At 72.2% G+C, this 57671-nt stretch carries 46 protein-coding genes (1 of these 46 cut by a window edge); 24 read left to right on the top strand and 22 right to left on the bottom strand.

Translation table 11 applies throughout. From position 1 onward, the window contains the following. The 7 genes in view from J2X68_RS05695 to paaA are tightly spaced (at most 55 nt apart) and all read right to left on the bottom strand, a layout consistent with a single transcriptional unit that may run on beyond the window. Positions 1-118: the start of a tryptophan 2,3-dioxygenase family protein gene (locus J2X68_RS05695; RefSeq protein ID WP_310431322.1), read on the bottom strand. 728 nt of this gene lie to the left of the window's left edge; 118 of the gene's 846 nt are visible here — the first part of the coding sequence; the start codon lies at positions 116-118; the stop codon falls past the left edge of the window. A 53-nt stretch (positions 119-171) separates the two neighbouring features. Further along, positions 172-948 (bottom strand): SDR family oxidoreductase, encoded by a 777-nt coding sequence (locus J2X68_RS05690; RefSeq protein ID WP_310431321.1) that lies wholly within the window; start codon positions 946-948, stop codon positions 172-174. 55 nt (positions 949-1003) lie between these two features. Beyond that, positions 1004-2149: a 2Fe-2S iron-sulfur cluster-binding protein gene (locus tag J2X68_RS05685; protein ID WP_310431320.1), complete on the bottom strand. Its 1146-nt coding sequence runs from the start codon at positions 2147-2149 to the stop codon at positions 1004-1006. Further along, a complete protein-coding gene (gene paaD, locus J2X68_RS05680; protein ID WP_310431319.1) occupies positions 2146-2646 on the bottom strand; it encodes a 1,2-phenylacetyl-CoA epoxidase subunit PaaD in 501 nt (166 codons plus the stop codon). The genes J2X68_RS05685 and paaD overlap by 4 nt, the downstream gene beginning before the upstream one ends. Then, the gene (gene paaC / locus J2X68_RS05675; RefSeq protein WP_399039332.1) at positions 2643-3443 is read right to left on the bottom strand and encodes a 1,2-phenylacetyl-CoA epoxidase subunit PaaC; all 801 of its coding nucleotides are present in this window, start codon (positions 3441-3443) and stop codon (positions 2643-2645) included. The genes paaD and paaC overlap by 4 nt, the downstream gene beginning before the upstream one ends. Next, on the bottom strand, positions 3427-3816 hold the full coding sequence (locus J2X68_RS05670; protein ID WP_310431318.1) for a 1,2-phenylacetyl-CoA epoxidase subunit B: 390 nt from the start codon (positions 3814-3816) through the stop codon (positions 3427-3429). The genes paaC and J2X68_RS05670 overlap by 17 nt, the downstream gene beginning before the upstream one ends. Beyond that, positions 3813-4898, bottom strand: a complete 1086-nt coding sequence (gene paaA, locus J2X68_RS05665; RefSeq protein ID WP_310431317.1) for a 1,2-phenylacetyl-CoA epoxidase subunit PaaA — start codon at positions 4896-4898, stop codon at positions 3813-3815. Before paaA ends, J2X68_RS05670 begins: the two co-directional genes overlap by 4 nt. Positions 4899-5220: 322 nt before the next feature. Between paaA and J2X68_RS05660 the strand changes: the two genes are divergently transcribed. Both J2X68_RS05660 and J2X68_RS05655 read left to right on the top strand, forming a co-directional pair. Beyond that, positions 5221-5475: an acyl carrier protein gene (locus tag J2X68_RS05660; RefSeq protein ID WP_310431316.1), complete on the top strand. Its 255-nt coding sequence runs from the start codon at positions 5221-5223 to the stop codon at positions 5473-5475. After that, positions 5475-6953, top strand: coding sequence for an AMP-binding protein (locus tag J2X68_RS05655; protein ID WP_310431315.1), 1479 nt, complete (start codon positions 5475-5477; stop codon positions 6951-6953). The genes J2X68_RS05660 and J2X68_RS05655 overlap by 1 nt, the downstream gene beginning before the upstream one ends. 189 nt (positions 6954-7142) lie before the next feature. Here J2X68_RS05655 and ccrA read toward each other — a convergent pair whose 3' ends face one another. Genes ccrA through J2X68_RS05640 form a run of 3 tightly spaced genes read right to left on the bottom strand, consistent with a single transcriptional unit; the run spans position 7143 to position 20849 of the window. Continuing rightward, positions 7143-8378: a crotonyl-CoA carboxylase/reductase gene (gene ccrA / locus J2X68_RS05650; protein WP_399039329.1), complete on the bottom strand. Its 1236-nt coding sequence runs from the start codon at positions 8376-8378 to the stop codon at positions 7143-7145. Then, positions 8375-12253 carry a beta-ketoacyl synthase N-terminal-like domain-containing protein gene (locus J2X68_RS05645; RefSeq protein ID WP_310431314.1) on the bottom strand — a complete coding sequence of 1293 codons (3879 nt, stop codon included), beginning with the start codon at positions 12251-12253 and terminating at the stop codon, positions 8375-8377. Before J2X68_RS05645 ends, ccrA begins: the two co-directional genes overlap by 4 nt. Beyond that, a complete protein-coding gene (locus J2X68_RS05640) occupies positions 12246-20849 on the bottom strand; it encodes a non-ribosomal peptide synthetase (protein WP_310431313.1) in 8604 nt (2867 codons plus the stop codon). Before J2X68_RS05640 ends, J2X68_RS05645 begins: the two co-directional genes overlap by 8 nt. A gap of 426 nt (positions 20850-21275) precedes the next feature. On the opposite strand from J2X68_RS05640, the gene J2X68_RS05635 reads away from it, so the two are divergent. Together J2X68_RS05635 and J2X68_RS05630 are read left to right on the top strand one after the other, a co-directional pair. Beyond that, positions 21276-22568: a phthiocerol/phthiodiolone dimycocerosyl transferase family protein gene (locus tag J2X68_RS05635; protein ID WP_310431312.1), complete on the top strand. Its 1293-nt coding sequence runs from the start codon at positions 21276-21278 to the stop codon at positions 22566-22568. Between the two features lie 53 nt (positions 22569-22621). Further along, positions 22622-23140, top strand: a complete 519-nt coding sequence (locus tag J2X68_RS05630) for an RNA polymerase sigma factor (protein ID WP_310431311.1) — start codon at positions 22622-22624, stop codon at positions 23138-23140. Between the two features lie 455 nt (positions 23141-23595). On the opposite strand, the gene J2X68_RS05625 is transcribed toward J2X68_RS05630, so the two are convergent. Further along, the gene (locus tag J2X68_RS05625; RefSeq protein ID WP_310431310.1) at positions 23596-24246 is read right to left on the bottom strand and encodes a LuxR family transcriptional regulator; all 651 of its coding nucleotides are present in this window, start codon (positions 24244-24246) and stop codon (positions 23596-23598) included. 423 nt (positions 24247-24669) lie between these two features. Between J2X68_RS05625 and J2X68_RS05620 the strand changes: the two genes are divergently transcribed. Continuing rightward, positions 24670-25917, top strand: coding sequence for a helix-turn-helix domain-containing protein (locus J2X68_RS05620; protein WP_310431309.1), 1248 nt, complete (start codon positions 24670-24672; stop codon positions 25915-25917). A gap of 226 nt (positions 25918-26143) precedes the next feature. Next, complete coding sequence (locus J2X68_RS05615; protein WP_310431308.1) at positions 26144-26746, top strand: DUF4328 domain-containing protein; 603 nt, start codon at positions 26144-26146, stop codon at positions 26744-26746. Positions 26747-26913: 167 nt separating this feature from the next. Here J2X68_RS05615 and J2X68_RS05610 read toward each other — a convergent pair whose 3' ends face one another. Together J2X68_RS05610 and J2X68_RS05605 are read right to left on the bottom strand one after the other, a co-directional pair. Beyond that, the gene (locus tag J2X68_RS05610) at positions 26914-27051 is read right to left on the bottom strand and encodes a hypothetical protein (protein WP_310431307.1); all 138 of its coding nucleotides are present in this window, start codon (positions 27049-27051) and stop codon (positions 26914-26916) included. Between the two features lie 86 nt (positions 27052-27137). Further along, complete coding sequence (locus J2X68_RS05605) at positions 27138-27965, bottom strand: helix-turn-helix transcriptional regulator (RefSeq protein ID WP_310431306.1); 828 nt, start codon at positions 27963-27965, stop codon at positions 27138-27140. A 111-nt stretch (positions 27966-28076) separates the two neighbouring features. On the opposite strand from J2X68_RS05605, the gene J2X68_RS05600 reads away from it, so the two are divergent. Beyond that, a complete protein-coding gene (locus tag J2X68_RS05600) occupies positions 28077-28853 on the top strand; it encodes an alpha/beta hydrolase (RefSeq protein ID WP_310431305.1) in 777 nt (258 codons plus the stop codon). A 200-nt stretch (positions 28854-29053) separates the two neighbouring features. Here J2X68_RS05600 and J2X68_RS05595 read toward each other — a convergent pair whose 3' ends face one another. Continuing rightward, complete coding sequence (locus J2X68_RS05595; RefSeq protein ID WP_310431304.1) at positions 29054-29962, bottom strand: NAD(P)-binding domain-containing protein; 909 nt, start codon at positions 29960-29962, stop codon at positions 29054-29056. Between the two features lie 83 nt (positions 29963-30045). On the opposite strand from J2X68_RS05595, the gene J2X68_RS05590 reads away from it, so the two are divergent. Further along, on the top strand, positions 30046-30417 hold the full coding sequence (locus J2X68_RS05590; RefSeq protein ID WP_310431303.1) for a helix-turn-helix domain-containing protein: 372 nt from the start codon (positions 30046-30048) through the stop codon (positions 30415-30417). A gap of 559 nt (positions 30418-30976) precedes the next feature. On the opposite strand, the gene J2X68_RS05585 is transcribed toward J2X68_RS05590, so the two are convergent. After that, positions 30977-31969 (bottom strand): LacI family DNA-binding transcriptional regulator, encoded by a 993-nt coding sequence (locus J2X68_RS05585; RefSeq protein ID WP_310431302.1) that lies wholly within the window; start codon positions 31967-31969, stop codon positions 30977-30979. 78 nt (positions 31970-32047) lie between these two features. Further along, complete coding sequence (locus J2X68_RS05580) at positions 32048-32218, bottom strand: hypothetical protein (RefSeq protein ID WP_310431301.1); 171 nt, start codon at positions 32216-32218, stop codon at positions 32048-32050. Positions 32219-32340: 122 nt separating this feature from the next. Between J2X68_RS05580 and J2X68_RS05575 the strand changes: the two genes are divergently transcribed. The 5 genes from J2X68_RS05575 to J2X68_RS05555 all read left to right on the top strand — a co-directional run bounded on the left by J2X68_RS05575 (position 32341) and on the right by J2X68_RS05555 (position 39079). Further along, positions 32341-34017, top strand: coding sequence for a discoidin domain-containing protein (locus J2X68_RS05575; protein ID WP_310431368.1), 1677 nt, complete (start codon positions 32341-32343; stop codon positions 34015-34017). A gap of 218 nt (positions 34018-34235) precedes the next feature. Then, positions 34236-35570, top strand: coding sequence for a DUF1996 domain-containing protein (locus J2X68_RS05570; RefSeq protein WP_310431300.1), 1335 nt, complete (start codon positions 34236-34238; stop codon positions 35568-35570). Further along, positions 35546-36136: a DUF305 domain-containing protein gene (locus tag J2X68_RS05565; protein WP_310431299.1), complete on the top strand. Its 591-nt coding sequence runs from the start codon at positions 35546-35548 to the stop codon at positions 36134-36136. Before J2X68_RS05570 ends, J2X68_RS05565 begins: the two co-directional genes overlap by 25 nt. 712 nt (positions 36137-36848) lie before the next feature. Further along, the gene (locus J2X68_RS05560; protein WP_310431298.1) at positions 36849-36992 is read left to right on the top strand and encodes a hypothetical protein; all 144 of its coding nucleotides are present in this window, start codon (positions 36849-36851) and stop codon (positions 36990-36992) included. Beyond that, the gene (locus tag J2X68_RS05555; RefSeq protein ID WP_310431297.1) at positions 36989-39079 is read left to right on the top strand and encodes a hypothetical protein; all 2091 of its coding nucleotides are present in this window, start codon (positions 36989-36991) and stop codon (positions 39077-39079) included. Before J2X68_RS05560 ends, J2X68_RS05555 begins: the two co-directional genes overlap by 4 nt. A 102-nt stretch (positions 39080-39181) precedes the next feature. Here J2X68_RS05555 and J2X68_RS05550 read toward each other — a convergent pair whose 3' ends face one another. Beyond that, positions 39182-39964: an IclR family transcriptional regulator gene (locus tag J2X68_RS05550; RefSeq protein WP_310431296.1), complete on the bottom strand. Its 783-nt coding sequence runs from the start codon at positions 39962-39964 to the stop codon at positions 39182-39184. Between the two features lie 160 nt (positions 39965-40124). Here J2X68_RS05550 and J2X68_RS05545 point away from each other — a divergent pair, with 160 nt between their 5' ends. Then, positions 40125-40835: a CoA transferase subunit A gene (locus J2X68_RS05545; protein WP_310431367.1), complete on the top strand. Its 711-nt coding sequence runs from the start codon at positions 40125-40127 to the stop codon at positions 40833-40835. A 9-nt stretch (positions 40836-40844) separates the two neighbouring features. Beyond that, on the top strand, positions 40845-41492 hold the full coding sequence (locus J2X68_RS05540; RefSeq protein ID WP_310431295.1) for a 3-oxoacid CoA-transferase subunit B: 648 nt from the start codon (positions 40845-40847) through the stop codon (positions 41490-41492). Between the two features lie 235 nt (positions 41493-41727). On the opposite strand, the gene J2X68_RS05535 is transcribed toward J2X68_RS05540, so the two are convergent. The 4 genes from J2X68_RS05535 to J2X68_RS05520 form a co-directional block, all read right to left on the bottom strand. After that, positions 41728-42576 (bottom strand): class II fructose-bisphosphate aldolase, encoded by an 849-nt coding sequence (locus tag J2X68_RS05535; RefSeq protein ID WP_310431294.1) that lies wholly within the window; start codon positions 42574-42576, stop codon positions 41728-41730. 100 nt (positions 42577-42676) lie between these two features. Beyond that, positions 42677-43012 (bottom strand): hypothetical protein, encoded by a 336-nt coding sequence (locus J2X68_RS05530; protein WP_310431293.1) that lies wholly within the window; start codon positions 43010-43012, stop codon positions 42677-42679. 14 nt (positions 43013-43026) lie between these two features. Further along, positions 43027-44037, bottom strand: a complete 1011-nt coding sequence (locus J2X68_RS05525) for a BadF/BadG/BcrA/BcrD ATPase family protein (protein WP_310431292.1) — start codon at positions 44035-44037, stop codon at positions 43027-43029. Between the two features lie 34 nt (positions 44038-44071). Continuing rightward, on the bottom strand, positions 44072-45247 hold the full coding sequence (locus tag J2X68_RS05520) for an SIS domain-containing protein (RefSeq protein ID WP_310431291.1): 1176 nt from the start codon (positions 45245-45247) through the stop codon (positions 44072-44074). 282 nt (positions 45248-45529) lie between these two features. Between J2X68_RS05520 and J2X68_RS05515 the strand changes: the two genes are divergently transcribed. The 9 genes from J2X68_RS05515 (at position 45530) to J2X68_RS05475 (ending at position 56121) form a co-directional block, all read left to right on the top strand. Next, positions 45530-46318, top strand: coding sequence for a GntR family transcriptional regulator (locus J2X68_RS05515; RefSeq protein ID WP_310431290.1), 789 nt, complete (start codon positions 45530-45532; stop codon positions 46316-46318). A gap of 535 nt (positions 46319-46853) precedes the next feature. Continuing rightward, positions 46854-47669: an endo alpha-1,4 polygalactosaminidase gene (locus tag J2X68_RS05510; RefSeq protein ID WP_310431289.1), complete on the top strand. Its 816-nt coding sequence runs from the start codon at positions 46854-46856 to the stop codon at positions 47667-47669. A 513-nt stretch (positions 47670-48182) separates the two neighbouring features. Beyond that, entirely contained in the window at positions 48183-49511 is a 1329-nt protein-coding gene (locus J2X68_RS05505; RefSeq protein WP_310431288.1) for an ABC transporter substrate-binding protein, read from the top strand. A 12-nt stretch (positions 49512-49523) separates the two neighbouring features. Beyond that, entirely contained in the window at positions 49524-50462 is a 939-nt protein-coding gene (locus J2X68_RS05500) for a sugar ABC transporter permease (protein ID WP_310431287.1), read from the top strand. Next, the gene (locus J2X68_RS05495; protein ID WP_310431286.1) at positions 50459-51349 is read left to right on the top strand and encodes a carbohydrate ABC transporter permease; all 891 of its coding nucleotides are present in this window, start codon (positions 50459-50461) and stop codon (positions 51347-51349) included. Before J2X68_RS05500 ends, J2X68_RS05495 begins: the two co-directional genes overlap by 4 nt. A gap of 270 nt (positions 51350-51619) precedes the next feature. Then, positions 51620-52930 (top strand): alpha-glucosidase/alpha-galactosidase, encoded by a 1311-nt coding sequence (locus J2X68_RS05490; RefSeq protein ID WP_310431285.1) that lies wholly within the window; start codon positions 51620-51622, stop codon positions 52928-52930. Positions 52931-53069: 139 nt separating this feature from the next. Continuing rightward, positions 53070-53483, top strand: coding sequence for a MarR family transcriptional regulator (locus J2X68_RS05485; protein ID WP_310431284.1), 414 nt, complete (start codon positions 53070-53072; stop codon positions 53481-53483). A 96-nt stretch (positions 53484-53579) separates the two neighbouring features. Then, positions 53580-54458, top strand: a complete 879-nt coding sequence (locus J2X68_RS05480; RefSeq protein WP_310431283.1) for a hypothetical protein — start codon at positions 53580-53582, stop codon at positions 54456-54458. Between the two features lie 292 nt (positions 54459-54750). Then, positions 54751-56121, top strand: a complete 1371-nt coding sequence (locus tag J2X68_RS05475; protein ID WP_310431282.1) for a pyridoxal-dependent decarboxylase — start codon at positions 54751-54753, stop codon at positions 56119-56121. 173 nt (positions 56122-56294) lie between these two features. Here J2X68_RS05475 and J2X68_RS05470 read toward each other — a convergent pair whose 3' ends face one another. After that, complete coding sequence (locus tag J2X68_RS05470) at positions 56295-57416, bottom strand: PQQ-binding-like beta-propeller repeat protein (RefSeq protein ID WP_310431281.1); 1122 nt, start codon at positions 57414-57416, stop codon at positions 56295-56297. Positions 57417-57671 lie beyond the last annotated feature (255 nt).

Raw genomic sequence — 57671 nt, 5'->3', positions numbered from 1 at the left:
GCTGGAGGTTGTTGAGGACGGACGCGTGGACATAGGCGTCGTAGGGGCTGGCACCTTCGAAGGGCCGGGTGAGTGAGTCGTCCGCGGCCCGGGCCGGTGCGGACGTGCCGTCGTTCATGGTGAGGGCCTCCTGTTGCTGCCGCGGGCGGCGCGGCGGGACGGGCGCGGGGCTCACGGGCCGAGGTGAACTCCGCCGGAGGCGTCGATCCACTGGCCGGTCACCCAGCGGGCGTCGTCGCTCGCCACGAAGGAGACGACGTCGGCGATGTCCGCGGGGGCGCCGAGCCGGCCGAACACGGAGGCCGCCTCGTACCTCTGCCGGATCTCCGGGACGGCGAGCGTCGGATTGATCTCCGTCTCGGTGTAGCCGGGCGCGACGCTGTTCACCGTGATGCCCCGCGGTCCCAGTTCCTGGGCCAGGGCCAGGGTGAGGTGGTCGAGGGCGGCCTTGGTCATGGTGTAGGCGATGATCGGCGGGAAGGCGACGCGCGTGGCGACCGAGGAGACGTTCACGATCCGGCCGCCGTCGCGCAGCCGGTCCAGACCGCGCTGGACGATGAAGAACGGCGCTCTGGTGTTGATCGCGAAGACCCGGTCGTAGTCGTCCTCGGTGACGTCCGCGATGCGGCGCGGGACGGTGATGCCCGCGTTGTTGACGAGGATGTCCAGGCCGGGCGCCGCGTCCTGCCCGGCGAGGGCGTGGTCGAAGGCCGTCCACAGGGTGTCGGCGTCACCGGGCACGCCCAGTTCGGCGTGGACCGGGAAGGCACGTCCGCCGTCGGTCTCGATCTCCTTGACGGTGCGCTCGGCGGCCTCGTGGTCATGTCCGTAGTGGACGGCCACGAGGGCGCCCTCGTCGGCCAGCCGGCGGGCGACGGCCCGGCCGATGCCGCGGCTGCCGCCGGTCACCAGCGCGGTCCTGCCCGCGTGCCGCAGGGGGGTGGTCAACGTGTTCTCCTTCTGTTGGGGGCGCTGGGGTGGGTGGTGGCCGGGGCGGGTGCCGTCAGGCGTCGAAGTCGACGGTGACCTCGCCGCCGAGGGGCCGGGCGCGGCAGGTGAGCGTGTAGCCGGCGGCCAGTTGTCCGGCGTCGAGGGCGTACTGGGGGCCGGTCGCGACCTCGCCGGCGAGGACCTTGGCACGGCAGCTGCCGCAGATGCCCTCGCGGCAGGCGTACGGCACGTCCGGGTGGTCGCGCAGCAGCGCGTCGAGGAGCGCGGGGTCTCGCGGCCCTGCGGTGACGACCCGGCGGTGGCCGTCGTAGAGGGCGGTGATCCGGGTGCTCTCAGGGACGCGCGGCGCGCCGGGTCGGGGCGGGGCGCCGGGCACCGGCAGGCCGCCGGGCACGGGCGGGAGCGGCGGGGTGTCGCCGAGGGTGAACAGTTCGGAGCGGACCAGGGCCGGGTCGGCTCCCGCGTCCGTCAGCGCCCGTCGGACGGTGGCGACCAGACCGGCCGGACCGCACAGGGCGAAGGCGGTGTCCGGGCCCGGCCGGATGTCCAGCGCGGCGAGCAGCCGAGGCAGCCGCACGGCGTCGATCCGGCCGTCCAGGGGCGGGCGACCCTCGCGGGTCAGCAGGTGGAGCACGGTGAACCGGTCGACGAACGCGTCCTTGAGCAGGGCGAGTTCGTGGGCGAGCAGGGCGTCCGCAGCCGTGGGGACCGAGTGGACGAGGTGGACCCGGCAGGTGGGATCCGTGCGCAGCGCGCTCGCGGCCATGGCCGCGAGCGGGGTGATGCCGGAGCCGCCCGCGATCAGCACGTGGTGGGCTCCGGGCAGCTCGGGCAGGGCGAAGGCCCCGGCGGGCGCGGAGAGTTCGAGGTGGTCGCCGGGTGCCAGCCGGGTCAGCGCGTACGCGCCGAAGCCGTCCGGGGCGCCCCGCTTGATCACCAGCCGCAGCGCGCCGGGCTCCTCGGGCGGCGGGCACACCGAGTAGCTGCGGCGCAGTTCCTCGCCCGGGCGGCGGTGCCGGACGACGACGTGCTCGCCGGGCCGGTGCGCGAAGGTGGCGCGGAGTGGGGCCGGTACGTCCAGGGTGACGGCGACGGCGTCCCCGGTGAGGTGCTGGACGGCGGTGACCGGGAGCCGGTGCCAGCCGGTGCGACGGCGGGCGCCGTCGGGCGCGAGGGCGGGGTTCGGGCGGGTCCTCATAGCGCGCTCAGGTGGGGGAACAGCTCGCGGCAGGCGGTGCAGCGCAGCATCGACTGGCAGCGGGTGGGGCCGAACGCGCTGTGCGGCCGGGTGGCTCGGGAACCGCAGTGCGGACAGGGCACCCCGGTGAGCCGGACGAGGACCGGCCCGTCACCCGGTGCGGGCGTGGGCGGGGCGATGCCGTGGGCGGCGAGCGCGGCGCGGCCGGCCGCGGTGATGCGGTCCGTCGTCCACACCGGGGACAGCACCTGCCGTATCCGGGCGTCGGGGTGGCCGCAGTCCGTCAGGACGTCGCGGATCGAGGAGGCGATGGCGGCCAGTGCCGGGCAGCCCAGGTAGGTGGGGGTGAACTCCACCTCGAGACGTCCGTCGGCGGCGGGGCCGACCGATCCGATCACTCCGAGGTCTCCGAGGGCGATGAAGGGCAGCTCCGGGTCCGGCAGCGCCTCCACCCGGGCGCGGACCTCCGATGCCGCGAGGGTCGTGCCGCCGTTCACCAGGTGCCTCCGGGGAACTGGCGCCGCACCGACTGGAGTTCGGCGACCAGGGACGCGAACTCCTCGGTGTGCAGGCCCGCACGGCCGCCCCGGGCCCGCCAGCGGGGGGACGGGACGGTGAGTCCGGCCCGGGTGATCACCTCTGCCGTGCTCCGCTGCCATCCCGGGCGCAGGGGGGCGGGCGAGGGGGCCGTTCCGGCGGCGGCGAGGTCGCGTACCGGGTCGTCCTCGTCGAAGAGTTCCGCCGTGTACGGCCACACGCGGTCGAGGCCCTCCTGCATGCGGCGGGCGCTCTCGGCGGTCCCGAGGCCGAGGCGTTCGGTCCAGGTGTCGGCGTGCAGCCGGTGGAAGGCGGTCTCCTTGGCGGCCCGCTGTCCGAACGCGGCCAGTTCGGGGTCCGCGCACCCGCCGAGCGCCCCGTAGTACGCCACGGCGTAGTGGGTGTAGGCGAGCTGCCGGGCGACGGTGGCCGCGAAGTCGCCGTTGGGCAGCTCGGTGAGCAGGGCGTTGGTGAACTCGCGGTCGGTCCGGGAGAAGGCGAGGTCGTCCTCGTCGCGTCCGGTGCCGTCGAGGCGTCCGGCGAGGGTGAGCAGCAGCCGGGCCTGGCCGACGAGGTCGAGGGCGATGTTGGACAGCGCCAGGTCCTCCTCGATGGTGGGCGCCCGGGTGATCCACTGGCACAGCCGCTGGCCGAGGACGAGGGCGTCGTCGCCGAGGCGCAGCAGCTGGACGGCGAGTCGGGGGTCGGTGCGGGCGTCCGCCTCGGTGGCGGCCGCCCGCTCAGTGGTCGTGGCCACCGTCGGGGCTCCTCTCGGTCGTCAGCGGCGCGAACTGCTGGGGGTACCGGTACGGCTTGTGCCGCGCGTTGGCGAAGTACGCGTCGCGTTCGTCCGGTGAGGCGGTGTGCACCGCGTCCGAGCGGACCACCCACAGCGACAGCGGGTCGCCCCGGCGGGTGTAGAGGTCACGCGCCCTGAGCAGGGCCGTGTCCGGGTCGTACGCGCGTACCGAGCCCACGTGCTGGTGGGAGAGTCCGCGCCGGGGCCGCAGGAAGACCTCCCAGGACCCGGGGACGCCCTCCGTCCGCGCCGCCTGGGCGCCCTCCGTCCGCGCCGCCTGGGCGCCCTCCGGCCGCGCCTCCGGGGCGCCTTCCTTCTGCCCGCCGCTCATGCCCCTGCCTCCGTACGGTCGTGGCCGTGCTCCGGCCCGTGCCCGTACGCGTGCGCACCGGCGTGCCGGCCGGTCGCCCCGTCGCCGTCCGGGGTGCGGGCGGCGTACGCGGCGGCGGCCTCCCGTACCCAGGCGCCGTCCTCGTGCGCCGCACGCCGGTGGGCGACGCGCTGCCGGGCCCAGTGCGTGTCCTCGCCCAGCGCGCGCCGGTAGACGTCCCAGTCGACCGGGGTGAAGTCGTAGTGGCCGCGTTCCTCGTCCCAGCGGATCGCAGGGTCGGGCAGGGTCAGGCCGAGGCGTTCGGCCTGCGGGACACAGCTGTCGACGAACCGCGCGCGCAGTTCGTCGTTGGTGTGCCGCTTGATGCCCCAGGCCATGGCGCGGCGCGAGACCGCGGCACCGACCGCCGCGGTGCGCGCGTCGGCGCCGCCCGCCTCGGTGTCGGGCGGGCCGAACATCAGCGCCACGGCAGGCAGCCACCAGCGGTCCACCGCGTCCTGCGCCATCGCCTTCTGTGCCGGCGTCCCCTCGCACAGGGCGCGCAGCAGGTCGTAGCCCTGCCGTACGTGGAAGGCCTCCTCCTGGCACACGCGCCGCATGGCCCGTGCGTAGGGTCCGTACGAAGTACGGCACAGCGGGGCCTGGTTGATGACGGCGGCGCCGTCCGTCAGCCAGGCGATGGTGCCGGTGTCGGCCCAGGTCAGCGCGGGGTGGTCGAAGGTCGCCGAGGCGCGCTGACGGCCCTGGTGCAGGGCGTCCAGCAGATCGGCCCGGTCCACGCCCAGCGTCTCGGCGGCGGAGTACAGGTACAGACCGTGCCCGGCCTCGTCCTGGACCTTGGCGATGAGCACCGACTTGCGGTGCAGGGAGGGCGCCCGGGTGAGCCAGGCGCCCTCCGGCTGCATGCCGATGATCTCGGAGTGGGCGTGCTGCGCGAGCTGCCGGAGCACCATGCGGCGATAGCCGTCGGGCATCCAGTCGCGCGGTTCGACGGCCTCACCGGCGCCGACGAGCGCCTCGAACCTCGCCGTCGGTTCGTCCTCGCCGGCGGCCGCGGTGTCGGCGGGCCCTGCCGCGCTCATGCCGCGCCTCCCCGGCCGATCCGCGCCGCGGCGGCGACGTACCCGCCCCTGGACCGGACCCCTGGCCTGGGCACTGGCATCACTCCTTCGGTGTTTCCCTGGCGCCGTTGCGCCCGCCTCGCCCGGTGGACCGGGCGAGGCCTGCGACTGGGAAAGAGGCCGTGCGGGAGGCTCGCAATCCCCCGGCGTGCCGGACGGGTCCCGTGACAAACGTCACGCGGGGGTGCGGGGATTGCGGTGCGGGGTGTGGGCCTCTTGTTGGGGTGACAGGCGAAGGACGCGATCCGCTCGGCGGTCGGCCTGCCGGGCGAAAGGGGTAACCATGAGCACCGTCAGGGAGTTGCTGGTCGAGCTGACCGGCACGGAGGAGTTCGCCGACGCCGCGCGGATCGGTGACGACCTCGACCTCGCCGCGAGCGGCATCGACTCCGGGGACCTGGTCAGGCTGGTGCTGCTGGTCGAGCAGCGGGCCGGAGTGGAGATCACCGCGGACGACATGGAGAAGCTGCAGACGATCGCCGACTACGAGCGTTTCGTGGCCGAGCGGTCCGCGGCCGGTGCCGGTGGCGGTGCCTGATGTGGCTCACGCAGCTTTTGGAACGCAACCGGCAGTGCTTCCCCGGGCGGACGGCACTGGTCGACGAGCGGCGCGCGGTCACCTGGGCCGGATTCCACGACCGTACGCTCGAACTCGCCCGGGGATTCGCGGAGCTGGGGATCGAGCACGGTGACCGTGTGGCCGTGCTCTCCAAGGACCGGATCGAGGTGCTGGAGACCTACTTCGCGCTCGCGCGTCTCGGCGCGCTGTTCGTTCCGCTGAATCACAGCCTGGCCGTGCCCGAGGTCGCCGACATCGTGGCACGCGTCGGCGCCGTCGCCGTGTTCGGCGAGTCCGAACTGCTGGACCGGCAGCCGGAGTTCCCCGCCTCGGTGCGGATCACGATGGCGTTCGACAAGCCGGCCTTCGAGGCACTGGGCAGCGTGGCGGCGCGGCGCGAGCTGCCGCCCGTGGCCGACACCGATCCGGTGGCCGTGCTGCACACCTCGGCGACCACCGGGCGGGCCAAGGGCGTCACGGTCGACGGCGCCTCGTTCCGCGCCATCGCCCTGGGCTGGCTGGTGCAGGCCCGGCCCACCGACGACATCGTGATGGTCAACTGCTGCCCGCTGTACCACGGCAGCATGGTGGTGTCGCTGACCTACATGGCGACGGGCGCCACCATCGTGCTCATGCCGGGCTTCACCCCGCAGCGGGCGCTGGCCGCGGTGGAACGGCACCGGGCGACCCACCTGTGGATGGTCCCGCAGATGGTGCGCTTCATGCTGCAGGCCAAGGGCGCGGACCGCACCGACCTGTCCACGCTCCGGGAGATCCTGTACGGCGCCGCCCCCATGCCCGTCGACGTGTACGAGGAGGCCGTACGGCGTCTCGGCTGCGGCTTCCGGCAGGTGTACGGCATGACGGAGGTCGGCGGCCCGTTCGTCACCCTCGGCCCCGACGAGCACCCCGCGCCGGGGGACACCGCCGCGCGCATCCCCTGCGGTCGCGTGATCCCGGGGATGTCCGCCCGCGCGGTGGGCCCGGACGGGACGGAGTCGCCGTGCGGCGAGATCGGCGAGATCGTGGTGCGCGGACCCGGTGTGATGCAGGGCTACTGGAACGATCCGCAGGCCACGCGGGAGATCGACCTCGACGGGTGGATCAGGACCGGGGACCTGGGGTTCGTGGACGAGGCGGGGCGCATCCACCTGGTGGACCGCACCAAGGACGTCATCATCCGGGCCGGCCAGAACGTCTACCCCTCGGAGATCGAGCGCGCCCTGATGAGCCATCCGGCGGTACGGGACGCGGCGGTCGTCGGGACGGCGGACGAGGACTACGGCGAGGTGCCGCTGGCGTACGTGGTGGCCGAGCCGGACACCGGCGCCCGGGAACTGCTGGGCCACATCTCGGGGTTGCTCGCCCCCTACAAGAGGCCGCGGCGGGTGGAGTTCATCGAGCAGGTGCCCCGCAACCCGGCCGGGAAGATCGTCAAGAAGCTGCTGCGGACCTGAGGGCACGCGCCTTGGCGGCGCGTCCCCGTCCGTCGGCACCGGGCCCGGCCACCGCTCCCCCGGTGGCCGGGCCCGGCCGGTGTTCGGGTCCCGCACGGCCCGGCTCACCGTGCCGGGGCCCGAGCGCGGCGCTTCGGTCGGAGGGGCGGTGGCCGGGCCGGCCGTCGGACGGACCGGCCACCGCGTGCTCTACTCCGACGCGTTGACCAGGACCGCCATGTTCCCCATCGGGTGACGGTTCTCGTGGATGAGTTGGTGGGCCAGGCCGATCTCCTCGAAACCGAAGGTCCGGGACAGGCACGGGTCGATGGCACCCCGGTCGATCAGCCGGGTGATCTCACGGGCCTCGCGGGCGCAGGCGGCGTGCGAGCCCTGGAGCCGCTTCTGCCGCATCCACAGGAACCGCAGGTCGACGTCGCCGTTGTAGCCGGTGGTGCCGCCGCAGATGACGACCATGCCCGCGTTGTCGCAGAGATAGACCGAGGTGGGGATGGTGTCGGCGCCGGAGTGCTCCAGCACGATCCGGGGGCTGCGCCGCTCGCCGAGCACGTCCCAGAAGCGCCGCCCGAAGGCCCGCGCCCCGGACAGCCAGCGGCTCATCGCGGCGTCGTCGGAGGTGTCGGGCATCCGGCCCCAGTGGTCGAAGTCGCGCCGGTCGATCCAGCCCTCGGCGCCGAGCCGCATGCAGAACGCGCCGCGTTCCTCGCTGGAGACGACGGCGACCGGGATGCCGCCGACGTGCCGGACGAGCTGGATGGCGATGCTGCCCAGACCACCGGCGCCGCCCCAGATCAGCACGGGGTCGCCGGGCCGGACGGTGTGCGGGTCCCAGCCGAACAGCTGCCGGTAGGCGGTAGCCGCGGTCGCCATGTAGCAGGCGGCGGCCGCCCAGGACAGCCGGGCGGGCTTAGGGTGGCACATGTAGTCGTCGACGACCGCGAACTGGGCGAAGGAGCCGTAGTTCTCCTCGTAGCCCCATACCCGCTGGCTGACGGACGCGGCCGGGTCACCGCCCAGGCGGATGTCCTCGGCCGACTCGTCCCAGCGGCTGGCGAGCACGACGACCTCGTCCCCGAGCCGAACGCCCTTGACGTCCTCTCCGACGGCCCACACGATGCCCGACAGGTCGGAGCCGCCGATGTGGAAGTCTTCGGCCGCACCGGCCTTCTGCCGGGCGGCGATCACGTCGAGCGGCTTGCCCAGCGCCGCCCAGACGTTGTTGTAGTTGACGCCGGCCGCCATCACCTTGACCAGCACCTGGCCGCGGCGGACCGGGGGCACGTCGACCACCTCGGTGCGGAACGCGTCGACGGGCTGCCCGTAGCGCTCCCGGCGGATCAGCGAGGCGTACATCTTCCGTGGCACGGTGCCCGGTTCGGGCGCGTCACCGAGTTCGTAGAGGTCGTGGGGTGCGGTCACGGTCATGCGGGGTCTCCTGGACGGTCGGGGCCCCCGGGGGGCGGAACGGGTACGGGCGTGGTGGGATCGGCGGTGCCGCGCAGCGCCTTGGCGACCGCCGTGCCGATCAGGGCGAGGGGCTCGGGTTCGGTCATCTCGTAGTGGCCGCACGGCACCCGGTGGTCCTGCAGGGTGCCGTTCACCTGGGCACGCCAGGCGTCCGCCTTGCCGGGCTGTACGGCCAGGTCGCCGGCGAAGCCCGTGGCCGGTTCGTCGTCGGCGCTGAAGAAGAGGACGTCCCCCTGGAAGACACCGGGCTCGAACCGGGGTGCGAGGCGCAGGTTGTTGCGCATGACGTCGGCGATGGCGGCGGCCTGCGCGCGGTCGACCGGGGAACCGGCGGGATCCGCCGTGACCTTGGCGTCGATGCGGTCCAGGACGGTCGCCACCGCGGGCGGTTCGGCGTGCGGGGGCACGGGCAGTCCGGCCACCCGCATCAGCAGGGCCGCCACCTGGCGCTCGGCCGTCCCGGCGTCGTACGCGCTCGCGCAGGGCTGTGGGGCGTCCAGCATGGCCAGGAGTTCCACCCGCTCCCCCCGCTCCTGGAGCGCGCAGGCCATCGCGTGGGCGACGAAGCCGCCGTACGACCAGCCCAGGAGCCGGTAGGGGCCGCGCGGCTGGACCTCACGGACCAGCTCGACGTAGGAGGCGACCATGGCCGGGGCGTCGGGTGCGGGCGGCCGGGCGCCGTCGAGGCCGGCGGCCTGGATGCCGTACACCGGCTGATCGCCGCCGAGGTGGGGCAGCAGGCCGGTGTAGCGCCAGGAGACGCCGGCGCCGGGGTGGACGCAGAACAGCGGTGCCGCGCCGCCCTCGCGGCGCAGTGGCAGCAGGGGGGCGAGGGCGTTCGCGGCGCCGCCGGGCCGCTGGTCGCCGGTGTCCTCGGTGGCGGCGAGGACACCGGCGACGGTCGGCGCGGCCAGCAGGGTGGCGGCGGGGACGTCGAGCACCCCGGCCCGGCGGAGCCGGCCCGCCAGCAGGACGGCCCGCATGGAGTCGCCGCCGAGGTCGAAGAAGTTGTCGTGGACGCCGATGCCGCCGATGCCGAGGGTCTGTTCCCACAGCCGGACGACGGCCTGTTCCCGCTCGGTGCGCGGCGGCACGGCCTCGCCGGTGAGCCGGGGCCGGGGCGCGAGGTGCGGCTCGTCCTGGACCGCGTCCGGGGTGTCGGACGCGGCGGGGCGGGCGCCGGGGGCGTCGATCCAGTGCCGGTGCCGTTCGAAGGCGTACGGGGGCAGCGGCACCGGCCGCGGCGGGCCCGGGACCGGCGGGAGCGCGGTGTCCGCGCCGGCGGACCACAGCCGGCCCAGCGCCTCGGCGAGGACGAAGCCGTCGCGGGCGTCGGCCTTGGCGTGCCGCATGGTGGTGACCGTGACCGGTGTGTCCGGGTCCAGTTGGGCGGTGGCCAGTCCGGTCAGGGTGTCCGCCGGTCCGATCTCCACCAGGATCGGGCGCCCTCGCTCCCACAGGGCCGTGATGGCGTCGGTGAACCGTACGGTGCGGCGGGTGTGGTCGAGCCAGTGCCGCACGGAGGTCGCCTGGGCGTCGGTGATCCAGGTGCCGGTGACGCTGGTGACGAACGGGATGCGGGGCGGGCGCAGGGTGACGCCGCGCAGGTGCCGCTCGTACGTGTCCAGCACGGGGTCCAGGACGTGGGAGTGGGCGGCGGCCGGTATCCGCACCCGGCGGAACGGGAGGTCCCGGCGGGCGAGTTCCCGCTCGAAGCGGGCCACGGCCTCCTCGTACCCGGCGACGGTGCAGGCGGCGGGCCCGTTCACGGCGGCCAGGGACAGCTCGTCGTCGAGCAGTGGCAGTACCTGCTCGGCCGGGGCGGCCACACTGACGGTCGCTCCGCCCGCCCCGCTGATCAGCCGGATCCGTTCGGTCACCAGGGGCAGCATGTCCGCGAGGTCGATGACCCCGGCCAGGCAGGCCGCCGTGTACTCGCCCAGGGAGTGGCCGATGAGCGCGTCGGGGCGGACCCCGGCGGCCGTCAGGGTGCGCGCGAGGGCGTACTCGGTGACGACCAGGCCGAGGAAGGTGGCGGTGTGGTCGGCCGGTGCGCCCTCGAAGAGGGAGGCGCGCAGGTCGGCGCCGAGGACGGGGCGCAGGATGCGGGCGCACTCGTCCACGGCGTCGCGGTAGACGTCCTGGTCGCGGTACAGCCCGGCGCCCATGCCGGGGTACTGGGTGCCGCCGCCCGGCAGCAGGAACGCCACCCGGGCGGGTTCGTCCGGCACGGCCGGGGTGGCGGGCGCTGCGGCCCGCAGGGCGGCCAGGGCCTCCTCGCGGGAGGCCGCGCTGACGGTCAGGCGGTGGCGCAGGGCCGGGCGGGTGGTGCGCAGCGAGTGCGCCACGTCGTCGAGGCGCAGGTCCGGGCGGCGTTCCAGGTGGTGGGCGAGGGCCTCGGCCTGGCCGCGCAGGGCGCCGGCGGTCCGGGCGGAGAGCGGCAGCACCAGGCGGCCGCCGTCCTCGGGGGCGCGCGGCGGTGCGGGCGCGGGAGCGGGGGCCTCCTCCAGGACGACGTGGGCGTTGGTGCCGCCGATCCCGAAGGCGCTGACCGCGGCCCGCCGGGGGTGGCCGGCGGCGGGCCAGTCCTCCAGCGCGGTGGGGACGCGGAACGGCCCGGCGGCGAAGTCGATGAGCGGGTTGGGCCGCTCGAAGTGCAGGCTGGGCGGGATCTGCCGGTGTTCCAGGGCGAGGACGGCCTTGATGAGCCCGGCGATGCCGGCCGCCGCGCCCAGATGGCCGATGTTGGTCTTCACCGAGCCCAGCGCGCAGTAGCCGCGCCGTCGGGTGGACTCCCGGAACGCCTCGGTGAGCGCGGCCACCTCGATGGGGTCACCGAGCCGCGTCGCGGTGCCGTGCGCCTCGACCAGGCCGATGGTGTCGGCGTCCACCATCGCCTGGGCCTGCGCGGCCAGTACGACCTCGGTCTGTCCGGCGGAACTGGGCGCGCTGAAGCCGACCTTGCGCCGTCCGTCGTTGTTGACGGCGCTGCCCCGGATCACGGCCCGCACGCGGTCGCCGTCGGCCAGGGCGTCCGCCAGCCGTTTGAGGACGACCGCGCCGACGCCGTCCCCGGAGGAGGTGCCGGCGGCGTCCGCGGCGAATGCCCGGCAGTGTCCGTCGGGCGAGAAGGGCCCGTCGGGGACGTGCCGGTAGCCGAGCGCCGCCGAGGGGTTGAGGGAGACGGCGGCGGCGAGGGCGGTGTCGCAGCGGTGGTCGAGCAGGTCCTGGCAGGCGGTGTGCACGGCGACGAGCGCGGTGGAGCAGGCCGTCTGGAGGGAGACGCTGGGGCCGGTCAGACCCAGTTCGTAGGAGATCCGGGGGGCGAGGGTGCCCAGGGAGTTGGCGGTGGCCGCGTGCACCAGCTCGACGGATCCGGGCTGTCCGGCGTGGCGGGGGTGGAGGTGGGCGGGGTAGTACCGGCTGTCGCCGGCGCCCGCGTACACGCCGAAGGTGCCGTGATCGGTGCGGGGTGCGAGGCAGCCCGCGTTCTCCAGCGCGTGGTAGGCGGTCTCCAGCAGCAGGCGCTGCTGGGGGTCGACCACGGCGGCCTCGGCGGGCAGGTAGCCGAAGAAGCCGGAGTCGAAGCGGTCGATTCCCTCGACGACGGAGGCCATGCGGATGAGCGACGGGTCGTCCAGGTCGCGCGGGTCGCCGCCGGCGGCCAGGAACTCCTCGTCGGTGACGGGCCGTACGGCTTCGCGGCCCGCGGCCAGGTTGTCCCAGAACGCGTCGAGGTCGTCGGCGCCGGGAAACCGGCCGGCCATGCCGATGACGGCGACGGCCGGCAGGTCGTCCTCCGGTGCGTCCAGTGGCCCGTGGGTCTCATGCATGGCCTCGGCCCTTTCCGTTCCGTGCGGTGCGGCGGTCCCGGGCCGCGCGCTGCCGTCGTGCCTGTTCCTTCGCCCGGTCCAGCCCGCTCGGCGGGTCCCCGGCGCCGTCCGTCGGGGCCCCTGGGTCCGTCGTGCGGCCGACGAGGTGGCGGGCCAGGTCGCGCACGGTGGGGTGCGCGAACAGGTCGACCACGGTCAGCTCGCAGCCGAGTTCCTGGTTCACGGCGCTCTGCGCGCCGACCAGGAGCAGGGAGTTGCCGCCCAGGTCGAAGAAGTTGTCGTCCCGGCCGACCCGGTCGCGGCGCAGCACCCCGCGCCACAGCTCGGTGAGCCGCTGTTCCAGGGCGTGGATCCGTCCCCCGGTGTCGTCGGCGGCCTCCGGACGTTCGGCGCTGCCGGCGGCGCGCAGCACCCAGGGGGCGGCGCCCGCGGCCTCGGCGGCCGCCCGGTGCAGGGCGCCGAGGTCGGCGTCCTCCTCCAGCGTGACGCGGGCGGCCAGCCGCCTTACCTGCCGGGCCGGTTCGACGACATGGCTGCGGACCCAGGGGGCGGTGCGGTCGGCGCCGATCAGCAGATGGGGTTCGTCCAGGGCACGGGCGAGATCGAGGGAGCGCAGCGCGGCGGCCTCGTCCAGTACCCGGTAGCCGCGTGCCTCGGTGAGTGCGGTGAGACCGTAGCCAGTGCTCATGCCCCGCTCGTGCCACATGCTCCAGGCCAGGCTCTGCGCGGGCAGTCCCCGGGCGCGGCGGTGCCGGGCGAGCGCGTCGAGGTAGGCGTTGGCCGCGGCGTAGGCGGTGTTCATGGCGCCGCCGAACCAGCCGTTGACGGAGGAGAACAGGACGAACGAGGTCACCGGGCGGTCGGCGCTGACCCGGTGCAGGGTCCAGGCGCCGTGCGCCTTGGCGTCGAGCGCCGAGCGCCAGGCGTCCGGGTCCAGGTCGCCGACGGGCCGCTCCACGCGTGCGCCGGCCAGATGCCAGACCGAGGTCAGCGGGGCGCCCCAGGCTTCGGTGGCCTCGTCCACCGCCGCCCGCACCTGGTCCTCGTCGGTGACGTCGGCGCACGCGTAGCGCACGTCGCCCCGCTCTCGCAGCCGCTGGAGGGTTCCGCCGTGGTCGGGGTCGGGCAGTGGGCTGCGGCCGAGGAGGAGCAGGCGGGCGCCGGGGGTCTCCAGCAGGTGGCCGGCCAGTGCGCCGCCGACTCCGCCGAGCCCTCCGCTGACGAGGTGGAAGCCGTCGGCGGCGGGCGGTTCCGTGCGGCCGGGGGCCTCGGGCAGCGGGGCCAGCCGGCGCACGTGACGCCGTCCGGCGCGGTGGGCCACCTCGGGGTCCACGGGGTGCTGCGCGGCCTCCGCCGTGACGAGCGGTACGGGGTCGGTGTCCCGTTCGACGTCCAGGTGGACGCAGCGCAGCCCCGGTGACTCCTCCCGCAGCGACTTCAGGACCGCGCCGGCCATGGCCTGGGCCGGGGAGGGCGCTTCGCCGGCGCCGACCGCCTGCGCGTCCACCGTCACATGGAGCAGGTCGGCCGGGCGGGTGCCGAGGGCCCGGGCGAGCGCCAGCAGGGTGCGGGCGGCCGACTCGTCCGGGGCCGCGTCGCCGCTGTGCGGGGCGGTGAGGTGGACGACGGCGTCGACCGGCCGCTCGTCGGCGGCCAGGTCCCGCAGCAGGGCCGTGTGGTCGGTGTCCTCGGCGGGCCGGATCCGGTAGCGGGCGGCGTCGAGGCGTTCGTAGGACGGCCCGTCCACGGCGACGGTGCAGCGGCCGCCGTCGGCGCGCAGGGCCCGGGCCAGGCGGTCGGCGAGGCCGTGGGTCCCGGGGCCGTCGCAGGCCAGGACCAGGGTGTGGCGGCCGGGCGGCAGGACGCGCGGGGCGCGCGGGGCGGCCGGCTGCCACACGGGCTTCAGGAACCAGTCGGGCAGGGTGGCGGCGGTGCCCAGCAGCAGGTGGGCCTCGCGGACGGCGTCGTCGAAGTCCCCCGCCTCGAAGCTCTTGCGCAGCTTGGTCCGCTGGATCTTGCCGATCTCCGTCTTGGGGATGTCGCCGGGGCCGACCGGGACCAGGAAGGCGGGGCTGACGCCGATCTCGCGGGTGACCTTGCCCGCGATCTCCCGCAGCGCGGCCGCGCGGTCGGGCACGGGGGCGAGGTGGAAGAACAGGGCGAGTTCGTCGGTGGTGGCGGTCGCGTCGGAGCGGACCGCGCAGGCCGCGGTGAAGCTGCGGACGACGGCGGGCAGTTCCTCGACGCAGGTCTCGATCTCGTGGCTGTAGTGGTTGACGCCGTTGACGATGATGACGTCCTTGGCGCGGCCGGTGATGAACAGCTCGCCGTCGCGCAGGAACGCCAGGTCGCCGGTGTCGAACCAGCCGTCGTCGGTGAACGCCTCGGCGTTGGCCGCCGGGTTGTCGTGGTAGCCGCCGGTCACGGAGGTGCCCCGGACCTGGAGCCGGCCGGCCTCGCCCTCGGCGAGCACGGTGGTGTCCTCGCCGACGACGCGCATCGCGAAGCCGGGGTAGGGCAGGCCGCAGCTGACGAACGTCTCGTCGGTGCCGGGCGGTTCGGCGGGCAGCACCGCGTCCGTGACCACCGAGCAGGTCTCGGACATGCCCCAGCCGGGGTGCATCACGTCCTGCGGCAGGCCGAAGGGCCGCAGCGCGTGCAGGAAGCCGCGGGCGGCGGCGGCCACGACGACCTCGCCCGCGTTCATCACCAGCCGCATCGGGGTCAGGTCCCAGTCGCGGTCCGCGAAGCGCGGGGCCTGTCCGGCGAGCAGCCCGAAGGCGAAGTTGGGGGCCCAGGTCACGCTGACCCGGTGCCGGTGGGCGAGGTCCATCCAGCGCGGCGGGTCCTGGAGGATCCAGGAGGTGGGCGCGTGGATCTGCCGGCAGCCCAGATAGAGGTCCCGCAGGTGGAACATGACGACGCCGGTGACGTGGTCGAGCGGGATCCAGTTCAGGGTCACGTCGTCGGCGCCGAGTCCGTTCATGGCCTCGGTGGCGGCGGAGCGGGCCAGCACGTTGCGGTGGGTCAGCCGGACGGCCTTGGGCAGGCCGGTGCTGCCCGAGGTCATCAGCATCAGGATGAGGTCGTCCGGCCGCGCGGCGTACCAGTCGCGGTCCTCGGGCGCGTCCCGCAGGGCGGCGGCCGTGGTCAGCCGGAGACCGGGCCCGGCGTCGTGGCCGATCCGGTCGCGCAGGCCGGCCTCAAGCGCGGGCGAGCAGACGATCCAGGGCCGGCCGAGCATGCGCCAGATTCCCTCCAGTTTGGTGAGGGCGGCCGAGGGGGTGGCGTAGGAGGCGGGCACGGTGAGCGGTACGGCGACGAAGCCGCCGAGGATGCAGCCCCACAGCACCGCGAGGAAGTCCTCACCGGCGTCGCACTGGAGGATCACCTGGTCGCCGGGGCGCAGTCCGGCGCGCCGGAGTCCGGCGAGGACCCGGGAGGCCTCGGGGACGAGGGAGGCGTAGTCACGGCGGGTCTCGCTGCCGTCGGGGTGGACGTGCACGATGTCGCCGCGCGCGTGGTCGGCGGCCCGTACCAGGGCCTGGGCCCAGGTGGCCACGGTGGGTTCGGCCTGCGCGGGGCCCTCGCTGAGGGCGGGCCGTGTCCCGGCCGCCCCGCGGGTGCCGCCGTCGGACGCCGGTGCGGCGCGGCGCGGGGCGGCGGCGTGCCTGCGGGCCAGTTCCCGCGGGGTGTCCTCGACCCCTGCCTCGGCGGCGCCGACACCGGCGACGCGGGCGAGGCGCTGTTGCCAGGCCCCGGCGGCGGCGCGGTCGACGGCGGGCAGGGCGGCGAGGGCGCCCTGGTCGAGGGCGCCGTCGGCATCGCGCGGCAGGATGCTCACGGCGGTGACGCCGACGTTCGGGGCACCGGTGCGCTCCAGCAGGCGTTCGAGGGCCTCGGTGGCCTCAGAGCGGCCCGGTACCACGAACAGCCGGGGCGGTCCTCCGTCGGCCGCGGTCAGCGCGACGGCGTCGCGGATACCGGGCACCGACCGGGCCGCCTCGGTCAGAGCTGCGGTGTCGGGGCCGGGCGCCTCCGTCGATGTGCGCGGCGCGGGCGCCGGGAGCCCGCCGAGCCGTACGTCCGGGTCGGCGCTCACGGCCGCGAGCAGTCGGCCCAGCGCGCGGGCGAACTCCTCGGCGGTGAACGGGTCGTACAGGTCGGTCGCGTACTCGATGTGCAGGTCCAGGCCGTCGGGGGCGCCGTCAGCGGTGCGCCGTTCGAGGACGTCCACGAAGAGGTCGAACTTGGCGGTGCCGGTGGCGGTGGGCCGCAGCAGCGTCGGGTGCCCGTCGAGGCGGAGCACGGCGGGCTCGTTGTTCTGCAGGGCGAGCATGACCTGGAACAGCGGGTGCCGACCGGGCCGACGGGGCGGGTTCAGTTCGCCGACCAGCCGGTCGAAGGGCAGTTCCTGGTGGCCCAGCGCGGCCAGGTCGCCGGGCCGTACACGGGCCAGCAGTTCACGGAAGGCGGGGTCGCCCGAGGTGTCGGCGCGCAGCACCAGGGTGTTGGTGACCAGGCCGATCAGATCGTCCAGGCCGGGTTCGGAGCGCCCGGCGACGGGCACGCCCAGCACGATGTCCGTACCGGCTCCGCAGCGGGTGAGCAGGGCACTGACGGCGGCGTGCAGCAGCATGAACAGGCTGCCGCCCTCCCGCTCGGCGAGGCCGGTGAGGTCGCGGTGCAGGGCGGCGGGCACGTGCTCGGTGACATGGGCGCCGTCGCGCGGTGCCGTCGGCCGGGGCCGGTCGCCGGGCAGGGTGCACTCCTGCGGCGCAGCGGCCAGCGCCTGCCGCCAGTACGCGGTGAGCCGCTCGGCGTGTCCCGTACCGTCCGGCCCCGGGGCGAGCAGGGAGCGCTGCCAGAGCGCGTAGTCCGCGTACTGCGCCGCGGGCGCGTCCCACGCCGGGGCGGTGCCCGCGCGGCGTGCCGCGTAGGCCGTGGTCAGGTCGTCGGCGAGGGGCCGCAGGGACCAGCCGTCGGCGGCGCTGTGGTGCAGGACGAGCAACAGGGTCCGGGCCTCACCGGTGCCGAACAGCCAGGCCCGCAGGGGAGGTTCGGCGGTGAGGTCGAAGCGGTGGCGGGAGGCGGCGGCGAGGTGCGCGCCGATCTCGTCGGCGGGGCAGTCGACGGCGGGCAGCGGCGGGCATGGCCCGCCGGCCGGCAGGATCCGCTGGTACGGCTCGCCGTCGTGGTCGGCGAGCACCGTGCGCAGGATCTCGTGCCGGTCGGCGAGGTCGCCCAGCGCGGCACGCAGCGCCTCGGCGTCGACGTCGGCGCCGAGCGGCACGACGAGCGGGATGTTGTACGTCGCCGTGGAGCCGTCGAGCCGGTTCAGGAACCGCATGCGTTCCTGGGCGTAGGACAGCGGGACATGCTCCGGGCGGGGCTGCTCGCCGAGAACGGGCCGGCCGGGGGCAGTGCCGGGGCTGCCGTCGAGCAGCCGGGCGAGGGCGGCGGGCGACGGGCCTTCGAACAGGGTGGTGATCGGCACGTCCGTGCCGGAGCGTTGGCGCAGCCGGGCCAGCAGCCGGGTGGCGAGCAGCGAGTCGCCGCCCAGATCGAAGAAGTCGGCGTCGATGCCGACGGTGCCGGGGGGCAGCTTCAGCACGTCCTCGAACAGGGCGCACACCAGCGCCTGTTCGGTGCTCGCGGGGCGGGCGCCGGCCGCCGTGCCGGTGAGGTCGGGCGCGGGCAGCGCGGCGGTGTCCAGCTTGCCGTTGGCGGTCAGCGGCAGGGAGTCCATGAACACACAGGCGGCGGGGACCATGTGCTCGGGCAGGTGGGCGGCTGCGTGGGCGCGCACCTCGGCCGCGGCGGGCGGTCGTTCACCGGTGCTCACGAGATAGGCGACGAGCTGCTCGGCGCCGTGGTCGGCACGGCGCACGACGACGGCGGCGCGGGCGATGCCGGGGTGCTCGGCGAGGACGGCCTCGATCTCGCCGGGCTCGACCCGGAAGCCGCGCAGCTGCACCTGCCGGTCGGCGCGGCCGAGGTGGTCGAGGGCGCCGTCGGCGCGGAACCGCGCCAGGTCGCCCGAGCGGTACATGCGGCTGCCGGGCGGGCCGTGCGGGTCGTCCAGGAAGCGCTCGGCGGTCAGTTCGGGGCGGTGCAGATAGCCGGGGGTCACCCCGGCGCCGGTGACGTACAGCTCGCCGACGGCGCCCGGCGGCACGGGCCGGCCCTGCGGGTCCAGGAGGTACACGCGCAGGTCGGCGAGCGGGGTGCCGACGATGTTGCCCCGGCGGGGGTCCGTCAGGTCGTCCGGGGTGAGGCGGTGGTGGGTGACGTGCACGGTGGTCTCGGTGATGCCGTACATGTTCACCAGGGCCGGCCGGTCGAGGCCGTGCCGGGCGGTCCACGGGCGCAGCCGTTCGGGGCGCAGCGCCTCTCCGCCGAACACGACGTAGCGCAGCGCTCCGGCGGTGGGCTCGTCGTCGGCGTCCACCAGTTGTTCGAAGGCGGACGGTGTCTGGTTGAGGACGGTGACGCCCTCGTCGTGCAGCAGCCGCAGGAAGTCCCGTGGGGAACGGCTGACGGCGTACGGCACGACGACGAGCCTGCCGCCGTGCAGCAGGGCGCCCCAGATCTCCCAGACGGAGAAGTCGAAGGCGTAGGAGTGGAAGAGGGTCCACACGTCGTCGGGGCCGAAGTCGAAGTGCTCGGTGGCCGCGGCGAACAGCCGGACCACGTGGGCATGCGGGACGGGCACGCCCTTGGGGCGGCCGGTGGAGCCGGAGGTGTGGATGACGTACGCGATCTGTGTCGGGCCGGTCGGTCCGCGGCGGTCGGCGTCGGTGAGGTCGGCGGCCGGGCGTGCGGCGAGGTCGGCGGTGACGGCGGGCTCGTCCAGGACGACGGCGGTGACGTCAGTGCCGAGGTCCGCGGCGAGGCCGCCCTCGGTGACCAGGACGACGGGTTCCGCGTCCGCCATGACCAGGCGCAGGCGTTCCGCCGGGTGGGCGGGGTCCAGCGGGAGGTAGGCGGCTCCGGTCTTGAGGACCGCCAGCAGGGCGGGCAGCAGCCGCGGGCCCCGGTGCAGCGCGAGGGCCACCGTCCTGCCAGGTCCCGCGCCGCGTTCGACGAGCAGCCGGGCCAACCGGTTGGCCTCTGCGTTGAGTTGCCCGTAGGTGAGGTGCGCGCCCCGGTGGCTGACGGCGATCCGTCCGGGCCGTGCGCGCACCTGCCGCTCGAACAGCTCGGTGAGCGTGCCGGTGACCGGGAACTCACGCACGGGCCGGTCGCGCGGGTGCTCTCCGGGCAGCAGCAGGTCCAGATCGGCGAGCACGGTGGTCGGCGCCGCCTGTGCCAGCCGCTGAAGCAGCGCGAGGAACCGTGCCCCGTGCAGGGCGAGTTCGTCCGCCTCGTACAGGTGGGGGTTGGCGTCGAAGGCAAGCCAGAGGGCGCCGGGCCGGGTGCCGGGCCGGACGTTGATCTGGAGGTCGTCCACGGCGCCGCCCGACAGGTGGTGCCAGGTCGCCGTGCTTCCGGCGAAGTCCAGTTCCTCGGTGAAGGGGACGATGTTCAGCACGGGTCCGTGCAGGCGGCGCCCGGTGCCGAGGAGGCCGAGGTCCCGGCGGATGAACTCGCCCCGGTACTGCTGGTGCCGTCGCAGCGCGGCCACCTCGTCGGCCACCGCGCGCGCGAACTCCGCCACGGGGGTACCCGGTCGGGCGGTGACGCGCAGGGGCAGCACGTCGGAGGCGGTGCCCGGGGTGCGCAGGGCGGCGCTGCCGAGCCGGCTCATGGTGGCCATGCCGAGGACGAGGTCGTCCGTGCCGGTCATGCGGTGCAGGTAGACGGCGAGAGCGGTGGCGAGCAGGTCGGCGCGGGTGATGCCCAGGCCGGCGGCCGCGGCGGACAGCGCCTCGGCGTCCGGGGGGCCGAGTTCGACGGCGTGGCGCAGGAACGGGGCGCGCGGCGGGGCCGTGCGGCGGGTGAGGCGGGCCGGTTCCGGCAGGTCCGCCAGGCGGCGGGCCCAGTGGTCGCGGTCGCGGCCACGGCGTTCGGAGGCGAGGTAGGCGGCCTCCTCGGTCCGGAGCCGGTCGACGGGGGCGAAGCCGCCGGGGCCGGGGTCGCGGCCCTCGGCCAGCGCGTTGTGGACGTCGGCGAGGCGGCGGCCGAGGAGCTTGTAGCTGTAGCCGTCGAGCAGGAGGTGATGGGCCCGCAGCAGCCAGATGTGGCGGTCGGCGGCGAGGGTGAGGAGGGTGTGGGCGAACAGCGGGCCCTTGTCGGTGTCCACCGGGGTGGTGAGGTCGGCGCGGATCAGTCTCCAGGCGGCGGCCTCCGGGTCCGCGGCGTCGCTCACGTCGACGCGGTGCAGCGGCCAGTCGTCGGCGTCCGGCGCCGGACCGCAGCGGGGGCCGTCGTCGGTGTCGAGGAAACGCAGCGCGAAGGTGCCGGCCTCGCCGACCGTGCGGCGCAGCGCCGCCTCGAACAGAGCGGTGTCCAGGCCGCCGTGGATCTCCACCGCCTCCGCGGTGTTGTACGCGGCGCTGTCGGGGGCGAGCCGCTGCGCGTACCAGAGACCTTCCTGGGCGCCGGACAGCGGTCGACGTTCGTCCTCGGGGAGAGACTCCTCGTGGAGTGACATAGCACAACCCTCACGTGGCAAGCCGTAACGGCCCGGCCGGAAAGAGCCCGGTCGGTCTGACAGGGAAGCGGCCATCGGCCCACCGGGCCGGCATTTACGGCCGCGCTCCGGGGGACGTGGCCGTATCGCGGCCCGCCGCCGGTTCACGAGGTCCTCACGCTGGGGCTTCCGGGCGAACCCGGTCAAGCCCGATCCGGCCCCGCGAAGGGAATTCAGGTTTTTCCTTAAAGAACGCGGTCCTCGGGATAGCCGCGGCCGCGGCGAACTTTAGGGAAAACACGAGACTTTCCCCGGGCACTCCGCTTCGGCTGGATTCGCGGTGGCCCGACCGTGCACTCTCGAAAGGACGTTGAGCCGAATCCGTGGCGCCGACCGATGGCCGGCGCGCGACTTCCGGTAATGAGCGGACGAAAAGAGGGCTGGATCATGCGCCGTGCGTTGTGCCCGGTAGAGACGCTGTACGTCGGGCAGCGAAGCCGGGCGGTGCTCTCCTGCACCTTGCGCGGCCGTCTCGACATCGAGGCGCTGTCCGCCGCGTTCGACGCGGTCACCGAAGCGCATCCGGCGCTGCGGACCCGCATCGTGCCGGACGGCGAGGGCTTCGCGCTGGATCTGCTGGACGAGGCCGCACGCCCCCGGCTGAACACCCGGACCGGCGCCGCCGAGGACGCCTGGGCCGCCGAGCTCAACACGCCGCTGTCCGTCGGCGGCCCCCTGAGCCGGGCCGTCCTGGTGAGCGCGCCCGAGGGAGACGGCCACCTGTTCGTTCTCTCGGTGGACCACACCGTCGTCGACGGACACAGCGGCATCGCCCTGCACAACGAGATCTGGGAGCGCTACCGGGCGCTGGCCGAGGGCGAGGAGCGGCCCGGCGCCGCGGACGGCGCCCCCGGCTGGGCGGTGCCGGTGAGCGAACTGCTGCCCGCCGTCGACGAGGCGGCCACGACCGCGTACCTGGAACGGCGCGTGGCCGAAGCACGCCGGCACCCGGCGGAGCTGGTGGCGTACGACGTCACGGATCCGTCCGCCGTCGAGGGCCGTATCGAGGTGTGCCGGCTGACGCTGGACGAGGAACACACCGGCCGGCTGCGCCGCACCGCCCGCACGGCGGGCGTGACCGTGCACGCCCTGGTCGCCGCGGCCCTGCTCACGACGGCGCGCCGGCGTCTGCCCGGCGACGAGCCGCGTGCCCTGCGCTGCCTCTCCCCCGTCGATCTGCGCTCGCGGCTGTCACCGCCGGTGCCCGCCCTGGTGATGGTGCCCGCCGTCACCAGCCACCTCCAGGCCCTGGACGTCGCCCCGGAGTCGGACCCGGTCGGGCTGGCCCGCACCGTCCACTCCCGGCTCGGCGAGTTCGTCGCGGGTGACGGCCCCTACCACGAGATGCGGATCACGCCCGAGATCCCGCGCGACCCCACGCTGCAACTGGCGACGGTGATCGCCACGAACATGGGCGTCGTCCCGGGGCCCCGGCTGCCCGAGGGCCTGGAGGCCACCGACGTCCGGCTGGTGCCCGCCCGGGAGCAGTACTTCCCGGCAGCAGGGCGCAGCCCGGTGATGGCCTGTGTCGTCTCGTTCGAGGGACGGCTGGCCATCGAGTTCCCGTACTTCACCGCCTGTTTCAGCCCGGAGTTCGTCCGGGCCTTCCGCGACGAGGTGGGTGCGGTGCTCGACGCCTGCGCCGCCGCCGTCGGGCCCGTCCCCGCGGCGACGGGCTGAGGCGGCCCGCCGCACCGCACCTCACCGGCCACCGTAAGGAGCCCTGCGCCGACATGAGCAACGTCAGCGACATCCCCACGCCCCTGGCGCTGCTGCCGCGCGCCCAGGCGGGCGACGAACAGGCCATGAACCAACTGCTGACCGGGATCGTCCCGTACGTCGCTCGACTGTGCCGGTCCATCACGCACGACGACGGCGCGGACGCCACGCAGGAGGCGCTCCTCGCCGTCTACCGGGGTCTGCGCACGTTGCGCGAGCCGACCGCGTTCTACGGCTGGGTGCGCTCGGTGACGGTCCGCGAGGCCGTGCGCACGGTGAAACGAGCCGGCGAGGAGGGGCCGTACCAGCGGGTCGAGCGGGGGCAGGAGGCCAACCCGCTGGACGCCGTGCACATCAGCGATGTGCTGGACCGGCTGTCCATGTCCCACCGGCAGGTCCTCACCCTGCGCGCCTACGGCCTCAACGAGGAGGAGATGGCACGTGTCCTGTCCCTGCCGGTGGGCACCGTACGGTCCCGGCTGCACCGCGCCCGGCTGCGCTTCCGGGAGGCCTGGCAGCCCTCGGCGGCGTGAGGCCGGTCGGTGAGTCCGGCCGCGTCCGGCGGCGGCGCCTTCCGTCCGGCCCGAGCGGGATCCGCCGCGCGCGGACGCGAGGCGGACGAGGCGGACGAGGCGGACGAGGCGAAGTGTCCGGACGTGACGGCGACGCGGCCGAGGCGTCCGCCGATGCCGCGCCCCGCGACCGGACCGGGCAGAAGGGCCCTGGAGCCCCGGGCAGCCGGGGGCGTCCCGTCGCGCCGCCCGGAACACCCGTGCTCCGCCGCCGCCCGGAGCCGGGTGCACGCCGCAGGAGGACGGCCGGCACTCCCCCGAGTGCGTCGCGCAGGGGCCCGACGGAGCACGCCAGGGCCCCCGCCCACCCGCGGGCGCACGATTGCCGGCCGGGGCGCCGGGACGGACACGACGGTGGCCGCCGGCGAGAGCGTCCCGCCGGCGGCCACCGTCCGCCGTGTCCCCCGTCGTGCCTCCTACTCGATGAGTTCCGGCAGTACCCGTGGGGGCCACTGGCCCGGCGCGAACAGCCCGAGCGCGTGGGCGCGGGCCACCAGAGCGGGCCGGTTGGGAGCGTCGAAACGGCGCAGCAGCAGGCGCACGCGGTACTCGACGCCCTGACGGCTCAGGTACAGGCGGCCGGCCAGCTGCACGGTCGACGCACCACCGGCCACGCCTTCCAGGACCCCCACGTCGAGTTCGCTGAGCGTCAGTTCGCGGGGGTACGGCTCGCCCGCCGCCCCGAGGGGGCTCAGCAGGAGGACCAGTCCGGCCGGCCCGGTCGCGCCGGTGACCGCTATCGCCGTCAGGTCGGCGGCGAAGACGCGGCCGCTCTCGTGCCGGCCGGCCACCCGCTCGGTGAACCAGCCGGTGCGGCCCTCGGAAAGGTCGGTGAAACGATGACGCAGCAGTTCGGGCGTGCCCGCCCGGAGCAGATCGTTCAGCGTGCGGTCGCATATCTCGCCGGGGCTCGCCCCGAACTGTGCCGCGAAATCGGCTTCCGCGGCCGTGATGGTCATGCCCTTCGGACATACATGGGCCGTGTAGGTGCGGCGGCGGTTCACGCCGGCGCCCGCCTTGACGACGGTGGTGGATGAGGCGGTGATGCTGGTGGTCACCACGGACATACCGTCTTTCCCTGTGTACGTGGGGGTTTCGATGCGCCCCGCCCTTTCCGGAAACTCTGCGAGACAACGTTGTCAGTGTGTCACTTTCGCGCGGTCGCCACCGGGTCGGGGCGATATCACATCAGGTCGGCAACTCGGAGGCTATGGCCGGACAACCCGCCTGGCAAGTGTTTGCCTGTCCGGGCATGTTCATTGCCAACGCTTTTGGCCATGGGGCGATTTCAGCCAACTGGATCGCCCGCCCCGCCCTTCCGAAACCCGGTACGCGGGGAGCCATGGCAAATGACAGGAGAAACCTCGCGTGCGCAACCGTGTTGCCCCCATTGCCGAGCCTCCCTAAAGTATGGGCAACTTCCGGACGTGGCCTCGCGAACACGGGCCGATCAGAAGACTCAAAAGGACCTCAGGGGATCAGAGGGCGAAATGCTTGAGCAGCCGCACTTCGGCCGGCAACTGAGGAAGCTCAGGCTCGAGCGGGGTCTGAGCCAGGCCGCGGTCGTCGGTGAGGGCATGTCCACCGGATACCTCTCCCGTCTGGAGTCGGGCGAACGCCGGCCCACCGGACGGACCGTCAGCTATCTGGCACGGCAACTCGGTGTGGACGTCTCCGCGTTGACCGAGCCGCGGGCGGGCGGTTGCCTGAGCCGCGCGCTGGCCGCCGCGACCTCGGCTCCGCCGGGCACGGACAGCGCCACCGCACTTCTCCAGGCGGTGCGCGACGACGAGCACGACGACCCCGTCGGCCGCTGGCAGGCACTGTGGTTGCTCGGCCGGATCAGCGGCGGCCAGGGAGACTTCGAGCAGGAGCGGGGTCATCTGCGCGAGCTGATCGAACTGAGCGAGCTGATCGCGGCACCCGACCTCCGGGTGCGGTCCCACGTGCAGTACGCACGCTGCCTGATCGCCCTGGGCAAGGCACGGGCGGCCGAACCGGTCGCCGTCACCGCGCTCGCGGTCGCGCGCGCCGAACGGCTGCCGGCAGCAGACCTCATGGCCGCCATGACGGTCCTGATCGCCGTCGAGACAGGGCTCGGCCGACTGGAAGGGGCCGAGCGCCATGTACGGGAGCTGGAGCACGAGTTGCTGCCCACGGCCGCTCCCCAGCCGGCCGCCGAGGCGTTGTGGACCGCCTCGGTGGTGGCGGATCGGCGAGGCGACCACCGGACCGCCCGGTCCCGGCTGGAGACGGCGCTGGCACTGCTCCGGGGCGGTGACGACCTGATCCTGTGGACCCGGCTCCGCACGGCGGCGACGGCCGCCGCGCTCCAGATGACACCACCGTGCGTGGCGGCGGCGGAGCGGTGGCTCGGCGAGGCCGACGTGGTCCTCGCACTCATCGGCACCCCCATCCAGTTGCAGGAGGTACGCGCTCTGCGAGCCCATCTCGCCTTTCACCAGGGCCGGTTGGACGAGGCCCGGACGCTGTGCGGCACATTGCCGCCGGACGGCGAACTCCGGCTGCCGCACGGGGACCGGGTACGGCTCGCGGTCCTGGAGGGCCGTCTGCTGATCCTGGAGGGCCGGGTCGACCAGGGCGTCGCGGCCCTGCGGCGCCTCGGGCAGCAGGCGACGGACGCCCACAACCTCGATCTGGCCACCCACGTCTGGCGGTCCCTGGCCACCACACTGGCCGACGTACGCGCCCCTGGCCGGGGAGGCGCCGTGCGCTAGACGGCGTCCCTCCGGTCTGACGACGCCGAATACGTGGGTCCGCCGCCTGCCGGGGCGCAGCGCGCTCGCTCCTGCGGGCGGCAGCCGTCGCCACTGGGAGCAGTCGGATGTGCATCCCGCGGCCGAGGATCCAAAAGCAGTACGCGCGTGCGGGAATTCGACCCTATGATCACTTCGCCTCGGCCTCTGCTGCGGCCCCGCACCCCTCCGAGACAGGCCGAAGACGATGACGAGTACCGCGCTCAGGACTCAGCGGATCCTTGCCCGCTCTGCGCAGGCGGCGGTGGCTGCGGCTGCCGTGGCGGACGTGTTCCGCGCGGTGGCGGTCCGGGATCACTACCTGCATCAGACGGACGATTCCCAGCACAGGTCGGGCTTCACGTCCACGGTCTTCGTCAATCTGATGATCCTCGCGATCGTGCTGTTCCTCGTGTGGCTTGCCCGTTCCCGGCGCAAGGCGCAGGAACTGACCCCTCGGGCCTCGGTCCCGAGTCGGGGCTGGACGATCGGTGCGTGGTTCATACCGGTGGTCAATCTCTTCGTCCCCCGTCGGCTCGTCCTCGACATCGGACGCGCGAGTTCCCTGTCGTGGGAGGAGGGGCGAGACACGGCACTGGTGAATCTGTGGTGGGGCGCCTGGGTCGGGCACGCGCTGGTGCTCGTGGTGGCGGGCCGGGCAGCCCCGGGGTCCATGGTCCTCCTCGTGGTGGCGGAGGCGCTCATGATCGCTGCGGCCGTGCTGATGGGGCTGGTCATCGAGCGCATCACGGTGCTGCAGAGCATGGCGTTCGGTGCCGCCGTTCCCGTCGCGCCTCAGCCCCGGGCCTGAGTCAGGTCGGGCAGAGCCTGTCGTCCTGGGCCAGGTCCACGCCGCGACCACGACGATGACGTCACCCTTGGAAGTGCGCTGGTGAGGCGATCGGTCGCGTCAGGAACGCCCGTGTTCGCGGCTGAGTCCGTGGTAGCCGCGAAAGTCGAAGAAGCGCAGGCCGTCGATCACTGTTCCAGCCAGGATTTCCGGCAAGGTCCAGGGGTGGGGGTGGAGTCGTCCGTTGCCACGCCTCCCTGCTCAAGCAGCAGCGCGATCATCTGGTGTGCGGTGCCGTCGATCCGCCCGGAGATGCCGATCTGCACCGCCCAGGTGGGTGATGTCCGATGGCCGCTTCGACACTACGGCCCTTGAGGGGTGTCACCCCGAGAGGGAACACCCGGTCCCCTCCTCACTCGCCGGCCATCGTCGCCTGCCACACGCCGGGGCGTTTGCCGGTGGCCCGGTGGAAGAACACCGAGAAGTTGGATGCGTCGGGGAAGCCGAGCATGTCGGCGCAGCGGGCGGCGGTGAGACGGTCGTGTGCGAGGAGCCGTTTGGCTTCCAGGATGATCCGTTCGACGACGTACGCCTTCGCAGTGCGGCCGGTGGCCTGCTGCACCGCTCGTGAGAGGGTGCGGGGCGCATATCCCAGCGTACGGGCGTAGTAGCCGGCGTCGTGGTGTTGCCGGAAGTGCGCTTCCACGCTGGAGCGGAACAACCGGAACACCGGATGGGTGAGCGGTGCTTCGGCGTGCGGTGGGTGCAGCCGGGTGACGAGCGCGGAGAGCAGGATTTTGGGCAGCTCCGTCGAGGAGTCGCTGGGTGGGGCAGACGCTTCGAGGAGGAGATGGCTGCGTGCGGCGTCGACGAACGGCCAGTCGGCGTCGGGGATGCTCCAGTGCGCGGCCAGGTCCGGAACGGCGACGAGTTCCCGGGTGGCATGGGTGACCGGCGCGGTCGGCACGAACAACACGAGGTGCCCGACCACTTCTGCGATGTCGTCCCACCGGTGCACCGCGCCGGGGGGAATCCACACCGCGGACCGATCTTGGATCGGGTGGCGGTGGAAATCGACCGTGACGGAGCCGAATCCGGCGTCGATGACGGCGAGGATGTGGAAGTCGGCACGCTGCGTGCCCCCGTCGTTCAGCTCGCGCAGGCGGCCGAACGTCATCGTCTCGACCGCGGCGGCGCGGCGCCCCGCGGGCTGGTAGGTCATCTGCCGGATCGCGCTCACGTGTCCATTTTTCACCATCGGGAGACCAGTCACACCGATGCCCCGTACCGGCGCAGAAGTTTCAATGAACACAAAGGGCGATCGCCCAGAGCACCGACCGGGAGAGCCATCGTGAACACGACGCAGCAGACGCTTCTGCCCATTTACGACCATCGGCCGGGGGCCGGTCCGACCCTGGTGTTCCTGCACTACTGGGGTGGTTCCGCCCGCACCTGGGACCTCGTCGTCGACCGCCTGGCGGGCCGTGACGTGCTCACGGTCGACTTCCGCGGGTGGAGCCGGTCCGTGCTTCTGCCTGGCCCCTACACGCTCGCTCAACTCGCCGACGACACGGTGGCCGTGCTCGCCGATGCCGGAGTCACGGACTACGTCCTGGTGGGGCATTCGATGGGGGGCAAGGTCGCACAACTGGTCGCGGCCACCCGGCCCGTCGGCCTGCGCGGCATCGTTCTCGTCGGGTCCGGCCCGGCGAAGCCGGCCGCACACATCACCCCCGAGTACCAGGAAGGCCTGTCGCACGCCTACGACTCCGCCGCGTCCGTCGCCGGGGCACGGGACCACGTCCTCACCGCGACCGAACTGCCCGCGCCGGTCAAGGCGCAGATCGTGACGGATTCGCGGGCCGTCACCGACGCCGCCCGCGCCGAGTGGCCGCTGCGCGGCATCGCGCAGGACATCACCGCGTACACGCGCATGGTCAGCGTGCCCGCTCTCGTCGTCGCCGGAGAGCACGACCAGGTGGAGCCCGTCGGCGTCCTCCGCGACAACCTGGTGCCCTACCTCTCCCAGGCCGACTTCGTGGTGGTCCCCCGCACCGGCCACCTGATCCCTCTGGAAGCACCGGCCGACCTCGTTGACGCCCTCACAGCCTTCGCGCCGACAACCTGAAGTCCCCGCAGGCCGCCGCCCCCGCAGGCCAGGCGGACGACTTCACGGAGTTCGACCACAGCGTGCGGGGGGTTGCGGGCCGAGCCGCGCTCCCGTTACCGGCTGCCGGGTGCCGGGTCGCACTCCGCTGAAGGCCCGAGCAGGCGGTGACGTCTCGGCGAAGTCGCGGGCGGGAGTGGGTCCGTCAGGCCGGGGCACGGTCAGCGCGGCCTCCGGATGCTGTCGATGATGCGGGTCCAGTTGTCGCTGCCGTGTCCCTTCTCGATCGCGCGCCGGTAGTGGGCCTGTACGGCCAGAGGGAGCGCGAGGTCCAGGCCGAGTGATGTGCTGGTCTCGACGATGTGATCGGCCGTCGCCCCCATCATGGTGACCGTGCTGAGGTCGCCGGGATGTTCCCCGGCATCCAGCGCGACTCCGGGGGTGTCCTCGCCGGCCCTGAGAATGGCTCCGATCGAGTCGGCGGAAGAGAGCAGCTCCGGCAGTGTTTCCCCGGCCTTCATTCCCGCGGTGCCCAGCATCGCGGTGGCGTGCATCAGTGCGGACAAGGTGGTGAGGAACACCGCGAGTTGGGCTTGGTACATCAACTGGGCGAGGCCCGGATCCTCGCCCAGGTATTTCGGTGTGCCGAGCGGCGCCAGCACCGCCCGGTGGTTTTCCCACACCTGGTCGGGGCCGCTGTAGTAGATGTGGGCCGCCTCGGTGCCGACCATCGGCGCCGGGACCATGACACCACCCGTGAGGAAGGCTGCGCCGTGCCCCGCCGCCCACGCTGCCGCCGTGCGGGTGCGGTCGGGCGTGTCCGAGCTCAGATTGACCAGCGTTCGGCCGGCGAGTGATGCGGTGGCGCTGTCGAGGATGTCGTACATCGCTTGATAGTCGGTGAGGCTGAGGAGCACGAGATCACTCGCTTCGACGGCTTCGCCTGGTGCAGCGGCGAACTTGGCTCCGTCAGCGACGACACCGTCGGCCCGGGCAGCGGTGCGGTTCCAGACGGTCACCGGGTGGCCGACGGCGAGAAGGGTGCGGGTCATCGCCTGACCCATCGGACCAAGCCCGATCACGGTGACGGCGCTGTTCCGGCTGGTGGTGAGGTTCTGTCGTTCGTTCACCCCTCCATGCTCGGAGAGCACCACTATTCTCGGAAGTACCCACTATTTTCTGCGGTACTTACCTTTCAGTAAGGGGGTTGGCCATGACCAAAGCACCGAGAAGCGGTCCATACATCTGCGGGATCGACGCTGCGCTCGACGTGGTGAGCGGCAAGTGGAAGGGTCTGATCCTCTGGGAACTCGACGCCCATGACGTACGCCGCTTCGCCGAGCTTCGTCGCAGTATGCCGGGAGTGAGCGAGAAGATGCTCACGCAGCACCTGCGTGAGATGGAGGAGGACGATCTCGTACACCGGGAGGTCTTTGCGGAGGTGCCGCCACGGGTGGAGTACTCCCTGACCGAGCACGGGCGCACGCTGAACCAGGCACTCGGGCCGCTCGGCGCCTGGGGAGGTGAACGGATGCGCCGCGAAGGCCACGACGTGGTGGAGGCAGCGGAGACCTCACACGGCTGAGCACCCCGGCCACCCACGGTGTGGCTGGGCACTGCCCCTGGGGGCTGAATGCCGCGCGGCACGGAGCCAGGTCGAGCGACCAGCAGCGTCCTCGTCGCAGCATCTGCTCGACTGGGCCTCGTGGTGTCTTGCGGAGCCGAGCCGCAGCCGCATGTGCAGCGCGCCCGCACACTGAGGTGCGGGACCTGCCGTCGCAGCGCGGCATGAACGGGACTGTCCTTGCTCAGGACTGCCGCAAGCACGTCGGCCACGTCGGCAGGCAGCCTGTCCGTCATCTCGTCACCGTAGCTGACCAGGGACGCTCGACTCGGACGCCGCCGGATCCAGCACGGTCCGCCTGACCAGCGCCAGGTCCGACCTGGCGGTAACAAGTCGCGGGCGCGAGCGGGTAGTTGACAGACCGCGCGTGGGCCGCCGACACACCGTGCGCCCGTCTGGTTCGCTTCGAGGAACTCAGGCAGGGGCTCCGTCAGGTGTCGGCGGAGATCGTCCCGGCCGAGGACGGTCGGACCACCGTACCGGCTGCTGTCACGACCAGCCTCGCCGCTTCAGGGGCAGATCAGGTCGACTCGCGGACCACGAGTTCGTTCGGCATGATCACCGGGTCCGTGGAACCTCCGTCGATGAGGCGAAGGAGCAGGTGGACCGCGGCAGTTGCCTGATCGGCCATCGGGCTGCGCACCGAGGTGAGTGCGGGACTGGTGTAGGACGCGGCCTCGATGTCGTCGAAACCGACGACGGCCACGTCGTCCGGGACGCGTCGTCCCGCTTGATGGAGGGTGCGCAGGGCTCCGATCGCCATCAGGTCGTTGGAGGCGAACACGGCGTCGAGGTGGGGATCGTCCTCCAGGAGCTGGCGCATCGCTTCGGCGCCGGAGGCTCTGGTGAAGTCGCCCAGCGCCACGATGGAACGACGGCCGGTGTCGCGCAGTGTCCGACGGTAACCGTCGAGACGCTCGCGGGCCTCGTGGAGGTCGAGCGGTCCGGTGATGGTGGCGATCCGGCGTCGACCCCGCTCCAGAAGATGACCCACGGCGAGGGTCGCTCCCCCGGCGTTGTCCAGAGCCACGTACGGCACGTCCTGCGCTGACGTGCGGTTGAAGGAGACAACCGGCAGACCCTGCCTGGCCAGCGCCGCCGGCAAGGGATCCGTGCCGTGCAGGGCTACGAGCATCACACCGTCCACGTGCCCGCCGGCGACGTACTGTTCCACCCTGGTCCGGCTCTCGTCCGATTCGGCGAGCATCAGCACCAACCGCTTTCCCGCCGCTTCGAGTTCTCTGCTGACGGCGCGGACCACGGAGGAGAACAGGGGGTCGTCGGAGACGACCCCCTGGGGCGGGTCACAGACCACCACCGCCAGGGTGTCCGTGCGGCGGGTGACGAGGTTGCGGGCGGCCCCGTTGGGCACGTAGCCCAATTCGTGCACGGCTCGCATGACGACATCCCTGATCTGCGGGGCCACCGTCGTCTCGCCGTTGATGACACGGGACACGCTCGATTTGGAGACACCTGCCCGGGCCGCGACCACTTCGAGGGTAGGCCGTTTCATCCCCGCCCCTCCCTCTTTCCGCCACCCGGGACGGGCCTCAGGGAGCGTTTTCTCATCAGGGCGACCTCCGGCTGCGCGTCAGGGCGATACATGCAGCGTATCCGCAGGCCGGGCGGCGTGGTCGCGCTCCTGACGCGCGCTCTCCTTCGCACTGTCGGCCAGCGCCGTCCGGCCCGTCCCGTCGATCTTGAGAAAACGCTCCCTCGGCGTTTCGCCCTCGATTCGGCGTTGTTTTTTCAAGGTGAACAAGCCTATTGACACCCTTCGGCAGTCCCCCCATTCTCCTTCGAGGGAGCGCTCCCTCACCCTCACCCCCACTTGAGGAGTCGCCCGTGCCCACGCTGCCGCGCCGCTTCGGCCTCTTCTTGGCCATGGCGGCCTCACTGCTCGCGTTCATCGCTCTTCCCGCTCCGTCCGCTCAGGCGGCGGAAATCCTGCTCTCCCAGGGCAGGACCGCCACCGCTTCGAGCACCGAGGGAGTCTTCGGCGCGCGGAACGCCGTCGACGGCGATCCCGGCACCCGGTGGTCCAGCGCCTTCGCCGATCCGCAATGGATCCAGATCGACCTCGGAGCCAGGGCCGACATCAGCCGGGTCGCGCTCACCTGGGAAGCCGCCTACGCCACGTCGTTCAGAATCGAGGTGTCGGACGACGCCCAGGCGTGGACGGTCCTCCACCAGACGGCCACGGGGACAGGCGGCGCACAGAGCCTTGCCGTCTCCGGCGCGGGCCGCTACGTGCGGATGTACGGCGCCCAGCGCGCCACCTCCTACGGCTACTCGCTCTGGGAATTCCAGGTGTACGGCACCGGCGGTTCCGGCGGGGACACCAGCACACTGCTGTCCTACGGCAGGACCGGCGCGGCTTCCTCGTCGCAGACCGACCAGAACTGCTGGGAGTGCACTCCGGCCAGGGCTTTCGACCGCGATCCGGCTTCCCGCTGGGCGACGAGCTCCACCACGGGATGGACCGATCCGGGCTGGATCTCCGTCGATCTCGGCGCGACGGCGCAGATCGACAAGGTCGTTCTCCAGTGGGATCCCGCCTACGCCAAGTCCTTCCAGATTCAGGTTTCGCCGAACGGAGCCGACTGGACGCCGATCTACTCGACGACGTCCGGCACGGGTTTCAAGCAGACGCTGAACGTCTCCGGCACGGGCCGCTACGTGCGGATGTACGGCACCGAGCGCGCCACCCCGTACGGATACTCGCTGTGGGAGTTCCAGGTGTACGGCACCGGGGGCGATCCGGTACCGGCTCCGCCGCTGCCGAGCGATCCCGCGAATCCGCCGCGGCCGGTGTGGAGCGATGAGTTCGACGGCGCCGCCGGCGGCAAGCCCGACCCCTCGAAGTGGAGGGCCGACCCGGGCACGGGGCCGAACAACGAGTTGGAGTACTACACCGACCACCGCAACACCGCGCTGGACGGCTCCGGGCACCTGGTGATGGAAGCACGCAAGGAGGTCACTGCCGGGTCGTCGTGCCCGCGCGATCCGATGAGCGGCAGCACCACTTGCCAGTACACGTCGGCGCGGATGAACACCGGGGCGACGTTCCAGTTCACCTACGGGCGGGTCGAGGCGCGCATCAAAGTACCCGAGGGCAACGGGCTGTGGCCGGCCTTCTGGATGATGGGCGCCGACTTCCTGACGGGCCGGCCGTGGCCGTACAACGGCGAGGTCGACATCATGGAAGTCCTCGGCAAGGACGTGAAGACCTCCTACTCGACCGTCCACGCCCCCGCGTACAACGGCGGCGGCGGAATCGGCGCACGCTACACGCTGCCCGGGAACGCCGACTTCTCCGACGACTTCCACACCTGGGCCGCCGACTGGAACAGCAAGGGCATCACGTACAGCCTGGACGGCCGGACGGTGTTCTCTCTCGACAAGGACCAGGTGGAGCAGACCCGCGGCCCGTGGATCTTCGACCATCCGCACTACCTGATCCTCAACCTGGCGGTCGGCGGGGACTGGCCGGGTCCGCCGGACGCCGGCACGCCCTTCCCCTCCAAGATGCTCGTCGACTACGTGCGGATCTTCCGATAGGCGTACTCCGGGCCTCCGACCGACGCCCCGGGCTCGCCGTCCCGACCCCCCCGCGCGCTCCGTCCAGACCCCTCGGAGCGCCCGGGGCACCGGCCTCGCACACGTCCGAGACGCATTCCCCAGCGAAGTTCCTGCCCTCCGGGAGCAGCGCTTCCCGGACCCGACGCACGTGAGGAAGTGAGATGCGCAGATATCCCGTCCCTCTGTACACCCTGTTAGTGGGCACTCTCGCGGTCGTGCTGGCCGCCGCCCTGAGCCTGACCGTGTCGGCCCAGACCGCGCGGGCCGCCACCGGCACCGTGCAGGCCGAGTCCTACGCGGCCCAGTCCGGCGTCGTGCTGGAGGCCACCGCGGACGCCGGCGGCGGACAGAACGCGGCCTATCTCGCCGACGGCGACTGGATGCGCTTCGACAACGTCGACCTCGGCGCCGCCGGCCGCCTGACGGTCTCGGCCCGGATCGCCTCCGCCGTCGGCTCGGGCACGGTGGAGTTGCACACGGCGAGCCTGACCGGTCCGCTGCTCGCGGTCGTGCAGACCTCGCCGACCGGCGGATGGCAGAGCTGGGCGACCCGGGCCACCGATGTCACCACCCATCCCACCGGTTCGCAGGCGGTGTTCGCCGTGTTGCGCAGTACCGCACCTGAGGACTTCGTCAATATCAACTGGTTCTCCTTCGTCGGTGAAGGGGACGGGCCGGCGCCCGGCTGGATACCCGTCGACCAGGACAAGTGGAACGCCCAGCTGGCGCAGTTCCGTGCGATGACACCGGCCGCGGTGCCCGCCGGCGTGGTCCGGGTCCCGGAGTTCAACGCCACCTGCACCTACAGTCACTCCAAGCCCGACGACCCCATCGTCCTGCCGGGTCTCCCCGGCGCGTCCCACATGCACAGCTTCTTCGGCAACAAGAGCACCGACGCGTTCTCCAGCACCGAGTCCCTGCTGGCCCACACACCGACCAGCTGCACTCCCGCCAAGGATCTGTCGGCCTACTGGATCCCCACCCTGTACGAGGGCGACCAGGCCGTCGAACCCGAGGGGATGATCGTCTACTACGGATCCCGGATCGACCAGCCGTCCGCGACCGTCCCCTTCCCGCAGGGTTTCCGCATGATCGCGGGTAACGCGAAGGCGCAGACGCCCACCCCGGCCGGGTCGACCGGCCAGTTCTGGTGCTCCGGTGAGGGCGGCGAGATCGGCCGCAGCGCCGACGGCAACTGGCCGGTCTGCGCCCCGAAGGCCCACCTCACCCACCAACTCGTCTTCCCCGACTGCTGGGACGGCAAGAACCTGGACAGCCCCGACCACAAGTCGCACGTCGCGTACACGTACGACGGCAAGTGCAGCGGCGCCTACCCGGTCGCCATCCCCAACGTCTCCTTCGTCTTCAGCTACCCGACCAGCGGCAGTGCGGCGGGTTTCCGGCTGGCCTCGGGCATGGCGTCGTCCATCCACGGTGACTTCTTCAACGCCTGGGACAACGCGGCTCTCGGGCAGCGCGTGAAGGACTGCATCACCCAGAAGGCCAAGTGCAACTCCGCCGGTACCTTCTGATCCTGCGGTCGGTATGCGCCTCGGCCCTGGCGCTGCCGGCTGTCGGCTGCGCGGTGCAGCCGACAGCCGGCCCGCCGCCGGCAACGGCCTTCAACGCCACCGACACCGCATGGATCCAGCTGATGATCCCCATGGACGAGCGTGCGCGACTCCTGACCGATCTGGCACCCTCACGCGAGGGAGATCCAGCCGTGGCGGCGCTGGCAGCCGAGACCGCACGGCGGCTGCGTGAGGACCTGGTCCGTCTGCGCGCCCTGTTGAAGCGCTCCGGAGTCCCCGACACCCGCCCCCACGAAGGGCACGACATGCCCGGCATGGTCGGCCTCGACACCCTCGCGAAGGCGGGCGCCACGACCGGCACGGCCTTCGACCGGATCCTCACCGAAGCCCTACGTGCCCACCTCACGCAGTCCCGCATGCTCTGCGCGGGCGAGCGCACCCAAGGTCGGGCCGCCGAAGCGAAGGAACTGGCCGCGGCCATCGCGCAGAGCACGGCCGTGCAGATCTCCCGGCTCGGCACAGTGCGCCCGCCCGATCCTGCGGTATCGAACGCACCGCGCTCATAGCGGTCCTCCTGCGAATCCAGCTCACCCGGTCGGCGGTACGGCTCGCCCGCCGACCGGGTGGGCGACGACGTCGGCCGGGGCGGTCCTGCTGCGGCGGGCCCGGTTTCCGGCGGGCCAGCGGGATGGAGCGGGGATGGTCAGGGCCGCTGGGGCGCAGCGAACCACCGACCTCGAGGGAGTACCGAGCCCCGTCAGACCACTGGAGGTTCCGCGCTCCACATGCCACGGCATCGATTCCCTCTTTCTGCGCGACTGCGTCAGCCACGGCCTGCTGAAGAGGTCGCGGTCTCGTTCCCCTCCATACCGTGGTCGGCATGTGCGACGTGACCACTCTGACCGAAATCGACAAAACGGTCTGGTTCGCATGCGCGTGGCACTAAGGTCCCGATCCTGATTTCGCATGGATTGGGGGGGGCAGGCAATGCTCACCGAGACGCTGGTCGCGGTTGCTGGGGCGGGAGGCACAGCAGCGGCGGGAGCAGCCGACTCGCAGCTCCGGGTGCGGTTCAAGGCACGGCGCGCCTGGCTCGTCGGCCGGAATGATCCGGGGGACGAGGACGACGCTCTGGGACGACTCGCCTGTCCCGCCGCCGTTCTGGACGTCGCGGACGAGGACAGACGGGAGCAAGGGTGCGCGAGGCCGGCCCGGTGGCGGCAGGGCGAGTGCACGTCCCCCTCGGAGAGCCCGGCAGAGCCAGACCGGGAGCGGTCCATGTGCGAACCAAGTTCCCTGAAGGAGGAGTTCGGCGACCGTGACACCGGAGGGGCCGTCTCGGGCACCACCGTCCACGGCTCGGTGGCCTTCGCGGCCGGCGGCCACAGCCGTCAGGACGACCACTTCGGGGCGGCAACATGAGCAGTCACGGACCCGGAGGGGTGACCGGCAACTCCTTCCACGGCCCCGTCGCCTTCCAGACCGGTGCGCAGAGCACCCTGAACGTGAACCACTATGCCTTGCAGCCCTCACCGCTCGACGCTCCGGCGGACGAACTGGCACGAGTGGTGGGCGTCGAGTGGGACAAAGAAGCCCAGTGGCGGCGGCTGTTGGTACCCGCTCCGCTGCCGGTCCGCTGGCGGGTGACGCACCGGAAGGTCACGGACCGGGTCGCCGGCGCCACCGCAGAAGGGAGAAGAGCCCGATTCACCGCGCTGCCGGGTCTGGCCGCGGTGACCCGCGAGCAGCTGCGCCGGGGCGGCGGGCTCACCGAGCTGCACGCGGTGTACGGCGGCCTGGCCTCGGGCCGGATACTCCTCGTGGGGCCGCCCGCGGCGGGCAAGTCGGCTGCCGCGGCCCTGCTGCTCCTGGACGCGCTGCGACACCGCGCTGCCGCCGCCCCGCAGGACAGGGCGTGCATCCCGGTTCCGGTGCTGCTGACCCTGGACGGCTGGGATCCGTCCCGGCAAAGCCCGACGAAGTGGGCGACGTGCCAGCTCACCCGCCGCTACACCCTGTTCCAGGACCGGGGCGGGCGCGAGCAGGCCCGGCGACTGCTCGAGTCGGGTCGCGTCGCGCTGTTCCTGGACGGATTGGACGAGGTCGGCGGCAAGCTGCGCAACGCCATGGTGAGCGCGCTGGAACAGGCGCCGTTCCGGCTGATCCTGATCTCCCGCGCCAAGGAGGCCGTGCTGACGGCGAAGCGGGGCGGCCTGGGCGGTGCGGTGGCTCTGGAGATCCTGCCCCTCACCCCGTCCGACGCGATCGAATATCTGCTCGACAAGTCTCGCGAGCAGCCACCACCCGCGTGGCGGGCATTCACCGAACACCTCCTGGCCGAACCCGGGGGCGCGGTGGCCGAGGCACTGACCAGTCCGCTGGCAGTCACCTTGGTGCGCGACGTCTACGCCCACGACCACTCCGTCGATGAGCTGCTGGACAAGCGCCGCTTCGCCACTCGCGAGGCGATCGAGGACCATCTGCTCGACCGCGTCGTCGCCGCCGCGTACACCCCACGGCCGGGGGACTGCCCACGGTGGTCCGCCGAGACCGCCGAGCAGACCCTGCGGTACATCGCCCGGCGCCTCAGTCAGGACAACACCTCCGACCTGCCGTGGTGGCACATCCCCGGCTGGGCACACCCCCGTCCGAGGGCGCTCGCCGTAGGGGCGGCGGTCACAGTGCTGTGCGGCGTGCCCAGCATCGTCCTGGTCTGGATGCTGACGCACTCCGTGTACACCTGGCTGATCGGAATCCCCTCCGCACTCGTCGGCGGATGGGCGGCCGCCGACCGCTTCACCGAGCTCAGCGATCCCCAGCGGCTGAGAAGCTCGGAATGGCGGGACACGCTGGAAAGCGCCGGCTGGCGGGACATCTTCACTCGCGGAGCGGTGATATCAGGGGTGGTGGAATGGCTGGCCACAGGCACTCTCGCCACCCTGACCAGTCCGCTGCTCCCAGGCAGTCACACGCCACCGGCCTGGCTCTGCTACCTCACCACCCTGCCGCTGGGGTTCACCGGGGTGCTCGTGACGGGCCGCGGGTACCGGATCGTCGCCGGGACACCGTTCCTGTCCGCCGGGGCAGGCGCCTGGTACGACGACGTGCGGGAGTTCCACAACCGCCCGGCCGTGGCGGAGACCCGCTCGATCGGTCCGCGCGAGGCCTGGCGGCACCACATCGGGACACGGCTGGTACTCGGCCTGCTCACCGGACTCGCGGCGGCACTGTTCACGGCGCCTCTGCTGGCCTGGTGGGTCGGGCTGGGGACCGGCCTGGCGAGTGGGGTCTCGGCAGCACTGGTGGTGTCCGCCATGACCGGCCCGGTCAGCAACCTCGCCGTGGCGACCGCCCTCACCGCCGTGCAGCTCGCGGCGGAGGAAGGCACGCCTCTCCGTCTGATGAGTTTTCTTGAGGACGCACGCCGCCGCAACCTCCTCCGTACCAGCGGGCCCGTCTATCAGTTCCGCCACGCCCGTCTCCAGAAGCACCTGGCTTCGCGGGAGTGATTGCCCTGAGAGCCCGGGCGGATCGGCCACGGCGACCGCGGAAGGTTTCGTGGTTCGCCGTGCTCCGACCGGGTCGGGGCATGGCTCGCAGGCGTACAGCGGTCACCGGCGGACGGACATCCCGGAGGTGAGGGTGCGGCTGAGCGCGTGCGCTTCGCGCAGCAACAGCGCGCCGAGTTCGGTTCTGCGCTCGGGGCGGAACCTGGTCTCCACCCCGGTCAGTGTCAGTGCCCAGGCCGGCTGTCCGGCGCGGTCGAACACGGTCGCCGCCATACCCCAGCTGCCCTCCACGACGAGTCCGGGGTTCACGGCGTAGCCGTCGGTCCGTGTCTGCGCGATGCGCTCGCGTACCACGTCCGGCGCGTGTGCCTGGCCCCACTGGCCGACCAGGTCCCGGCGTTCCAGGTAGCCGTCGATCTCGGCGTCGTCGAGGAACGACAGCACGGCCAGGCCCGCCGAAACGACACCCAGCGGAAACCGTGCGCCCTCGTACAGCACGAAGGACCGGATCGGGAAGTCCCCGTCCTCTCGCAGCAGACACACTGTCTCGTCACCCCTGCGCGCGGAGAAGAACGCGCTCTCCCCCGTGGCGACCGCGAGCCGGTGCACGCTCTCGCGTGCGTGATGGGTGACGTCGTAGCGCAGACCGGCCGCCTCGCCGAGCAGGTACAGCTCGGGTCCGAGGAACCAGCGGCCGCTGCGCTGATCGCGGTCGACGAACCCTTCGTCGGCCAGTGAGACGAGCAGCCGATGCACGGTCGGTCTCGGCAGGCCTGCCGCCCTGGCCAACTCCGCGGTGCCGGCTCCGGCCTCGTTGACCATCGACAGGGAGCGCAGTACCGCGCCGACTCTGCCGACGAGGTGAGCTGCCGTGGGTGGGGTCATGACATCAGCGTACGTTCACTCAGTGGACGCGGTCACTGACCGGAGCTCGCCACCCGATCACTTTCTCCCCCTGAACGTCCCGCTCCTTGCGTTGTCAGGCAAGCCCCCGTTTGACTCGTGGCGCTCGGACAATGAACGGACTGCACGTGAGGTGGATGAGTTGTCAAAGATTCGCGCGACTGCGGAAGCCGCTTTGGCAGATGTGCTGGCTGACGGCATCACGATCGCTGTCGGTGGATTCGGTCTCTGCGGCATCCCGAACGATCTCATCGAGGCAGTGCGTGACAGCGGTGTCACCGGCTTGACGATCGTGTCCAACAACATGGGCGTCGACGGCAAGGGGCTCGGCCTCCTGCTGGAAAACCGCCAGGTCACGAAGGTGATCGCATCCTACGTAGGCGAGAACAAGCTGTTTGCCGGGCAGTACCTGGACAAGCTTCTCGACGTGGAGTTCTCTCCGCAGGGCACCCTCGCCGAGCGCATGCGGGCCGGCGGGGCGGGGATAGCGGCCTTCTACACGCGAACCGGCGTGGGAACGCCCGTCGCCGAAGGCAAGCCCCATGCCGAGTTCGACGGTCACGTGCACGTGCAGGAGCGCGCCGTTGTCGCCGACCTCGCGCTCGTGCACGCGCACACCGCTGACCAGGCAGGCAACCTCACCTACCGGGCCACCGCGCGCAACTTCAACCCCCTCGTCGCCACGTGCGGCCGGGTGACGATCGCCGAGACCGAGCACCTCACCGAGCAGTTCATCGATCCGGAATCGGTCGCGACGCCCGGCGTCTACGTCGACCACCTGGTGGTCGCACGCGAGCGGATCAAGGACATCGAAAAGCGCACGGTCCGCCCCCGCGTGACCGTCGGAGCCTAGGAGCGCCCCGTGGCCTGGACACGTGACGAGATGGCGGCGCTCGCAGCCGCCGAACTCAACGACGGAGACTATGTGAACCTGGGGATCGGGATTCCGACCCTCGTGGCCAACCACATCCCCGAAGGCATGCAGGTCACCCTTCAGAGCGAGAACGGCATCCTCGGTCTCGGCCCGTTCCCCTGGGAGGGTGAGGAGGACGCTGACGTCATCAACGCAGGTAAGCAGACCGTCACGGTCAACCCCGGTGCGAGCTACTTCGATTCCGCGGCGTCCTTCGGCATGATCCGCGGCGGACACATCGACATCGCCATCCTCGGTGCCCTACAGGTGACCGCGAGGGGCGACCTGGCGAACTGGACCATCCCCGGGGCACTCGTCAAAGGTATGGGCGGCGCGATGGACCTCGTGGTCGGGGCCCGCCGGATCGTGGTGCTCACCGATCACGTCGCCAAGGACGGCAGTCTGAAGATCGTCGACGACTGCGCCCTTCCTCTGACCGGCGCCGGCGTGGTCGACCGGATCATCACCGACCTCGCGGTCATCGACGTGACTGCGGACGGCCTGCGGCTCATGGCCCTCGCTCCGGGTGTCACCGAGGAAGAGGCGCGGGCGAAGACCGGCGCCCCGTTGGAGGTGTCCCTCACGGCAGGACCTTAGGAGGTCTCCGGAGACGGTCCTGCCGATGCAGGGCTCTGCCAGGGGCACTCCGTCTGTGCTGTCACCCGCCGTCAGTGGAGCCTGGCATCGGCGGAGTCACCTGATCAAGGCCATGCAACCCCGGGAAAGCCTGTCCGATGTCGGAGCGGCCGCTGCCCGGCGGATCGGCCGGCCCGAAACGGTTCAGCCTCGCACCGGCGCCGGATCAGCGAACGGCACGCGGTGTGCCGTGAGGTCAGGCCGCCAGCACGGTCAGGAAGTCTCGCACGGTCGTCGCGACGGCGTCGCGGGCCGGGCCGAGGTACTTGCGCGGGTCCGTCAGCACCGGGTCCCTGGACAGCACGTCGCGCACCGTGCGGGTCAGTGAGACGTTGAGCGCCGTCCCGATATTGATCTTGATCATGCCTGCCAGGACCGCGGCGTGGAGTTCCTCGCCGGGAACCCCGGACGACCCGTGCAACACCAGGGGGACGGGAACGGCTTCCCTGAGACGTGCGATGAGCGCGTGGTCCAGGGCCGCGGTCCGTTCGGTCATGGCATGGCTGCTGCCCACCGCGACCGCCAAGGCGTCCACCCGCGTACGCGCCACGAAGTCGACGGCTTCCGCCGGGTCCGTGCGCACGCCGTCGGCGTGCGCGCTCGCGGGAGAGTCAGGCTTGCCGCCGACGTATCCCAGCTCGGCCTCGATCCAGAGGCCTGCTTCATGTGCCCAGTCCGCCGCCGCCGCGGTCGCGGCGAGGTTGTCGGCGTAGGTCAGTGCCCCGGCGTCGAACATCACCGAGGAGAAGCCCGCGTCGGCCGCTTGGTACAGCAACTCGACGTCGGTGACATGGTCCAGATGCAGGGCGACGTCGACCGCCGCCGTCCGCGCTATCGATGACGCTGCCAGCGCGAGGGGGGCGAGCCGTCCGCCGTGGTACCGCACCGCGTTCTCGCTGATCTGCAGGATCACCGGCCGGCCGACGGACTCGGCACCCATCACGATGCCTACCGCGTGCTCCAGGGTGATGACGTTGAAGGCGGTGACGCAACTACGCCGGGTGGCGGCCCGGGTGACAAGGTCTCCGGTGGGGACCATGGGCATGGACGTACTCCTCGAACGGGGAGGTGTGAGTGGCGAGTCGGCGTGCCGGTCCATCGGCGAGGCCTGAGCGGGGCAGGTGCGCACCGTCGGCGGCGGGGGCTCACGGTCCGACCGGCGACGGCTCCGGACGCTCGGGGCGCTCTTCGCGCTCCTCGTCCGCGTAGAGCGTCGACGTCGATCCGCCGAGGGTGAGGACGATGCCCACCGTCGGGCCTGTGGTCGGCACTGTCTGATGGACCACCAGCGACAGCACGATCGTGAGGACGGGCGCCAGGGCATCGGTGACTGGTGCGACGACACCGTCCTTGCCGCGGCTGAGCGCCATGACGAGGGACGGCGCGCCCACGGAGTTGATGCCCTGTGCGCCGCCGGTGAGCGCGGGGGCCTGCCAGGGGGCGCCGGGCAGTCCGCCCATCATGCGGACCGCGACGGGCACGGGGAGCAGGCTTTTCACGCATCGCCGTCACCGCTCTCCACGGGGGTGACGTCCGCGCTGGAGCGCAGGGCGCTCATCGCTGCGGCGCCGAGCGGGCGGCCGGCGAGCTTGGCCGCGTAGATCGCGGCGCCCACCACCGGTTCGAACAGGGGTCGCCGCAGCTCGTATCCGGCCGCTCCGGCCCGGAGCGCGGCGGCGAACGCGTCGAGCACGCGGGCCGAGCGGAAGACGCCGCCGGAGTAGGAGACGGGGACCGTTTCATCGGGGGTGAAGCCCAGCCCGCGTCGGGCGCTGTCCACGAGCAGGGCCAGTTCCCTGCCGGCCTCGGCGAGGACGGCGTCGGCCTCTGTGTCGCCCGCCCGGGCCGCCTCGACCACCAGGGGGGTCAGTGCGGCGATCTCGCTGCGGTGCCCCTGCCAGCGGTTGAGTACGACGTCGATCACCTCGAGGTCCGAGGTCAGTTTCAGGTGCCGGCGCAGCAGTTGCGCGAGTGGGCCTTCGGACAGCCGGCCGTCGCTCATCCGGGAGAAGATGTTGAGCGCCCGGGCGGCGATCCAGTACGCCGAGCCCTCGTCGCTGAAGAGTTCGCTCCAGCCGCCGGTGCGCACGCCGCGCCCCTGGCGTTCGCCGTAGGCCATCGAGCCGGTGCCGCTGATGACGTTGATGCCGTCGGCCGCTCCCAGCGAACCGGCCCAGCCGCAGATCATGTCGTTGTCGCTCGCGTAGCGCTGGTGCCCCAGCACCCGCGCGGGAGCGGCGTCCAGGGCGTCGACGTCACCCGGGACCTCTCCGTAGCCGGGCAGGCCCAGGAACGCATGGTGGATGTCCGCGGGCGTGATGCCCGCGGTCCTGGTCACGGCCTCGATCCCCCGTGCGAGGATCCGCGTCACGTGGTCGACGCCGCCGGTGGCGTGGTCCGCGAAGTAGTAGACGCCTTCGCCGAGGGCTCGGGCCCGGACGGTGCCCGAGCTGTCGATCAGACAGAAAGCTGTCTTCGTGCCTCCGCCGTCTACACCCAGAAACATCGTTGTTCCTCCGCTCGGCATGTTCCGGACGCTGCTACGGGACGTCGTGGGGTCGCTCGGGCAGCGGGTGCACGGTCACTCCCCGCACCACGCGGTTCACCTCTCCCGAGGGGAACGGGTTGTCGGGCCGGATGCCCCGGGCCAGGGAGGAACGCAGTGCGAGGAGTTGTGCGACGACCACGGCGGGCAGGGCGAGGGTGGCGTCGTCGGCGGCGGCGAGTCCGGGCAGCAGCCAGGTGCCGTCCTCGGGCAGTCCGTCGGGGGACGCGGCGACGGCCACGACGTCGGCGGGCGCGTGGCCGGCGCGTAGTTCGGCGATGATGTCGAGGTCGTAGCGGCGTGTGTAGGGGTCGTTGGAGACGTACACGACCACGGCCGTGCGGTCGTTCAGCACCGATTTGGGGCCGTGGCGGAAGCCGAGCGAGGTCTCCGAGGACGCGACGAGCGCTCCCCCGGTCAGTTCCAGCATCTTCAGCGCGGACTCCTGGGCCAGCCCCTTCAACGCGCTGCTGCTGCCGAGGTAGACCAGCCGTTCGGGTCGGCGGGCCAGCAGGGTGTCGATGGCCGGGTCCAGGCCCCCTGCCGTGAGGTGCTCGGCCGCCGCGGCCGGTGCCTCGATGTCGCCGTCCGGGTGGAGCGCGCCGAAAGCGAGCAGGGACGCCAGCAGCATGCCGGTGAAGCTCGACGTCATGGCGAAGCCCTGGTCGTCGGCCGCGGCCGGCATGAGCAGGACATAGGACGCGGTGTTCTCCTCGTGTGCCCGGGCCAGGTGTCCGGCGCTGTTGCAGGTGATGACGAGGTGGTGCACACGGGTCAGGATCTGCTCGGCGAGGCGGGTGGCCGCGACGCTCTCCGGACTGTCCCCCGAACGCGCGAACGACACGAGCAGTGTGGGAGCGTCGCCGGGGAAGGACGCGCGGGGATCCGCGACGATGTCGGTGGTGGAGACCGCCTCCACTCGGAGTCCGGTGGCCCGTGCGAGCGCCGTCCGGACGACCTCCCCCGCGAACGCCGACGTACCTGCTCCGGTCAGGACGATCCGCAGATCCTTCCGGGCGAGCAGAGGTGCGAGAAACGCGTCCAGGCGCTCGCGTGCGGCGGCGACGATCGCACCGACCTCACGCCACACGGCGGGCTGCTGGATGATCTCCGCGACCGTGTGGTCGGCCCCGCCGCCCTGGGACCTCGCGAAGTGGGTGGAGATGGTCACACGTCCTCCTTGTCTTGGGCACGGCACGCACGGTCGTGGGCACGGCACGCACGGTCGGGGCCGCGCAGGACATCTCCGATCCGGTCGACGAGCAGGTCCCGGGGACCTCGTGGTCAGGACGCCGGTCCGGACCGTGCGCGCCGAGATGGCCGAAGAGCGCGGGCACACCGGCACTCGACGTCTCCGGGTCCGCCTCCGGGATGCTATTGGTACGCCTTCCGGCCGTCAATGGTCTTGCTTTGGTATGCAACTGGTCTTATCCGAAACTGGTATACATCTGGTATGCCATCGGACAACGCTCTTCCCCAGGGCCTGCTCGGCGCCGACTCGCTGCCGCTGTACTCCCAGGTCGCCGCCCGCCTGCTGAACGACATCGCCGCCGACGGCGCGCGACCCGGGGACCGTCTGCCGTCCGAACGCTCACTGGCCGTCCGGTACGGCGTCTCGCGCGTCACGCTGCGCAGCGCGCTCAACGAACTGGCCGAACGCGACGTCATCGAGTCCTCGCCGGCCCGGGGATGGTTCCTCGCCCGGGGCTACGAGCGCGTGGTCCCCGATTCCCGGCAGTCGCCGGCTCCCGCGGGCGGCCGGTCCGTGCGGGGCTTCGCCGACTACGCCGCACAGCACGGTTTCCGCCTCCAGGACAAGGTGCTGGAATCCCGGGTCCGAGCAGCCACGGTGCAGGAGTCCGAGCACCTGCGCATCGGCCCCGGGGCGGCACTCTTCGAGATGCGCCGACTGCGCTTCCTGGACGGCATCGTCGTCGTCCTGGAGCACAACCGACTGCCCCTCGGGCTGTGTCCGCAGTTGGCGGAAACCGACTTCACCACGGAGACGCTCTTCGCCACCCTGCGCCGCGCGGACCCGCCCCAGCTGCCCAAGGTCGCCGACTACTCCGTGGAAGCCCGGCATCCGACCGAAGAGGAGAGCCGCCTCCTGGAGATCACTGACGCGACGCCCGTCCTGGTCGCCACCCAACTCGCCTTCAACCAGAACGCCCAGCCCCTGGAACTCACCGCCGCGGTGTACCGCGGTGACAGGTACCACTTCCGCGCCTCGATCACCGGGTGAACCCCCGCTCCCGCGGACGGGCTCGCTTCCCCGGCGGCGCCGTCCGGGTGCGTCCACCCCGCGGCCTACGGGAGGTCTCCTCTCCTTCCACCGGGCCGGAACCTGCCCGCCGGAACCTGGGAACCCGTGAGCCGGGCTGGTGGCGGGCGAAGCAGTCGGCCGGGTGAGGGGCGGACGCGGGGAACGACACGCCGCGTCATCACGGCCCGACCGTGGACGGAGCAGTTCGCCGAGCCATCCCACGGGCCCCCTCCAGCCGTGCGAGGCGATCCGCGCGACACCGAGAACGCCTGCCGGGATCCGTCTCCTCCCCGCGAGATCGCCGACCCGCCTCGCACCGACGGCCGCTCGTCGTCGCGTTGACATTCAGCCGAACGGTCGCTTTACTCCCGGACAACGCCGGAGCCAGGCTCCGTGCCCAGAGGTACGCCCAGCCGGTATGCAGGCCCCCGCGCCGCGAGTCCGGACCGAGTCGCCAGGACCGCGTCCACGCGTCCGAGGCGGGGACGTACCCCCTCCCTCTGGAGTTCACTCCATGAGCCATCTCGATACCGCCTCGCGGAAAATCACCGGCGTGGCCGTCGCCGCGGCGGCCCTCACCGGCGCCCTGCTCGCGCAGGCGACCTCGACGCAGGCCGCGGCCGTGGCCCTCCCGCCCGCGCACGCCGGCTTCGACTACCAGATCGGCGGGGCCTACACCCCTCCGGCCGGCGTGAAGGTCGTCACCCGTGACCACACCGCCTCCCCCGCGGCGGGCCTGTACAACATCTGCTACGTCAACGCCTTTCAGGCACAGCCGGGGGCCGAGGGCGAATGGGCCTCGGATCTGCTGCTGCGTGACTCCTCGGGCAACGTCGTCTACGACGAGGACTGGGGCGAGGCCCTCCTCGACATCAGCACCACCGCCAAGCGCCTGCGGATCGCCGACCGGATCGGAGCCCGGATCGACGGCTGCCGGGACAAGGGCTTCCAAGCCGTGGAACCCGACAACTACGACAGCTACACCCGCTCCGGGAATCGTCTGACGGCGAACAACGCACAGGCGTTCATCAAGCTGCTCTCCACCCGCGCCCACGCGGACGGGCTGGCCATCGCCCAGAAGAACACCTCGGAACTGGCCGGCACCCGCACCGCCAACGGCCTCGACTTCGCCGTGGCCGAGGAGTGCGGCCAGTACGACGAATGCGGCGACTACACCAGGGCGTTCGGCAACAACGTGATCGTGATCGAGTACACCGACTCGGGCCGGACGAAAGCCTGCAGAGGGTGGGGCGGCACGCTCAGCATCGTCCAGCGCGACGTCGACGTCTCACCGGCGGGGAGCGGCGGATACATGCGCAAGACCTGTTAGCGCACCGCGCCCGAAAGGGAGTCGGCCCACAGCGGCCCGCGAGCCGTCGCGGGCCGACTGCCCTTGCGCGATCGTGCAGGTTTCGCCGGTGTCTCGCGCGGATCCGAACAGTGCGGCCTCTTGACGGCGGCCCGGTACCGTCGTTTAACTCCTGGCCATCGCCGCAGTCGCGGTACTCGGCAGCAGAGGTACGCCCAGCCGGTAGCTGACCACGCATCAGGAGTCCGGACCGAGTCGCCAGGACCGCGTCGGCGTCCGAGGCGGGGACGTGCCCACCACGTTGTGGAGCTCGGACATGATCCGTATCCGCATGACTCCCGGCGGACGGCCCGCCATGACGCCCCCTCCTGGACGTCCTTCCCGTGCCGTACGGCCCGCCCGGCACTGAGCGGCTCACAGACCGCCGGGCCCGCCCTGGCTTCGCCGCGGTGGACGCGCCGTGACACGCACACCGTTCGCGTCCTCGCAGCGACACGAAGACAACGTGTCCCCGAGCTCCCACCGGAGGTATCCATGCATGCGCTCCCCCGCAGCGCGCGGCCCGCACGCCGCGACGCGCTGCGCGTCGGCGCGGGACTGGCGACCGCCGCGGCCGCGGGCCTGACAGCCTCGGGCTGCGCGGCAGGCAGCGGCGACGGCGTCAGCGCCGACGGCACCGTGACCATCGAGATGTGGCACGGCCAGACCGACACCGGCAAGAAGGCCCTTGAATCCCTGATCGCCTCCTTCATGCGCAGCCATCCCCGCATCCGGGTCGAGCTGGGCGGCGGGGTGCTCGCCGACGCGATGCTGCAGAAGGTGACGGCCGCCCTCGCCGCCGGCTCCTACCCGGACATCGCGTACATCTTCGGCTCCGACCTGGCGAGCGTCGCCCGCAGTCCTCAGGTCGTCGATCTGACCGACATGGTCGGAGACTCCGTCACTCCCTGGACGAACTACTGGGCGCCGGCGCGCCGAGCGGTCACCGTCAACGGCCAGGTGCGCGCCGCGCCGGCGCTGCTGGACTCGCTCGCGGTGGTCTGCAACAAGCAGCTCTTCCGGCAGGCCGGCCTGCCGCTTCCCGAGCCGGGCTGGCGCTGGGACGACTTCGTCGCCACGGCCAAGGCGCTCACCGACGCGGACGGCGGCCGCTTCGGTACCGGCTGGCCCGGCGTCGGCGACGAGGACACCGTCTGGCGCGTCTGGCCGATGATCTGGGACCTCGGCGGGGACGTCATCGACGAGGACGGCAAGCACATCGGATTCGGCGACAGCGGGACCCGGGCCCTGGAGGTGGTGGCCGCACTGGCCCGGAACGAGAGCGTCTACGTCGACTCCAAGCCGGGCAGCGAGCAGATGTACCAGGTCTTCATGTCCGGCCGGATGGGCATGGCCGTCACCGGCCCCTGGCAGCTGCCCGACATCCGGCAGGCGAAGATCGACTACTACGTCGTCCCCCTGCCCAGCTTCTCCGGCCGGCCGATGACCATCAGCGGCCCCGACACCTGGACGGTGTTCGACAACGGCGCCGCCCGCAAGCAGGCCGCCAAAACCTTCGTGAGCTGGCTCATGCAGCCCGCGCAGGACGTGCGCTGGGACATCGACGCGGGCAGCCTGCCGCTCAGCCGCCGGACCCGCGACCTGCCCGCCTGGCGGCACGAGGAGAGCGGCACCGAGGGCCTGGGCGAGTTCACCAAGACCCTCGACTCGGCCCGCGTACGCCCTGTGCACGCCGCCTATCCGCAGATCTCGCAGGCCCTCGGACAAGCCGTTGTCGCCGTGCTGCTGGGACGGAGCAGTCCCGCCCGGGCCCTGCGCGCCTGCGCCGCCGACGCCAACGCCGCACTGCTCATTCCGCGCTGAGGAGATTTCGTCGTGTCCCGAGTGCCCACCCCGATCACCGTGTCCCGGCCCCCGGACAACCGGCGTGCCCTGCGCCGCAGACGAGCCGGTGAGGCGGCCACAGCCTGGACGTTCGTCTCCCCCGCCGTCCTGATCATCCTCGGACTCAGCGTGGTGCCCATCATCTGGTCGCTGCTGCTGTCCTTCCAGGCCGACGACCTCGTCACACCGAGCCGTTGGGTGGGCCTGGACAACTACCGCGCCCTCGCCGAGGACACGCACTTCAGCCAGGCGCTGCGCAACACCGCGCTCTACACCGCGCTGTACGTGCCTGCGAGCATGGCGGTGGGGCTGCTGCTCGCCCTCGCCCTGCACCGGCGCATCCGCTTCGTCGGGCTGTACCGCACCCTGTTCTTCGTGCCCTTCGTGGTCTCCGCGACCGCGCAGGGCGTGCTGTTCTCGTTCATCCTGGACCCGGAGTTCGGCGCGGCCAACGCCGTACTGCACCACCTCGGCATCCCGTCGCAGGGCTTCCTCAACGATCCGTCACAAGCGCTGCCCGTGCTGGTCGCTGTCAGCCTGTGGAGCGGTACGGGCTTCTGCCTGGTCATCTACCTGGCGGCCCTGCAGGACGTGCCGGCCTCGCTGATCGAGGCAGCCCGCCTGGACGGCGCCGACCGGATCCGGATCCTGCGCCACATCACCCTGCCCGCGCTCAGGCCCGTCACCGTCTTCCTGCTGCTGTGGCAGACCATCCAGTCCCTCCAGGCGTTCGACCTCGTCTACGTCACCACCAAGGGCGGCCCCCTCGGCTCCACCACGGTGATCGTCTACTTCATCTGGGAGCAGGCCTTCAAGAACGCCACCGCCGGATACGGGGCCGCCTCGGCCTATGTGCTGGCCGTGGGCCTGGGCCTGATCGGCCTGGTACTCCAGCTCGTCCGCCGCCGACTCCGGGGAGCCGCCGTATGACCACCGTCTCCGCCCCACCCGACGCCGTACAGGCGGCCTCGTCCTCCGGAACCGGCACCCGACGACGGCGCCCGAGGCTGCCGTTCAGCCCCTGGCACCTGCTGCTGGCACCGATGGCCCTGCTCTTCGCGGTACCACTGATCTGGCTGGCGCTCAGCTCGGTGATGAGCAACGCGGAGATCAACCGTTTCCCGCCGTCGTTGTGGCCTTCCCATCTGGACCTGGGCGGCTACCGGTATGTCCTGGGCAACGCGATGTTCCCCCGGTGGTTCACCAACTCGTTGCTCGTCAGCCTGGTCACGGTGACCGCGAACCTCGTGCTCGGCACCCTCGGCGGCTACGCGTTCGCCCGGATGCGGTTCGCCGGTTCCGGGCCGCTCCTGGGCCTGATGCTGGCCACGATGGCGATCCCGTTCCAGCTGACGATGATCCCCACGTTCCTGGTGATGAAGCAGCTCGGCCTCATCGACAGCCTCGGCGCGCTGATCGTGCCGTCGCTGGTCACGCCCTTCTCGGTGTTCCTCCTGCGGCAGTTCTTCCTCTCGCTGCCCCGCGAGCTGGAGGAGGCCGCATGGATCGACGGCTGTTCACGGCTGCGCGTGCTGTGGCGGATCGTTCTGCCACTGTCCCGTCCTGCCCTCAGCACGGTCGCCGTCCTGACGTTCCTGAGCACCTGGAACGACCTGACCTGGCCCCTGATCGCGATCAACCACGACACCCAGTACACACTCCAGCTCGGCCTGACGACCTTCCAGGGACAGCATCACACCCAGTGGGCCGCTGTGATGGCCGGGAACGTCATCACCGTGCTGCCGGTCCTGCTCGCCTTCCTCGGTGCGCAGAAGGCGTTCATCCAGTCCATCACCTCCACCGGCCTCAAGGGCTGACCCCGGTCACCACCTCGATGCACCACCCAGTCACGAACCCGAATGCCGGCCCGGCGGTGACCGTCGTGCCGGTCGGCCCGGTGGGCGCCGGAGGAAACCCGACGCAGGTTCCAACGCCGCCCTGCTCGACGGGGTGCCCCCGCCGGACACTCCGCGCATCGCCACGGTCCGCGGCGATTCCCTGTCCCCGTGCACTCCCGGCCGCACCCTCGCACAGCCCGACGCGGGACGAAGTCGCACCCGCCCTCCCGAGACCGAGGAAACCCCGGAATGACCACACCCAAGATCGTTTTCATCGGCGCCGGCAGTGTCGTCTTCACACAGGGCCTGCTGGCCGACCTCCTCGCGTTCGGTGAACTGAAGTCCGCGCACGTCGCGTTGCACGACATCGACACCGAACGCCTCGCCACCGCCCACGCAGCCGCCGTCCGTATCGCCGACGTCCTCGGAGCCGCTCCCACGGTCACCGCGCACACCGATCGCCGCGAAGCCCTCGCGGACGCGGACTTCGTCATCAACATCGTGCAGATCGGCATGGGTCCGGCCACCCGCACCGACTTCGAGGTGCCGGCCCGTCACGGGGTACGCCAGACCATCGGCGACACCCTCGGCATCGGCGGCATCTTCCGCGCCCTGCGCACCTTCCCGTTCCTGAAGGAGTTGGGGCGGGACATCACCGAGGTCTGCCCACAGGCCTGGCTGCTGAACTACACCAACCCCATGGCCATGAACGTCCAGTACCTGACACAGGCCACCGGCCTGACCCGGGTGGTGGGCCTGTGCCACTCCGTGTACTGGACGCTGCGCGACCTCGCCGAACTGGTCAAGGTCCCCTACGAGGAGATCAGTTACCACGCGGCAGGCGTCAACCACCAGGCCTGGGTGCTGCGCTTCGAGCACCAGGGACGCAGCCTCTACCCGAGGCTGGACGAACTGATCGCCTCCGACGGACAGTTGCGCCGCAGGGTCCGCGTCGACATGTACCGAAGGCTCGGCTACTACCCGACCGAGACCAGCGAGCACTCCTCCGAGTACGTTCCCTGGTACCTGCACCACGACAGTGAGATCGAGCGGCTGCGGCTGCCGATCGGCGAGTACCTCAAGATCGTCGACGAGAACGTGGACGCCTACGAGAAGACCCGTGACGCGCTCACCGCCGGGGCGCCGATCGCCGTCGAGGGCACCATGGAGTACGCACCCCAGGTCATCCACAGCACCGTCACCGGTACCCCGCGCACGGTCTACGGCAACGTGCCCAATCAGGGGCTGATCGACAACCTGCCCGCGCACGGCGTCGTCGAGGTGCCGTGCCTGGTGGACTCGCTCGGCGTCCAGCCCACGCGCGTGGGCTCCCTGCCGCCCCAGCTGGCGGCACTCAATCGCACCTACCTGAGCGCGAACGACCTCGTGGTGCGGGCCGCCGTCGAGGACGAACCGCGGCACATCAGGCATGCGGCGATGACCGACCCCGCCACGGCCGCGGCCCTGCCCGTCGAGGACATCTGGCGCCTGTGCGACGACATGGTGACCGCCCACGGCGACCTCCTCCAGCCGGGACTGCGCACCCGCCTGGGCTCATGAGCGTCCCGCGCCGCTGAGCAAACGCTGTGCGCGCCGCGGGGTCGCCGGCCCGGACGACGGGGAAGGTCATCGGGGAAGGAGATGGCCGTGGCGACCCTGCCTCAACATGTTTATATAAGAACGTTGATAACGTGACACCATGAAGACCGACCTGGAAGCCCTCGGGCACGCGATCAAGCGCGCGCAGTACCGGAATCACCGCGCCGCCGATGCGGCCCTCCACGAGATCGGCATCAGCCTCGTGCAGTGGGACGCCCTGCGCGCCATCGACCGCATGCCCGGCGCCTCCGGCCATGAACTCGCCGTCGCGACGTTCCAGAGCGACCAGTCCTTCGGCACCCTGGCGAACCGGCTCGTCGCTCGTGGACTCATCACTCGGTCCGCAGGTCGCGGGCGCCGCTTCGCACACACCCTCACCGAGTCGGGGCGCTCCGCGCTCGAGTCCGGCCAGCAACTGATGGCCGGTGCGCTGCAGGAGCTCTTCGCGCCACTGGACGAGGCCCAACGCCTGGCACTACTGCGCACGCTCCTGCTCCTCACCGAGGACGCCTGACGCGTTCATGGAGCCCTGGCGCGCCCCGGACCGCGGTACGCATGTGGGCGGGGCGTCGTGGCCGGTCCACCGTGGGGCGGCGTAGGGTCCGGGCCTGTGCGTCGCTCCTCCTCGCCCGACTGGGCCCGCCTCCACCATGCCCACGGCTCCGCGGAGGACGTCCCCGGCCAGCTGGCCGCGTTGTCCAGCACCGATCCTGCGGTTCGCGGTGCGGCCGTGTCGGCGCTGAGCGGGAACGTCCACCACCAGGGCACCCGGTGGCCGGCGAGCGCTCATGTGGTGGCTCCCCTCGTCGCGCTCGCGGACTGTCCCGCGACACCTGATCGGGCGACAGTCGTGCACCTGCTGCATGCTGTCGCCCTCGGCGGTCTGCGCGACGACGTCCTGCCCTTCGACCCCGTGCGCGCCTTCGCCGGGGCCGACCGGGTCCAGCCGTCGGACGAGGCCGCGGTGCTCCGCGTGCTGTTCGAGGACGAGGACCCGGACCCTGATTCCATCGCCGACGTCGCCGATGGCGTGGCCCTGCGCTGGGCCGCCGACGCCTACCGCGCGGCCGAGCGCCACGCGCCCTCGTTCCTGACCTGGCTGCGGGATCCCGAGCCTGCCCTGGCCGGCCGTGCGGCCGCGCTGCTGACCTGGTTCCCCGAGGTCCCCGGACTTGCCACCGCACTGGCCGCCGTGGGATTCGACAGGGACGCCGCCCGGGCGTCGGGGAATCTCGCCCTGGCGTTTCTCCCCGGCCCTCCCGGCTCCGACGAGGTCGCGGCACTGACCGCATGTCTGGCCGCCACGGACGAGGCGGTGCGGGTGACCGCCGCAGTCGCGCTGGCCCGCCGACAAGCGACGGCCCTGCCGGAGGAGGCACTGACCGTCCTGGTCCACGCAGACGCCGACGAGGTGGCCGGGGCCCTACCGGGTTGGGACCGCTCCCTACGGGGCCACGTCGCGCTCGCGCTGCGGCGCCTCGGCCTATGAGCCTGCCCCGCGGCAACCGGCGAGCGGACGGATGAGATCACCGCGCCTCGGCTGCGGATCGAAAAGCGGGATGCGCGCCGCCGTGAGGAGGTGTGCCGACCTCTGGGCTTCGGGCCTCCGCGCGCGGCCCTCAGCCGCGCGTGACATGCACTCGCCGCTCCCGTTGCCCACAGCACCGGCGGCCTCGCGCTCGTCGCTCGGCAGCGTGCGATGGCACCCCGCCGGCCACGCCACCCGTACATCACGCGGGTACGGCTTGCACGCCGGCGGGGGCTGTCTCATAGTCCGGAGTATGGACGCGCGCGAAAGGGCGCTCCGACAGGCGCACGGCCACGCCGTACGCTGGCTGGCGAGCCTCTCCGAACGCCCGATTCCGGCTCGCGCATCGGTCGAGGAGATCATGCGCGCGCTCGGACCCGACCTGCCCGACGAACCCAGCGCCCCCGCCGACGTCGTCGACCTCCTGGCCACGGCCTGCGAACCCGGACTCACCGCGTTTCCCAGCGGCCGCTTCTACGGATTCGTGGTCGGCGGCGCCGAACCAGCCGCCCTCGCCTCGGACTGGCTGACCAGTGCCTGGGACCAGAACTGCGTCATGCGCGCCGTCTCACCCGCGTACGCGGCGGCCGAAGAGATCGCCGGCGCGTGGCTGCTCGAACTGCTCGGCCTGCCGGGCGACAGCGCGGTCGGCTTCACCACGGGCGCCACGATGGCCAACTTCACCTGCCTCGCCGCCGCACGCGACGCCGTGATGCGGCGCGCCGGATGGAACGTCGCCCGGAACGGACTCACCGCAGGACCGGCTGTGCACGTCGTCGCCGGTCAAGACCGCCACATGGCCATCGACCTGGCGCTGCGCTACCTGGGTCTCGGGCAACCCGACCTCGTCGCAGCGGACGCGCAGGGACGCATCGAACCCGACGCCCTGCGGCGCACCCTCGGAGCCCGTGGACCGGCCGGCCCGACGATCGTGATCCTCCAGGCCGGCGACATCCATTCCGGTGCCTTCGACCCCTTCGTCGAGACCATTCGCGCCGCCCGCGAGGCAGACGCGTGGATCCACGTCGACGGCGCCTTCGGACTGTGGGCCGCCGCCTCCACCGGCCACGCGCACTTGACGACGGGCTGCGCGGCGGCCGACTCCTGGGCGACGGACGCCCACAAGACTCTCAACGTCCCCTATGACTGCGGCCTCGCCGTCGTACGCGATCCGTCCGCGCTCCGGGCGGCGATGGCCCTGCACAGCGACTACCTCATCCACGACCATCAGGGCGACCCCACCGACAAGGTCCCCGAACTCTCGCGCCGCGGACGCGCCTTCACCGTGTGGGCCGCGCTGCGCTCCCTCGGCCGATCAGGCGTCGCCGACCTCATGGACCGGCTGTGCCGCCACGCCTCTTCCTTCTCCGAGGGCATCGCCCGGATCGACGGCGCCACGGTCCTCAACGATGTCGTCTTCACCCAGGTCTGCGCCGCGTTCGGCGACGACGAACGCACCGACCGGGTCCTCGCCCGGCTCCTCGACGACGGCACAGCATGGATCAGCGGCTCCACCTGGCACGGCCGACGTGTCATGCGCATCTCGGTGAGCAATTGGTCGACGACCGACTCCGACGTGACCCGCACACTCGACGCGATCCGCCGCGCCGCCAGTGCTCACTGACCTCCCCCCGCCCCACTCGCTCCCAGCCGCTCCGGCGGCCCCACTCGTCTGTCGCCGGTGCGGTGAGGCGGGTGCGGACGTCGGGGCGGCACCCGCCCCGACGTCCGCACGCGCCACGCGGCCGGGCTCAGCTCACGGTGACCCTGCATGAGGACCCCGGCAAGCGCGCCGCCCTATTCCCCGCCGAAGGCGATCAGGGTGCCTTCGGCTCCGGGCACGAAGAGCCGGGCCTTGGACGTGGCGATGCCGGGGACGACGACACCGCGCCAGTCGTCCTCGGCGACGATGTTCGACATGGGCGGCGGCGTGGGGTAACGGCGGTAGGACCACGCGACGACCCCGGTCTTCTGATCGAGCACGACCAGGCGTCCGTCGGCGTCCTCCACGTACACGTAGCCGTTGGCCACCAGACGCACGGTGGCCGCGTTCACGGAACTGGTGTAGGTCCAGGCGGCCTTGTACGTGCTGGTGCTGAGCGCCCTGACCTTGCCGTGGTGGGCGACGTACACGCGGCCCGGGCCGAAGACCGGAGTGGCGTCCGCGGGCAGCTTCCGCACGGCCGCTCCGGTCTTCTGGTCGTAGGCGGTGACCGTCTCGTCGTCGCTGTCGCTGCTGCGCATCCAGGCGGCGCCGGCGCCCAGCACGACGGGGTTGCCGTAGGCCCCCGAGACGTCGGGAACCTCGAAGCGGTGCAGTTCGGCGCCGGTCTTGAGGTCGAGGTGGTGCCAGGCGACGCCGTCGAAGCCGATCCACACGCCGGAGGCGTCGACGACGGTCGGGGCCCAGGAGTACTCCGAGAGGGGGGCCGTCCACACCTGGGCGCCGGTGTCGGCGCGCAGCGCCAGCGCCGTGCCGCGGCCGTCCTGGAGGTAGAGCAGGCCGTCGTACCAGACGGGCGGGTACCGCATGGAGGCCGAGTCGAGGGTCACCGACCACTTCTGCTGTCCCGTGGCCGGGTCCCAAGCGGCGATCGTGCCGCGCAACGTCTGCGTGTAGAGCAGGCCGCCCCCGTACGACACCCCGGCCTGGGGCTCGTTCTGCTCCAGGGAGACGGCCGGCCACAGGTCCTCGCCGGTGGCGGCCCGGACGCCCACGAGCATCATGCGCGGGCCGCCCTCGGTGCCGTCGTCCGCATTGACGACGGCATACACCTTGTCGCCCACCGCGACGGGCGCCGACACGACAGTCCCGAAGTCCCGGGACCACAGCTCCTTGTACGGCGGGGCCGCCGTGGCCCCCGCGACGAAGCTGTCGGCCCGGCTGTCGGCACGGTAGCCGAGCGTCGCGTCCGTCAACTCGGCCGCGGTAGCGGTCCGCCCCGGCACCGGCGACGCCGCCTGCGGCGAACCGGTGAACGTCAACAGCGTGACGGCGGCGGCGCAGACGACGCCAAGTCTCCTACCTGAACCGCGTGTTGTTGCCTTCACGAGAGATACCCCCTGGTCGGAAGTCACCCGGTCAGGATGACCACGACCCACTACCCCCACGGGAACGGCACATGCGTTCAGAACAGCTCGGCGTCGTCCCGGCGGCTCCGGCCCGGTCACGCT

The organism is Streptomyces sp. 3330, assembly GCF_031456635.1.
GTDB lineage: Bacteria > Actinomycetota > Actinomycetes > Streptomycetales > Streptomycetaceae > Streptomyces.
The sequence above is the reverse complement of the archived record's forward strand: the minus strand, read 5'-3'. Positions and strand labels throughout refer to the sequence as shown.

Coding starts and splice junctions, on each gene's coding strand:
- J2X68_RS05685 (WP_310431320.1), bottom strand. CDS start 2,149: ATGAGGACCCGCCCGAACCCCGCCCTCGCGCCCGACGGCGCCCGCCGT.
- J2X68_RS05670 (WP_310431318.1), bottom strand. CDS start 3,816: ATGAGCGGCGGGCAGAAGGAAGGCGCCCCGGAGGCGCGGCCGGAGGGC.
- paaA (WP_310431317.1), bottom strand. CDS start 4,898: ATGAGCGCGGCAGGGCCCGCCGACACCGCGGCCGCCGGCGAGGACGAA.
- J2X68_RS05660 (WP_310431316.1), top strand. CDS start 5,221: ATGAGCACCGTCAGGGAGTTGCTGGTCGAGCTGACCGGCACGGAGGAG.
- J2X68_RS05655 (WP_310431315.1), top strand. CDS start 5,475: ATGTGGCTCACGCAGCTTTTGGAACGCAACCGGCAGTGCTTCCCCGGG.
- ccrA (WP_399039329.1), bottom strand. CDS start 8,378: ATGACCGTGACCGCACCCCACGACCTCTACGAACTCGGTGACGCGCCC.
- J2X68_RS05645 (WP_310431314.1), bottom strand. CDS start 12,253: ATGCATGAGACCCACGGGCCACTGGACGCACCGGAGGACGACCTGCCG.
- J2X68_RS05640 (WP_310431313.1), bottom strand. CDS start 20,849: ATGTCACTCCACGAGGAGTCTCTCCCCGAGGACGAACGTCGACCGCTG.
- J2X68_RS05635 (WP_310431312.1), top strand. CDS start 21,276: ATGCGCCGTGCGTTGTGCCCGGTAGAGACGCTGTACGTCGGGCAGCGA.
- J2X68_RS05630 (WP_310431311.1), top strand. CDS start 22,622: ATGAGCAACGTCAGCGACATCCCCACGCCCCTGGCGCTGCTGCCGCGC.
- J2X68_RS05625 (WP_310431310.1), bottom strand. CDS start 24,246: ATGTCCGTGGTGACCACCAGCATCACCGCCTCATCCACCACCGTCGTC.
- J2X68_RS05620 (WP_310431309.1), top strand. CDS start 24,670: ATGCTTGAGCAGCCGCACTTCGGCCGGCAACTGAGGAAGCTCAGGCTC.
- J2X68_RS05615 (WP_310431308.1), top strand. CDS start 26,144: ATGACGAGTACCGCGCTCAGGACTCAGCGGATCCTTGCCCGCTCTGCG.
- J2X68_RS05590 (WP_310431303.1), top strand. CDS start 30,046: ATGACCAAAGCACCGAGAAGCGGTCCATACATCTGCGGGATCGACGCT.
- J2X68_RS05585 (WP_310431302.1), bottom strand. CDS start 31,969: ATGAAACGGCCTACCCTCGAAGTGGTCGCGGCCCGGGCAGGTGTCTCC.
- J2X68_RS05575 (WP_310431368.1), top strand. CDS start 32,341: ATGGCGGCCTCACTGCTCGCGTTCATCGCTCTTCCCGCTCCGTCCGCT.
- J2X68_RS05560 (WP_310431298.1), top strand. CDS start 36,849: ATGTGCGAACCAAGTTCCCTGAAGGAGGAGTTCGGCGACCGTGACACC.
- J2X68_RS05555 (WP_310431297.1), top strand. CDS start 36,989: ATGAGCAGTCACGGACCCGGAGGGGTGACCGGCAACTCCTTCCACGGC.
- J2X68_RS05550 (WP_310431296.1), bottom strand. CDS start 39,964: ATGACCCCACCCACGGCAGCTCACCTCGTCGGCAGAGTCGGCGCGGTA.
- J2X68_RS05535 (WP_310431294.1), bottom strand. CDS start 42,576: ATGCCCATGGTCCCCACCGGAGACCTTGTCACCCGGGCCGCCACCCGG.
- J2X68_RS05525 (WP_310431292.1), bottom strand. CDS start 44,037: ATGTTTCTGGGTGTAGACGGCGGAGGCACGAAGACAGCTTTCTGTCTG.
- J2X68_RS05515 (WP_310431290.1), top strand. CDS start 45,530: ATGCCATCGGACAACGCTCTTCCCCAGGGCCTGCTCGGCGCCGACTCG.
- J2X68_RS05510 (WP_310431289.1), top strand. CDS start 46,854: ATGAGCCATCTCGATACCGCCTCGCGGAAAATCACCGGCGTGGCCGTC.
- J2X68_RS05505 (WP_310431288.1), top strand. CDS start 48,183: ATGCATGCGCTCCCCCGCAGCGCGCGGCCCGCACGCCGCGACGCGCTG.
- J2X68_RS05495 (WP_310431286.1), top strand. CDS start 50,459: ATGACCACCGTCTCCGCCCCACCCGACGCCGTACAGGCGGCCTCGTCC.
- J2X68_RS05490 (WP_310431285.1), top strand. CDS start 51,620: ATGACCACACCCAAGATCGTTTTCATCGGCGCCGGCAGTGTCGTCTTC.
- J2X68_RS05485 (WP_310431284.1), top strand. CDS start 53,070: ATGAAGACCGACCTGGAAGCCCTCGGGCACGCGATCAAGCGCGCGCAG.
- J2X68_RS05475 (WP_310431282.1), top strand. CDS start 54,751: ATGGACGCGCGCGAAAGGGCGCTCCGACAGGCGCACGGCCACGCCGTA.